General features: G+C 34.1%; 52 protein-coding genes, 1 tRNA gene and 1 CRISPR repeat array (2 of these 54 only partly in view). Of the genes, 8 read left to right on the plus strand and 45 right to left on the minus strand.

Annotated elements, in window-relative coordinates; genetic code table 11:
- From bamA to ACGH6R_RS05315, 10 genes are all read right to left on the minus strand, one after another.
- A protein-coding gene (bamA, locus tag ACGH6R_RS05270; protein ID WP_267361331.1) for an outer membrane protein assembly factor BamA crosses the window boundary here: on the minus strand, positions 1 to 450 show its beginning. Its footprint begins 1,974 nt before the window's first position; 450 of the gene's 2,424 nt are visible here — the first part of the coding sequence; its start codon is at positions 448 to 450; the stop codon falls past the left edge of the window.
- Positions 451 to 475: 25 nt separating this feature from the next.
- Positions 476 to 1,795, minus strand: coding sequence for an RIP metalloprotease RseP (gene rseP / locus ACGH6R_RS05275; RefSeq protein ID WP_411599083.1), 1,320 nt, complete (start codon positions 1,793 to 1,795; stop codon positions 476 to 478).
- 15 nt (positions 1,796 to 1,810) lie between these two features.
- Positions 1,811 to 2,653 (minus strand): phosphatidate cytidylyltransferase, encoded by an 843-nt coding sequence (locus ACGH6R_RS05280; RefSeq protein ID WP_411599084.1) that lies wholly within the window; start codon positions 2,651 to 2,653, stop codon positions 1,811 to 1,813.
- Positions 2,647 to 3,378, minus strand: a complete 732-nt coding sequence (uppS, locus tag ACGH6R_RS05285) for a polyprenyl diphosphate synthase (protein WP_411599085.1) — start codon at positions 3,376 to 3,378, stop codon at positions 2,647 to 2,649. Before uppS ends, ACGH6R_RS05280 begins: the two co-directional genes overlap by 7 nt.
- A 56-nt stretch (positions 3,379 to 3,434) precedes the next feature.
- Positions 3,435 to 4,067, minus strand: coding sequence for a cAMP-activated global transcriptional regulator CRP (gene crp / locus ACGH6R_RS05290; protein WP_267352408.1), 633 nt, complete (start codon positions 4,065 to 4,067; stop codon positions 3,435 to 3,437).
- A gap of 357 nt (positions 4,068 to 4,424) precedes the next feature.
- The gene (gene dusC / locus ACGH6R_RS05295; RefSeq protein WP_267361325.1) at positions 4,425 to 5,387 is read right to left on the minus strand and encodes a tRNA dihydrouridine(16) synthase DusC; all 963 of its coding nucleotides are present in this window, start codon (positions 5,385 to 5,387) and stop codon (positions 4,425 to 4,427) included.
- 8 nt (positions 5,388 to 5,395) lie between these two features.
- On the minus strand, positions 5,396 to 6,157 hold the full coding sequence (locus tag ACGH6R_RS05300; protein WP_411599086.1) for a molybdopterin-synthase adenylyltransferase MoeB: 762 nt from the start codon (positions 6,155 to 6,157) through the stop codon (positions 5,396 to 5,398).
- A gap of 79 nt (positions 6,158 to 6,236) precedes the next feature.
- Entirely contained in the window at positions 6,237 to 7,556 is a 1,320-nt protein-coding gene (locus ACGH6R_RS05305; protein WP_411599087.1) for an amidohydrolase, read from the minus strand.
- Between the two features lie 20 nt (positions 7,557 to 7,576).
- Entirely contained in the window at positions 7,577 to 8,026 is a 450-nt protein-coding gene (locus tag ACGH6R_RS05310) for a hypothetical protein (protein ID WP_267352412.1), read from the minus strand.
- Entirely contained in the window at positions 8,023 to 8,814 is a 792-nt protein-coding gene (locus tag ACGH6R_RS05315) for a DUF3100 domain-containing protein (RefSeq protein ID WP_267361320.1), read from the minus strand. The genes ACGH6R_RS05310 and ACGH6R_RS05315 overlap by 4 nt, the downstream gene beginning before the upstream one ends.
- 273 nt (positions 8,815 to 9,087) lie before the next feature.
- Between ACGH6R_RS05315 and aspS the strand changes: the two genes are divergently transcribed.
- The 5 genes from aspS to tmaR all read left to right on the plus strand — a co-directional run bounded on the left by aspS (position 9,088) and on the right by tmaR (position 13,884).
- Entirely contained in the window at positions 9,088 to 10,845 is a 1,758-nt protein-coding gene (gene aspS, locus ACGH6R_RS05320; protein ID WP_411599088.1) for an aspartate--tRNA ligase, read from the plus strand.
- Positions 10,846 to 10,855: 10 nt separating this feature from the next.
- Positions 10,856 to 11,308: a dihydroneopterin triphosphate diphosphatase gene (nudB, locus tag ACGH6R_RS05325; protein WP_411599089.1), complete on the plus strand. Its 453-nt coding sequence runs from the start codon at positions 10,856 to 10,858 to the stop codon at positions 11,306 to 11,308.
- A gap of 10 nt (positions 11,309 to 11,318) precedes the next feature.
- Positions 11,319 to 11,735, plus strand: a complete 417-nt coding sequence (locus ACGH6R_RS05330; RefSeq protein WP_267352416.1) for a hypothetical protein — start codon at positions 11,319 to 11,321, stop codon at positions 11,733 to 11,735.
- An 89-nt stretch (positions 11,736 to 11,824) separates the two neighbouring features.
- A complete protein-coding gene (gene ubiD, locus ACGH6R_RS05335) occupies positions 11,825 to 13,291 on the plus strand; it encodes a 4-hydroxy-3-polyprenylbenzoate decarboxylase (RefSeq protein ID WP_411599090.1) in 1,467 nt (488 codons plus the stop codon).
- A gap of 272 nt (positions 13,292 to 13,563) precedes the next feature.
- Positions 13,564 to 13,884, plus strand: a complete 321-nt coding sequence (gene tmaR, locus ACGH6R_RS05340; RefSeq protein WP_065558977.1) for a PTS system regulator TmaR — start codon at positions 13,564 to 13,566, stop codon at positions 13,882 to 13,884.
- Between the two features lie 54 nt (positions 13,885 to 13,938).
- Here the strand turns inward: tmaR and yciH are convergent, their stop codons facing one another.
- From yciH to casA, 14 genes are all read right to left on the minus strand, one after another.
- Positions 13,939 to 14,262: a stress response translation initiation inhibitor YciH gene (gene yciH / locus ACGH6R_RS05345; protein ID WP_065558978.1), complete on the minus strand. Its 324-nt coding sequence runs from the start codon at positions 14,260 to 14,262 to the stop codon at positions 13,939 to 13,941.
- A gap of 4 nt (positions 14,263 to 14,266) precedes the next feature.
- Positions 14,267 to 14,971: an orotidine-5'-phosphate decarboxylase gene (gene pyrF, locus ACGH6R_RS05350; protein ID WP_411596450.1), complete on the minus strand. Its 705-nt coding sequence runs from the start codon at positions 14,969 to 14,971 to the stop codon at positions 14,267 to 14,269.
- Positions 14,972 to 14,997: 26 nt separating this feature from the next.
- The gene (locus tag ACGH6R_RS05355) at positions 14,998 to 16,173 is read right to left on the minus strand and encodes a GDSL-type esterase/lipase family protein (RefSeq protein ID WP_411599091.1); all 1,176 of its coding nucleotides are present in this window, start codon (positions 16,171 to 16,173) and stop codon (positions 14,998 to 15,000) included.
- Complete coding sequence (locus ACGH6R_RS05360) at positions 16,157 to 17,380, minus strand: DUF459 domain-containing protein (protein ID WP_411599092.1); 1,224 nt, start codon at positions 17,378 to 17,380, stop codon at positions 16,157 to 16,159. Before ACGH6R_RS05360 ends, ACGH6R_RS05355 begins: the two co-directional genes overlap by 17 nt.
- 59 nt (positions 17,381 to 17,439) lie before the next feature.
- The gene (locus ACGH6R_RS05365) at positions 17,440 to 18,840 is read right to left on the minus strand and encodes an MBOAT family O-acyltransferase (protein WP_411599093.1); all 1,401 of its coding nucleotides are present in this window, start codon (positions 18,838 to 18,840) and stop codon (positions 17,440 to 17,442) included.
- A gap of 63 nt (positions 18,841 to 18,903) precedes the next feature.
- Positions 18,904 to 19,890: a DNA polymerase III subunit delta' C-terminal domain-containing protein gene (locus ACGH6R_RS05370; protein WP_411599094.1), complete on the minus strand. Its 987-nt coding sequence runs from the start codon at positions 19,888 to 19,890 to the stop codon at positions 18,904 to 18,906.
- Complete coding sequence (gene tmk / locus ACGH6R_RS05375; protein ID WP_411599095.1) at positions 19,887 to 20,531, minus strand: dTMP kinase; 645 nt, start codon at positions 20,529 to 20,531, stop codon at positions 19,887 to 19,889. The genes ACGH6R_RS05370 and tmk overlap by 4 nt, the downstream gene beginning before the upstream one ends.
- Before the next feature lie 158 nt (positions 20,532 to 20,689).
- Positions 20,690 to 21,395: a CRISPR direct-repeat array (repeat unit 30 nt; unit sequence CGGTTTATCCCTGTGTGTACAGGGAACACT).
- 83 nt (positions 21,396 to 21,478) lie between these two features.
- The gene (cas2e, locus tag ACGH6R_RS05380; RefSeq protein WP_220216475.1) at positions 21,479 to 21,772 is read right to left on the minus strand and encodes a type I-E CRISPR-associated endoribonuclease Cas2e; all 294 of its coding nucleotides are present in this window, start codon (positions 21,770 to 21,772) and stop codon (positions 21,479 to 21,481) included.
- A gap of 2 nt (positions 21,773 to 21,774) precedes the next feature.
- Entirely contained in the window at positions 21,775 to 22,692 is a 918-nt protein-coding gene (gene cas1e, locus ACGH6R_RS05385) for a type I-E CRISPR-associated endonuclease Cas1e (protein WP_411599096.1), read from the minus strand.
- A 10-nt stretch (positions 22,693 to 22,702) separates the two neighbouring features.
- Complete coding sequence (cas6e, locus tag ACGH6R_RS05390) at positions 22,703 to 23,374, minus strand: type I-E CRISPR-associated protein Cas6/Cse3/CasE (RefSeq protein ID WP_411599097.1); 672 nt, start codon at positions 23,372 to 23,374, stop codon at positions 22,703 to 22,705.
- Complete coding sequence (gene cas5e / locus ACGH6R_RS05395) at positions 23,375 to 24,097, minus strand: type I-E CRISPR-associated protein Cas5/CasD (RefSeq protein WP_411599098.1); 723 nt, start codon at positions 24,095 to 24,097, stop codon at positions 23,375 to 23,377.
- A 12-nt stretch (positions 24,098 to 24,109) separates the two neighbouring features.
- The gene (cas7e, locus tag ACGH6R_RS05400) at positions 24,110 to 25,219 is read right to left on the minus strand and encodes a type I-E CRISPR-associated protein Cas7/Cse4/CasC (protein ID WP_267360863.1); all 1,110 of its coding nucleotides are present in this window, start codon (positions 25,217 to 25,219) and stop codon (positions 24,110 to 24,112) included.
- 5 nt (positions 25,220 to 25,224) lie between these two features.
- Positions 25,225 to 25,842, minus strand: a complete 618-nt coding sequence (casB, locus tag ACGH6R_RS05405) for a type I-E CRISPR-associated protein Cse2/CasB (RefSeq protein ID WP_267360861.1) — start codon at positions 25,840 to 25,842, stop codon at positions 25,225 to 25,227.
- Between the two features lie 10 nt (positions 25,843 to 25,852).
- The gene (gene casA, locus ACGH6R_RS05410) at positions 25,853 to 27,460 is read right to left on the minus strand and encodes a type I-E CRISPR-associated protein Cse1/CasA (protein ID WP_411599099.1); all 1,608 of its coding nucleotides are present in this window, start codon (positions 27,458 to 27,460) and stop codon (positions 25,853 to 25,855) included.
- Positions 27,461 to 27,916: 456 nt separating this feature from the next.
- Between casA and ACGH6R_RS05415 the strand changes: the two genes are divergently transcribed.
- Both ACGH6R_RS05415 and frdD read left to right on the plus strand, forming a co-directional pair.
- Complete coding sequence (locus ACGH6R_RS05415) at positions 27,917 to 28,354, plus strand: hypothetical protein (RefSeq protein WP_411599100.1); 438 nt, start codon at positions 27,917 to 27,919, stop codon at positions 28,352 to 28,354.
- A 14-nt stretch (positions 28,355 to 28,368) separates the two neighbouring features.
- Positions 28,369 to 28,725, plus strand: coding sequence for a fumarate reductase subunit FrdD (gene frdD, locus ACGH6R_RS05420; RefSeq protein ID WP_411599101.1), 357 nt, complete (start codon positions 28,369 to 28,371; stop codon positions 28,723 to 28,725).
- 58 nt (positions 28,726 to 28,783) lie between these two features.
- Here the strand turns inward: frdD and ACGH6R_RS05425 are convergent, their stop codons facing one another.
- The 5 genes from ACGH6R_RS05425 to ACGH6R_RS05445 form a co-directional block, all read right to left on the minus strand.
- Positions 28,784 to 29,644, minus strand: a complete 861-nt coding sequence (locus ACGH6R_RS05425) for a hypothetical protein (protein ID WP_411599102.1) — start codon at positions 29,642 to 29,644, stop codon at positions 28,784 to 28,786.
- A 66-nt stretch (positions 29,645 to 29,710) separates the two neighbouring features.
- Positions 29,711 to 31,429, minus strand: coding sequence for a microcin C ABC transporter ATP-binding protein YejF (yejF, locus tag ACGH6R_RS05430; RefSeq protein WP_411599103.1), 1,719 nt, complete (start codon positions 31,427 to 31,429; stop codon positions 29,711 to 29,713).
- A complete protein-coding gene (locus ACGH6R_RS05435; RefSeq protein ID WP_267360852.1) occupies positions 31,426 to 32,457 on the minus strand; it encodes an ABC transporter permease in 1,032 nt (343 codons plus the stop codon). The genes yejF and ACGH6R_RS05435 overlap by 4 nt, the downstream gene beginning before the upstream one ends.
- Entirely contained in the window at positions 32,457 to 33,545 is a 1,089-nt protein-coding gene (locus ACGH6R_RS05440) for a microcin C ABC transporter permease YejB (RefSeq protein ID WP_065558998.1), read from the minus strand. The genes ACGH6R_RS05435 and ACGH6R_RS05440 overlap by 1 nt, the downstream gene beginning before the upstream one ends.
- A 1-nt stretch (position 33,546) precedes the next feature.
- Entirely contained in the window at positions 33,547 to 35,493 is a 1,947-nt protein-coding gene (locus ACGH6R_RS05445) for an extracellular solute-binding protein (protein WP_411599104.1), read from the minus strand.
- A gap of 383 nt (positions 35,494 to 35,876) precedes the next feature.
- Between ACGH6R_RS05445 and cas3 the strand changes: the two genes are divergently transcribed.
- Positions 35,877 to 38,570: a CRISPR-associated helicase Cas3' gene (cas3, locus tag ACGH6R_RS05450; RefSeq protein WP_411599105.1), complete on the plus strand. Its 2,694-nt coding sequence runs from the start codon at positions 35,877 to 35,879 to the stop codon at positions 38,568 to 38,570.
- Positions 38,571 to 39,052: 482 nt separating this feature from the next.
- On the opposite strand, the gene ACGH6R_RS05455 is transcribed toward cas3, so the two are convergent.
- The 16 genes from ACGH6R_RS05455 to secF all read right to left on the minus strand — a co-directional run.
- Entirely contained in the window at positions 39,053 to 40,015 is a 963-nt protein-coding gene (locus ACGH6R_RS05455; RefSeq protein ID WP_411599106.1) for a TrbM/KikA/MpfK family conjugal transfer protein, read from the minus strand.
- Positions 40,016 to 40,221: 206 nt separating this feature from the next.
- Positions 40,222 to 40,659 (minus strand): hypothetical protein, encoded by a 438-nt coding sequence (locus tag ACGH6R_RS05460; protein ID WP_065559001.1) that lies wholly within the window; start codon positions 40,657 to 40,659, stop codon positions 40,222 to 40,224.
- Positions 40,640 to 41,653 carry a P-type DNA transfer ATPase VirB11 gene (gene virB11 / locus ACGH6R_RS05465; RefSeq protein ID WP_081299148.1) on the minus strand — a complete coding sequence of 338 codons (1,014 nt, stop codon included), beginning with the start codon at positions 41,651 to 41,653 and terminating at the stop codon, positions 40,640 to 40,642. The genes ACGH6R_RS05460 and virB11 overlap by 20 nt, the downstream gene beginning before the upstream one ends.
- The gene (locus ACGH6R_RS05470; protein WP_411599107.1) at positions 41,650 to 42,750 is read right to left on the minus strand and encodes a TrbI/VirB10 family protein; all 1,101 of its coding nucleotides are present in this window, start codon (positions 42,748 to 42,750) and stop codon (positions 41,650 to 41,652) included. Before ACGH6R_RS05470 ends, virB11 begins: the two co-directional genes overlap by 4 nt.
- Positions 42,751 to 42,759: 9 nt before the next feature.
- Positions 42,760 to 43,632, minus strand: coding sequence for a P-type conjugative transfer protein VirB9 (gene virB9 / locus ACGH6R_RS05475; protein WP_267378325.1), 873 nt, complete (start codon positions 43,630 to 43,632; stop codon positions 42,760 to 42,762).
- Between the two features lie 5 nt (positions 43,633 to 43,637).
- Entirely contained in the window at positions 43,638 to 44,336 is a 699-nt protein-coding gene (locus ACGH6R_RS05480) for a virB8 family protein (protein ID WP_411599108.1), read from the minus strand.
- Between the two features lie 149 nt (positions 44,337 to 44,485).
- A complete protein-coding gene (locus ACGH6R_RS05485) occupies positions 44,486 to 45,355 on the minus strand; it encodes a type IV secretion system protein (protein WP_267378329.1) in 870 nt (289 codons plus the stop codon).
- Positions 45,356 to 45,502: 147 nt separating this feature from the next.
- Complete coding sequence (locus tag ACGH6R_RS05490) at positions 45,503 to 46,255, minus strand: type IV secretion system protein (protein ID WP_267378332.1); 753 nt, start codon at positions 46,253 to 46,255, stop codon at positions 45,503 to 45,505.
- A gap of 14 nt (positions 46,256 to 46,269) precedes the next feature.
- On the minus strand, positions 46,270 to 49,086 hold the full coding sequence (locus tag ACGH6R_RS05495) for a VirB3 family type IV secretion system protein (protein ID WP_267378335.1): 2,817 nt from the start codon (positions 49,084 to 49,086) through the stop codon (positions 46,270 to 46,272).
- Between the two features lie 11 nt (positions 49,087 to 49,097).
- Positions 49,098 to 49,370: a TrbC/VirB2 family protein gene (locus ACGH6R_RS05500; protein WP_267378338.1), complete on the minus strand. Its 273-nt coding sequence runs from the start codon at positions 49,368 to 49,370 to the stop codon at positions 49,098 to 49,100.
- Positions 49,371 to 49,385: 15 nt separating this feature from the next.
- Positions 49,386 to 50,015 (minus strand): transglycosylase SLT domain-containing protein, encoded by a 630-nt coding sequence (locus ACGH6R_RS05505; protein WP_411599109.1) that lies wholly within the window; start codon positions 50,013 to 50,015, stop codon positions 49,386 to 49,388.
- Positions 50,016 to 50,397: 382 nt separating this feature from the next.
- Positions 50,398 to 52,128, minus strand: coding sequence for a hypothetical protein (locus ACGH6R_RS05510; RefSeq protein WP_411599110.1), 1,731 nt, complete (start codon positions 52,126 to 52,128; stop codon positions 50,398 to 50,400).
- 704 nt (positions 52,129 to 52,832) lie between these two features.
- Entirely contained in the window at positions 52,833 to 52,964 is a 132-nt protein-coding gene (locus ACGH6R_RS05515; RefSeq protein WP_411599111.1) for a hypothetical protein, read from the minus strand.
- 383 nt (positions 52,965 to 53,347) lie between these two features.
- Positions 53,348 to 56,482, minus strand: a complete 3,135-nt coding sequence (locus ACGH6R_RS05520) for an autotransporter outer membrane beta-barrel domain-containing protein (protein WP_411599112.1) — start codon at positions 56,480 to 56,482, stop codon at positions 53,348 to 53,350.
- Between the two features lie 516 nt (positions 56,483 to 56,998).
- Positions 56,999 to 57,074: transfer RNA gene (locus tag ACGH6R_RS05525), tRNA-Ala, on the minus strand.
- Between the two features lie 126 nt (positions 57,075 to 57,200).
- Positions 57,201 to 57,671, minus strand: the 3' end of a protein-coding gene (secF, locus tag ACGH6R_RS05530; protein ID WP_411590612.1) for a protein translocase subunit SecF. It continues 516 nt past the right edge of the window; only the last 471 of its 987 coding nucleotides appear in the window; its start codon lies off the right edge, out of view; it ends in the stop codon at positions 57,201 to 57,203.

Below are 57,671 nucleotides of genomic sequence, written 5' to 3' on the forward strand. Positions count from 1 at the left end.
GACGCTATAATAAAAATCTTCTAGCCCTTTTTCCATGGCAGAAAGCATGGTTCTATCAAGTGCGTCGCCTTCCCGAATACCTGAGCTATCTAAATTCTTTTTCAGCATATCATCTTTAATTGATTTATTACCTGAAAAAGTAATACTCGCAATGGTTGGACGCTCTTCAACATGAATGATTAAGCTATTACCATCTCTAGAAATAGTAATATTATCGAAGTTTCCACTCGAGTAAAGTGATTTAACAATATGCCCCAAATCAGACTCACTAACATAATCACCAACTTGGATTGGCATATCAAGCAATGCTGCCCCTTGAGTTACCCGTTGTAATCCTTCAAATTTGATTTCTTTTACTACAAAATCATCAACACAAAATGCATTGGAACTATATACTGCTGTTGTGCTAAACAGCAAAGATGCTATAAGTAATTTATTTATTTTTTTCATTGTAAATGTTTATAACCTCATTCCATCACAATCGTAAAACATCATTAAATAGTGCAATCCCCATTATTACCAGTAAAAAAGCAAATCCGAAACGATAAAAACGTTCTTTTGCTTTAATTGATAAGCTTTTACCTTTTATTTTTTCAAATAATAAAAAAATTAGGTGCCCACCATCTAGCATTGGTAATGGAACAAGATTGATTACCCCCAAACTTATACTAATAAATGCCAGAAAATATAAGTAAGGTGTGAAACCATAACTTGCTGTTTGCCCTGCGCTTTTTGCTATTGTTATTGGTCCTGATAAATGATTAAGTCCAATAACACCTGTTACTAACTGATAAAAAGAACGAATTGTTAACTGAGTAGTTAACACTGTTTGTTCTAATCCTTTGCCAAACCCTTCTAAACATCCATACTGCTTAATGACTGCTTCCGAGGTAGGATATAGCCCCGCAATACCTTCACCATTTGCCTGTATTGACGGCGTTAAATCAAGGTAAAGATTTTTATTTTCACGCTCAATTTTTAATCTTATTTGATTGCCTTTCTTTATTATAGCTGAAAAATCATTCCAATCTACATAAGGGTGTTCATCATAACTTAGAATCTTATCACCAATTTGTAAACCCGCTTTTTCGGCAGCTGAATTTGGTATAATTTTACTCACAATTGGATAAATTTCCAATGTTTTAGGTACCAACCCAAAGGTCTTTATTGCTGATTCTTTTTCAATATCAAAATGCCAATGACGAATATCAACACGTTGACTAACTTCTTTTTGATGATTATTACCAGCATTAATCAAATAGGTAATCGTCACATCATCTTGTCCTAAAATAGACATTAATGCAAAATTTACATCATTCCAACTTTCAATCTGTATATTATTAATCTTTTTTAACTCTGCCCCTGAAGGGATATTCACAGTAGCAACAGGTGTATCGGGTATTGTACTGCCTATTTTAACCGGATAGGTAACAACACCAAGCATAAAAATTATCCAATAAAGAATGAAAGCTAAAATAAAGTTAGCAAATGGACCTGCAAATATAATTGCTGCTCGTTGCCATATCTTTTTTTTATCAAAAACCTGTTTTTCTTCGTCGGTTGATAAGTTTTTCGCATTTCCGTCCAGCATTCTAACATAACCACCTAGTGGAATCATAGCAATGACAAATTCTGTTCCACCTGAAAACTTATGTGACCATATTTTTTTCCCAAATCCTATGGAAAAACACTCAACCCGAACGCCACATAGCCTTGCCACGAAAAAATGCCCAAATTCGTGTACTGTAACTAATATACTAATGGTAATAATAAATAACAACAGAGACCAAAGCAAAGTTAATTACCTTATTTAAAATAAATTGAAAGATAATGCTGCAAAAATCGGCACTGCAGCAGTCAAACTATCAATACGATCTAAAATACCGCCATGTCCAGAGATTAAATTTCCACTATCTTTGATGCCTGCTTCACGTTTGAACATGCTTTCAGTTAAATCACCTAATGCTGATGCAAAAATAGCGAATAAAGAACTCATAATAAAACTGGTCAAATTAATTGAAATAAATCCGGTAAAGTAGGCAATAAAACTAATAACAACGGCAACAATCACACCGCCAATAAATCCCTCTAAAGTTTTACCGGGTGAAACTTTTGGTGCTAATTTACGTTTCCCCATACTGCGCCCAACAAAATAAGCGCCAGTATCTGTTGCCCAGACTAAAATAAAGACATATAACAGACAATAAGCGCCGGTATAAGTATTCGCACTATAATTAATCATTCTAAGTTCGATCATCCCGATAAAAAAAGGAACGAGAGTAAAAAAAGCAAATATTAATTTAGCAGTGATAGAACCACGCCAATATTTAGCCGTATTTGGATAGGTAAGAACTAAAAATAGTGCAACCAACCACCAACATAACGAAAGTAACAATACCCCTGAATATAACTTCAATTTTACCACAACCGGAATGGGTAATAGACAGAGTAAACTTAATAAAATAATAACGACTAAAGCAAATATAACTCTTTGCGGTTTTTGGGTTATTGCTAAAAACTGCGACCACTCAAACGCTGCAAGACCACAAATAAAAATCATAATATAAGTGAAGAGTGATAATGGCGCGAAAAAAAGCGTTAGTATAACAATAGGTATTAGAATAATAGCAGCTAAAATACGGTGAATTAACATGATTGCTCCTCCACTAGAATACCGCCAAAACGACGATCTCGGGTATTAAAATCACTGATTGCTTGATCAAATAAAACCTGATCGAAATCTGGCCATAAGGTATCAGTAAAATAAAGTTCAGCATAAGCAATTTGCCATAATAAAAAATTACTTATTCTGTATTCACCACCAGTACGAATAACTAAATCAACATCTGGAAAATCACCCATTGACATTTCTAACCCTAAACGTTCCTCAGTAATATCATCTATCATCAACTCACCATGTTTTACTTGTATTGCTATATTGCGGGCTGATTGTAATATATCCCAGCGTCCGCCATAGTTAGCGGCAATATTTAACACCAGTCCCGAATTATTTTTAGTTAATGCCTCTGCATTAACTATCATAGTTTGAAGTTGCTCATTAAAACGCGAAATATCCCCAATGATATTCAAACGAATATTATTTTTATGTAAACTTTTTGTTTCTCGGTTTAATGCATAAATAAATAGCGAAAGTAAAGATGACACTTCATTGGATGAGCGTTTCCAATTTTCACTACTAAACGCATATAAAGTTAGTACTTTGATACCAATGGTTGCAGCATAACTCACAATTTTACGCACAGCTTTCAAACCGGCACGATGACCAAATGCTCGTAATTGATTTTGTTTTTTTGCCCAGCGACCATTTCCATCCATAATTATAGCCACATGACTTGGAATACATCTTTCTTGTGTCATGTAATATCTCGCGTTATATCAATCATGTTATGACTAAATTTCGTAATATTTTTCAATTATCGTGTACCATAAACGACAATCGTTTTACCGTGTGCAGAGATGAGATGCTGATCTTCAAGCATTTTTAAAATTCGCCCTACTGTTTCTCGTGAACAACCAACTATCTGACCTATTTCTTGACGAGTAATTTTGATTTGCATGCCATCCGGATGCGTCATCGCATCGGGCTGTTTTGCTAAATTTAACAAAGTTTGTGCAATACGACCGGCAACATCAAGAAAAGCTAAATTACTGACTTTTTCTGAAGTCACTTGTAAACGACTTGCCATTTGGCTTGCCAATCGCATCAAAATATCAGGATTCACTTGTACAAGTTGTTTAAATTTTTTGTACGATATTTCAGCCACTTCGCAACTTGTTTTCGCTTTAACCCAAGCACTTCGTTCTGTGCCTTCTTCAAAAAGTCCTAATTCGCCCAAAAACTGACCTTGATTTAAGTAAGACAAAATCATTTCATTGCCTTCATCATCCTTGATTAAAACAGCAACAGAACCTTTAACGATGTAATAGAGAGTTTCGGCTTTTTCTCCTTGGTGAATCAGGGTACTTTTAGCTGGATATTTATGAATATGGCAATGAGACAAAAACCATTCCAACGTTGTATCCGATTGTTGCTTACCGATAATCATTCAGTCCTCTCTATACTATTTTACAATTTACAACTTATACACTATAACAAAATTACATAATAAATTATATACTCACAATTAAGATAATCCGTTTTTTATTCTAGATAAATCGTTGTTATATCACTTATTATAGCTATAATATCAGGACTAAATATTTAAGTTTGATTTTTACACAATTTCTGGAAGATAACGATGAAAAATGAATTCGTGAATCTAATTTATATAACAATTAAATATTTATAAAGAATTCAATTAGGCAAAAAGTATATTGATTTAATTCTAATTATACTCTAACAAACGTGATGACAAAGTACGTCATCGTAAGCAATATCAATGACCAATGGAACAACTTCACCGTCAAAAATGCTGTGATTGATCTGTGATTCGCTTTAAATGTTCTGAAATCTCTTTTTGGGTTTTTAGTGTCCTAATCTGACTAAGTAAGTCTGATGCAGGTGCATAGTATTGCCGAAAATAAGCAAGCCACTGTTTAATGCGAGCTGAGTGATATAACGGTTTTACATCTTCTATCGTTGTGGTTGCGTAACGCATTAATATATTTAATACGTTTTGCCAGCTTAAAGGCGCTTCATTAAAACGTATTATATTCGCTAAATTTGGTACAGTTAATATTCCGCGTCCTAGCATAATATCGCTTGTTTGACTTTGCCTTACACAATCTTGCGCATTTTGTGTAGAAAAAATTTCGCCATTGGCTATGATCGGAATATCGACCCGTTGCTTTATATTTCCAATTGTTTGCCAATCAATTTTATCGGCTTGATAACCATCCGCTTTTGTTCGACCATGAATAACCAACTCATTTGCACCAGCAAGTGCAATGGCGTCAGCAATTTCATAACAATAAGATTTATCTGCCCAACCTAAACGAATCTTAACGGATAATATTTCGGATGTTCCCATTGCCTGTCTGACTTGCTTAACAATATTGAAGATTTGATCTGGATATTGCAATAGATATGCGCCACCATGACTACCAACGACGGTTTTAGCAGGACAGCCAAAATTAATATCTACCCCATGCGAGCCTAATTCAATTGCTTTAACGGCATTTTCAGCCATCCATTCGGGTGATTGTCCAAGAATCTGCACACGGACTGGAGTACCGGATGCCGTATTGCCGCCATGATGCAGCTCGGGACAAAGTCGATAAAAAGTTCGATTGGATAATTTATGATGAGTAATGCGCACAAACTCGGTCACACAGTAATCCAATGCGTTTATTTCAGTCAAAATTTGCCGGACATGATAATCAAGTACCCCTTCCATTGGCGCTAAAATAATACGATCGATGTTCATTGTGTTACCTATATTTTATGACTGTTACCACAAACCTGACAATCTGGCTGTTTCGACAAAGATACGTGGTTAAAATGCATACTTTTTGCATCAATCAGCAGTACACGACCAACCAAAGGTTGACCATAATCAGTCAAAACTTTAATTGCCTCTAATGCCTGCATGGAACCAAACATACCTACTAAAGGCGCCATTACCCCCGCTTCAACACAAGTCAGTTGATCTTGCCCAAACAATCGACTTAAACAGTTATAACAAGGCTCATTTGCTTGATAAGTAAAAGTCGTTAATATGCCTTCCATTCGAATTGCAGCACCAGACACTAACGGTTTTTTTACTTGGAAACAGCAGCGGTTAATCTGCTCTCTGGAGGATAAATTATCGGTACAATCAATGACAAGACTATGTTGTTTTATAAGAGATGTTAACGAAACATCATCAAGTTTCTGATTAATAGTATCGATTTCAATATCAGAATTCATTTTAATTAATGTTTGTTTCGCCACATCTACTTTCAGTTGGTTAATCTCTTGATTAGTATATAAAATTTGACGATTTAAATTGGATTCTGATACGGTATCAAAATCAACTAGCGTCAATTTACCTATACCTGCACGGCTCAAATAAAGCGAAGCTGCGCACCCCAAACCGCCTAGCCCGATGATCAATACTGCACTATTTTTTAACATTTGCTGTTTATCGATATCAAAGCCTAGTAAGGAAATTTGCCTGTCATAACGAAGTAATTCTTGATCGGATAGTGCTAGCATAGGGAATCATCATCGTGATTAATCATAAAGAATCTATTATAGCAGAAACTTGGCACAGCATTGTGCCAAGTCATAAACATTATTTATCAAAACTCGCTAAGAAGTTTAAATACTCGTCTTTGGTCATAAGAGGTTTATAGTTTGATAATAATGTTTGAGCTGGTTTTGCATCATCATATAGTAAATCGATAATGGTACATGCCATCATCTGGGCTGGACGAATATAAGCCATCTCTTCATCAAATACCGTATAATCTTTGCCATGTAACACACCTCTAACGGATCCTATCCACGGATGACTAACAGGCATGATATGCGATAAATCGCCCGTATCTGTGCTACCGGTCATATGCGGTGCAACCGACACATTTTCCTCGCCAATTAACGCTTCAGCATTTGATTTCAAAAATGCATTTAAGGTTGGATTATTTTGCAATGGGAGATAACCCGGTAAATCTTTAATTTCACAAGTTGCCCCTACAGCCATTGCCCCAGCTTTTAATGCCTGATTAATTCGTTCATTAGCATCAATCATTGCCGGAACATTACCCGCTCGAACATAGCTTTCCATTCTGACATCACTTGGCACAACATTTACCAAATCCCCTCCTTGGGTAATGATTGGATGAAAACGAATATAATCTTTTTCCTGAAACGTTTCACGTATGGCATGAACGCCCATCATCCCCATCATTGCTGCATTTAACGCATTAACACCAGCATGAGGAGCCGCCGCTGCATGTGCTGCTTCACCTTTATACTTGATTAATTTACCGATAAATCCATTACTTGTGGTTGAAATCTCAATAAATCCGTCTTGGCGATCGTTTGGTACACTGGTTAAATGAATTTGAAGTGCCATATCCACATCATCAAATTCACCCCGTGAAATAAGTTCGGGTTTACCGCCAATATACTTAATTTTACCTTCTTCAATCAGACGATTACGATAAGTAATTTCAACGTATTCTTCGGCAGGTACTGCAAAAGGAACGACATCACCGGCTAAAAATTGCATCGCTCCAGAATCGATTAATCCCATGGTGACAGCCATCATATTCGCTATTTGAGCATTATGACCACAGCAATGGGCAGCGCCAGAGGTTTCATCGGCTGCAGGATGGTCAGCACAGATAATGGCATCAAGCTCACCAATAATTGCGACACTGCATTGGCTTCCTTTTCCACCTTTTAAGCGCCCTTTGACCCCTGTTAACGCCAATTTATTTTTATAGGGTACACCAAGTTTTTCAAAAGCTTCTTCAACTTTTTTTGCGGTTTTGTGTTCTTTATAGCCCAGTTCAGGTTCAGCCCAAATTGCCTCAGCAATCGCTTTTATATCTGCTTTACGATTAGCAATGGCACTGCAAACTTGTCGTTTTAGTTCTTCTTTTGTCATACATTAAATCCTACCTAATATTAAATCACACCTTCCCACTTTAAGGTAATTTGGGCAATGATGGCGGCAAAAAGGAAAGTACCGGAAAACACCGCTAATGAAACGGGGATAATTCGCCAAGAGATACTTTTGAATAAAGCAAGATCTTTACCAATGGCTAATCCAGCGTAAGCAAGCACTGGTGTACAAACAGCAAGTAAAGAGACATGTTCAGTTATCGCAACAACTTGCTCATGAAATGGAAATATCGGTGAAGAAGCCACAGCCGCCACAACTGACACCCACAAAATAACAGGAAGTTTATTGAATAATGGCACTTTGCTTATAAAAAAACCAACAACCGATATTGCGACAAGCACAGCTAAAGCTTGTAATGACAGCATAAAATCAACATGATAACCGACTGTATTGCCAGCAGCCATGATAATTGCGACTAAAATCAATAAAAAAACCGTTTCGAAAATCTTCATGATAGTGAGCTCCTTTTACTGCTTTGGAAACGAGCAAAAACATTATAGAGAAAAGAAGCAAACGGTAGTGAGAATAATGTATAAATATAAATACCAACTATACTAGACATTAAATTAGCCGTTGTTGCATAAGCTTTGATGTCACTCGCCATATTCGGATAAAGGTCACTTATCGGCGCAAGTGATGCCGCCATCATACTACCACTACCAACCCCTGCCCCCATGGCTAATGCATAAGGATGAAGAACGTCTAATTTTGCCATTACACTAGCAAGAATACTCATCCAAATCGCCCCATAGAGCGTACCACAAACATACATTGCCATGACACCACGACCTTCGGGCGAATCCAATCCATATTTATCTGCCACAATGGCAATATTGGGTTCACGTGCAACAGAATAGGTTGCCCCGACCGCTTCACGCTTCATTCCTAACATCATTGCCAACGGTAAACCGAGTAAAATAGTACCCGCAAAATGCCCTAATTCTTGGAAAATCAAAGCCAACTTGGCATCATGCAAAATCATATCAATTTTAGGCCCTACCGCAACGCCTAATTTGGCAATCAGTAACATTAACGTCACAATCATCACCGAACTAGCATGAAGCATATTTTTATGTTTTAAGATTTTTAATTTAGGAAGACTGATAAGACCACCAATAATCATGGCAAATAGCATAGGATACAACATGATAATCCAGATAGACTGCCTACCAACAAACTCACATACTAAAACAACTATCAGCGCAAGCAAGTGCACTCTATAGTCTTTTAAAATTTCCATCCTTTCACGCCTCTTTACATAAATTTCCGGTCAATAAAACTATCCATGACAGCTATTATCATAATAATTATTATTTTGCACAGCTAATATACATAACCCAGATTACTTGCGTCAACACGCATCTACCATTAAATACACATAACCAAACAATATATTTCAATGACGCAAAAATAATTAAAGAATAAATCTCAACAAATGCCTTTATAAGGACACTATTTGATTTATAATACCTCATATTTTTTTTATAAGATTGGTATTTAAACAGGATATTTTATGCGTTCAATTTATTGCGGTCATTTAACAGCATCTCATATTAATCAAGAAGTCACATTATGCGGTTGGGTCAATAAGCGTCGAGATTTTGGCGGTATGATATTTATTGATATGCGTGATCGCGAAGGGATTGTACAAGTATTTTTTGATCCTGAATATCAACAAGCTTATCAACTTGCCAGTGAACTTCGTAATGAATTTTGCATTCAAATTAAAGGAAAAGTAAGAGCAAGACCAGAAGGACAAGCAAATAAAGACATGGCTACGGGTGAAGTTGAAATCTTAGCCACTGAGCTAACAATTTTCAATCGCAGTGATGTGCTGCCACTTGATTTTAACCAAAACAACAGTGAAGAACAGCGTTTAAAATATCGCTATATTGATTTACGTCGTCCTGAAATGACAAACATCTTCAAAACTCGTGCTCAAATTACTGCATTTGTACGTAACTTTATGAATGAGCATGGTTTTCTTGATATTGAAACCCCTATGTTAACCAAAGCAACGCCAGAAGGTGCGCGTGATTACCTTGTACCAAGTCGAATTCACAATGGTGAGTTTTATGCACTGCCACAATCACCGCAATTATTTAAACAACTATTAATGATGTCTGGCTTTGACCGCTATTATCAAATTGTAAAATGTTTTCGTGATGAAGATTTACGTGCAGATCGCCAACCAGAATTTACACAAATTGATGTTGAAACTTCGTTTATGACCGCAGAACAAGTCCGTGAAGTTATGGAGCAAATGATCCGTGAACTTTGGTTACATGTTAAAAATGTGGATTTAGGTCAATTCCCTATCATGACGTTTGCCGAAGCGATGCGCCGTTATGGTAGCGATAAACCTGATTTACGAAATCCGTTAGAAATAATAGATGTTGCCGATTTAGTAAAAGATGTCAATTTTAACGTATTCTCAACCACAGCCAATGATCCAAAAGGTCGAGTTGCATTACTTTGCGTGCCAAACGGAGCCCAGTTAACCCGTAAACAGTTAGATGATTACACACAATTTATTTCGGTCTATGGCGCTAAAGGTATGGCATGGATTAAAGTCAACGACCGTAATAAAGGTCTTGAAGGGGTACAAAGTCCGGTTGCTAAATTCTTTAATGAAACGCAAATGGAAGCACTGTTGAATCGTGCTAATGCCAAAGATGGTGATATTTTATTATTTGGGGCAGATAGTTATAAAGTTGTCAGTGATGCATTAGGTGCACTACGATTAAAAGTAGGTAAAGATTTAAATCTGACTGATGAAAATAGGTGGGCTGTGCTTTGGGTAGTAGATTTCCCAATGTTTGAAGAAACGGAAGAGGGTCTTAGTGCGATGCACCATCCATTTACATCACCAAAAGACTTGACGCCAGAACAGCTTAAACAAAATCCTGAAAACGCGATAGCTAACGCTTATGACATGGTTATCAATGGATATGAAGTAGGTGGAGGGTCAGTACGTATTCACCGTAGTGAAATGCAACAAGCTGTGTTTTCTATTTTAGGTATAAATGAACACGATCAACGCGAAAAATTTGGCTTTTTGCTTGATGCGCTAAAATATGGTACACCGCCACATGCAGGACTTGCATTTGGTTTAGATAGATTAAGTATGCTATTAACAGGTACCGATAATATCAGGGATGTTATCGCATTTCCTAAAACAACAGCGGCAACTTGTTTAATGACAGATGCACCAAGCCCGGCAAATCCTAATGCATTAGCTGAGCTTGGTATTGAAGTTAGCAAAAAATAGTGATGTCTTAATGCAAAAGTTCAAAAACCCTGAATCTGTTTTAGTTGTTATTTACTGTCAAAAAACTTTGCGTTGTCTTATGCTACAACGCAAAGATGATCCCAATTTTTGGCAGTCAGTAACAGGTAGCATGGAAGATAACGAATTGCCGGTTGAAACTGCCATTCGTGAGGTTTTTGAAGAAACAGGCATTGATATTTTGGGTAAAAATCTTAATTTAATCGATACTAACCATACGGTTGAATTCAAGATTTTTCCACAATTTAGGCATCGATATGCACCTGAAGTTGAAATAAATAAAGAACATTGGTTTTATTTACCGCTCGAAAATGAAATAACACCAACGCTTACTGAACATTTAGCCTATCAATGGTTGACAATTAGCGATGCAGCTAAAATAACAGCATCGCCAAATAATCAAGAAGCAATTAATGAAATTATTCAATTAAACGAGATTAACTAAGGAGTAGGAAATGAAATTAAGTCAGTATGCCATTGTGTTATCAAGCTTATTGTATTTTATACCTAATAGTTATGCTGAAATTAACATTAAAACATGCCAAACCAACAAAACTGATTATATCATTTTCGATGAAATCGATTCGCAAATCGCCGAAAATATTATCGAACACAAATTACATAATCAACCTGAAATACGAGAAAATACCATCATCAAAGTGTTTGCTAATGAAAACAATGATGATAGAAACTATTGGATTGCTTCTTTTGAGTTTGAAGATCAAACCACCCAATATCTTTTTTATCAAGTAGATGAAAATAAATTTATTGATATCGACCAACAGCAATTTAAAACATTATTACCTAAAATTGTGAAATGCAATCTAAATCAACAAGTGCCTATTTATAGTGAAAATTTTGACGCTGACTAGTTGATGACAAAATAACGTTAACATTTAGGATGTTAGACTACCTTAAATTAGTGTAAACAAAGGCAGATTAATAGGGAGTAATTATTTTTATGAACTTGACCAATTTTCGTGATTTTTTAAATTATCTTGAAGAACAAGGTGAATTAAAACGAATTCCCTATCCTGTTAATCCTTATTTGGAAATGACCGAAATTGCAGATCGTGTTTTACGTTCTAAAGGCCCAGCCTTATTGTTCGAAAATCCTATTGGTTATGACATGCCCGTACTTTGTAACCTATTTGGAACACCCAAACGTGTTGCGATGGGAATGGGGTTAGAAGATACATCGCAATTACGTGAAATTGGTGAATTATTAGCTTTTTTACGTGAGCCAGAACCACCAAAAGGCATTAAGCAATTTTTTCATGTGTTACCCAAATATAAGCAAATATTAAATATGCCTGTTAAGCGACGATCGTCTGCGCCTTGTCAGGAATTGATTTTTAAAAATGAAGAAGTTGATTTAACTCGTCTGCCAATCATGCATTGTTGGCCCGATGATGTAGCACCACTTTTAACTTGGGGACTAACGATAACGAAAGGACCTTATAAAGAAAGGCAAAATGTCGGCGTTTATCGCTTACAATTATTGGGTAAAAATAAGTTAATTATGCGCTGGCTATCTCATCGAGGAGGAGCGCTCGATTTTGCAGAATGGCAACAAACCCATCCTAATGAAAAGTTTCCTGTTAGCGTTGCCATTGGTGCAGATCCAGCAACCATTTTAAGTGCAGTCACTCCCGTACCAGATACCTTACCAGAATACGCCTTTGCAGGTCTGTTACGCAATAGTCGAACTGAAGTAGTAAAATCGCTATCCAATGATTTAGATGTCCCCGCTACCGCCGAAATTATCTTAGAAGGCTATATTGATCCGAATGAATTAGCGCCTGAAGGCCCATATGGTGATCATACTGGTTACTACAACGAAGTTGAAAAATTTGCTGTTTTTACGGTAACGCATTTAACTCGTCGAAAAGATGCGATTTATCACTCTACCTATACGGGTCGTCCACCCGATGAACCGGCCGTAATGGGACTCGCTTTAAATGAAGTCTTTATCCCTATTTTACAAAAACAATTTCCTGAAATTGTCGATTTTTATTTACCACCCGAAGGATGTTCCTACCGGATTGCAATTGTGACCATCAAAAAACAGTATCCAGGTCATGCTAAACGTGTCATGATGGGCGTTTGGTCTTACTTACGCCAATTTATGTATACCAAATTTGTTATTGTATGTGATGATGATATCAATGCCCGAGATTGGAAAGATGTCATGTGGGCTATTTCAACGCGCATGGATCCTCATCGTGATACCACATTTATTGACAATACGCCGATTGATTATTTAGATTTTGCTTCGCCTGTTTCTGGGTTAGGCTCAAAAATGGGATTAGATGCGACCAATAAATGGCAAGGCGAAACTCAGCGAGAATGGGGAAAAATCATCAAAAAAGATCCAAAAGTTGTGGCTTATATCGATGAAATTTGGGATAAACTTGGCTTAGAGTAAACAGACTTAATAAGTTCAATTAAACACTCTACATTGGGTCAATAGCATCGATATTTATCGTTAATGACAAATAGGAATAAATAAATAGCCGTTAAAATCATAAGCAAGCTCACATTGAACGGTAGTAACTTATTGTAATATCAATGAATTTGTATTGAACATAACTAAAAATTGATAAACACTCAAAACAGATTTAATTATCATCTATAAATTTATTAGTATATAATTAGTCATAATTTATTTTTTCCAATTTTAGAAATAAGGGGTTATAGATGGACAAGGAAAAAAACGCCGCACCATCATTTCAAGATGTATTAGAATATATTCGTTTATCACGTCGTTTAAACAAATTAAAACGTGAAATATCCGATAATGAGAAAAAAATCCGAGATAACCAAAAACGAGTATTATTACTTGAAAATTTGAGTGATTATATAAAACCAGATATGACTTATGACGAACTTCAAGCGATTATTGCTAACATGAAAAGTGATTATGATGATCGTGTAGATGATTATATTATCAAAAATGCTGAAATTTCAAAAGAACGCCGTGAAATCAGCAACAAAATGCGTAGCTATCGTTCTCACTAACATATAGCAGATTTACTCCCATTCAATAATGGGAGTAAAGACAATTACCACAACTCAACCACCGGCTAGCTTTACTTTAAAGCCTTTTTCTTCCAGCAAAGATTTGAGTAAATCACGTTTATCGCCTTGAATTTCAATGCTACCATTTTTAACTGCTCCACCACAACCACAACGTTTTTTGAGTTCCGCAGCTATTTTTTGAAGTTGGGCATCATCAAAATCAAATCCTGAAATGACGCACACACCTTTGCCTTTACGTCCGGATGTTTGGCGTTGAATTCGAATAATCCCATCCCCTTTAGGTCGAGATTCTTTTACTTCAACCGATTTAATACGACCTTGATCGGTAGAATAAACAAGTGGATTATCAGACATCATGAAATTAACTCTTGCTCAAATCAAGGGTTGATAAAATAGTTTGCAATGCTAAAGAAGGATCTTCTGCTTGCGTAATCGGACGACCAATAACCAGATAATCCGATCCTGCAGCTTGCGCACGTTGTGGCGTCATAATTCGACGCTGATCATCAGCATTTGAACCGGCGGGTCTGATACCTGGCGTCACTAACTTAAAATCACTCCCTAAGCGAGTTCTAAAACTTTGCACTTCTTTAGCGGAGCATACTACGCCATCAAGCCCACAATTTTTGGCTAACAAAGCTAATTTAGTGGCTTGTTCCAAAGGCGAAACAGGGATACCGATTTCTTGAAGATCTACCGACTCCATGCTGGTTAAAACAGTTACCGCAATTAAAAGAGGCGCATCTTTACCATATGGATAGAGTGCGTCTTTCGCCGCCTGCATCATCCGAGACCCACCACTAGCATGAACATTTGTCATCCAAACACCTAAATCAGCTGCAGCAATTATCGCTTTCGCAACCGTATTTGGAATATCATGAAATTTCAGATCCAAAAAAACATCGAAACCTTTATTCATAATCTGTTTAATAAAATCGGGCCCCGCATGCGTAAAAAGCTCTTTGCCAATTTTTAAACGACAATCTTTTGGCTCAACACGATCAATAAAATTCCAAGCTGATTTAACATCAGCAAAATCAACAGCAACGATAATAGGTGAAGACATAACAGATTTATTCCTTTTATTAATAACTAATCGCTATTTTTTTTAACAAATTCATTTAAATCATTATAAAAGATTTTGGCACTTTCTTTATAGCCTTGCAAGGTTTGATGTACTAAATCTGACCGAGCCAATCCAAACTTAGACCAAAGCTTAACCGAATGACTTCCCCCCATAGCGGCCTGCCAATCCCAAAACAGTGTTTTTTCTGATTTAGCCACTTGTTTTTGAATCCTTTTTACTAAATTATAAGACTTTGGAATTTCAGTTTGATTAATCATTGTATCAGGAGGTGAAATCAATAAAATTGCAGCATTCGGCAATAATTTTCGAATTTTACGAATGTTGTAGACTAAATTTTTCCGATATTCATCTGCATCTAAAGTCTCATCGAAACTCTCGTTTGTTCCATACTCCAAAATAACCAAATCGCTTTTGGATAATAATAATTCCTGAAACCACTGAGGACGCCATTTTTGCCAAATTGTTTGCTTAGCCCCATTCGAACCAATCGCAGATACAATAACACCCTTGTTGGCTCGAGTTAACCAAAATCCACCAATTTCAGTGCTATCTTTACTTTTAATGGTAATAGGAAGCGTTGAAGTAAACGTTGTCGTTTGCCAACCACCAAATTTATTCTTGAAACCAAAGGCAATTTTATCTTTATTATAGATACCTAATGGATTTTTAGTCATTTTCTTTGTTTTAAAAATAAGGCTAATTTTCCATATATCTCTATCATCTGCTTTAAGTGCCAACTCAACAGAAGCTTGAGAATTAATAGGTTTAGCGATAAAACCGCCCATAGGAAAATCGAGATTACTTAATACTCGGCTACTTAACAATTCCCAATTAGAATCTTTCAAACTAACTCGAGTATGGTTTTGCCCTTTAACCCAAACAGGAGGAACCCAACCTATACCTGCATCACCATATTTATCTTGCATCAACGTTCTAAATTCGCCTGTAAAAAAATCTGCAGCGGTATGAGAATCACCAAATTGGGTGATATTAACAACTTTATGGGTGTGGTCTTGATTATTGACTAATGAATTTAAGCGTGAAACGAATTGTTTAGCATTTGGATCGCCAAAATCAACAATCACAGACTTAGACGTTGGAATACTTTCAGCCATAGTACTAAAACTGACAGTAAACACCACCAAAAAAACAGCAACCATAGTTTTAATGCATTGATTCAATGTGGGAATCCTCTGATAAAGTGGATGTGATTTGGTTCAAAATTGCTTGAGCTAAAAGCTTTTGTCCAGTTATTGTAAAATGAATACCATCGTCTATTCTCACTTTAATTTTTTGCTTATTAGTCTCAATATAGCTGTTAAATTGATCGTAAGAACAACCTAATAATGTATTGGTTTCCATAAAATGTTGATGCGCTTTTTCAACTTCGGATTCATATAAATGGCTTAAATAATTCATTCCGTCATTCAACTTTGGTTTACGCATACAAGGTGGCGAAAGCCAAAGTACTTTTACATTATGTTGATTCGCGATATCTAATATTGATGCAACACGTAAACGGTACTGTTCTTCCCACAATTGCGATTTAAACTTAGCATATTTAGCATATCCCTTAACAGGAAAATCCCACGGATCATTAGGGCCTAAAAAAATGACGATTAATTTAATGGAGGCATCAGCACTGATTGCATCATTAATTGTTTTTGGCCAATCAAAAGCTTTTGGATAAGCAAGCCCAGTACTTTGTTTACTCAAGTTAATGCTTTCTATCTTATATTGTTTAAATAACATTTTTTTAACATATGGTGCAACCCCTTGCATTAATGAATCCCCCGCAAAAAGGACTTTGTCATTTTTAGTTAAAACAATCGGTGAAAGTTCAGTAAAATCGGTATCATTGCTAAGTCTAGGGTTACTTGATTCATCCAATGTTACCGTATTACCTAACGCTGTATTAGTCCGAGTACTGTCTAGTTGACTATCAGAATGAGTTTGACGTTTATTAGTAGCTTGCAGGTTATCACCCTTAATTAACGGTAATTTTTGTTTATTATTTTCAGTTGTGTGATTGGATTTTATTGTTTTGTTTTGCCGGTTATTTTGTTGTAACTGTTTATCTGCAATTGCGTTTGCAGTCACGACATTAGGATGTTTTTGATTATCCTTTTCAATATTCGTGTTTTCTAACTCCTCTGATTCATACGATTCATTAGTCCATTTTGTCTGATCATCCTCAGTGACATTAGCATCATCCACCATTAATGCCATATCAAAAAACTCAAAATGGTAAGATTGCTGGCAATAAACCAATATTGATTTATGAAACAAAACCATTAAAGCAATAGCTGTAACAACTAACACTATAACAATATAAAATGCATATAAGGTTTTGTTAGTTGGCATTGTTAGCATATTACTTAACTTCATAAAATCCTTCAAATTACTGTTCCTTGTCAAAACTGATCTTAAAAAATTTTAAAACACAATTAAAAACTGGCATAAATAAAATCGGGCATACCTGACGGCGCAAAATAAATGACACACCACAAAATTAATATCATTATCACAGGTAAACATAATTTATTAACTTTAGATAACAGTGCCGTTGCCAAATTTGGAAGATTTTTACACATTGGATAAACTAAATAAGCAACCATGATAATTAAAAAAGCCTGCCAATATTGTGGTTTTATCATCACATTATGCGTTAATGCCATTAAATAATCCAAAGCATCGGATAAATTTTCACAATAAAAAAACAACCAAGTAAAACAGACATAATGCCAAGTTAATAAACGCGCAATAAAAGGTGAGCGTTGACTAATCACATCACGACCAAAAAAGCGATCACCAATATTCAGAGCCACAATACCAATACCATGGCAAATACCCCAAATAATAAAATTGATACCTGCGCCATGCCATAATCCCGATAAAAACATTGCCAACAAAACATTGATTTGTGTTCGGGTAAATCCCTTACGATTACCGCCAAGCGGAATATAAATATAATCCCGAATCCATTGAGATAAACTTATGTGCCAACGCGCCCAAAAATGCCTTAAATTTAAAGATAAATAAGGTTGGTTAAAATTAATTGGTAGACGAAACCCTAACAACAATGCAATACCAGTCACCAAATCCGTATAGCCTGAAAAATTGAGATAAATTTGTATTGCATAAGCATATACACCCACTAATAAATCAATCACACTAAATTCTAATGGATTGGCAAAAATGGGGTTAACCCATGCATCATTTATCCAACCACCTAAACAATAAACTTTAATGATTGACATCATGATTAATATAAAAGCTCGATATGGCTCTAAAATTTGGCGGGGTTGGCAAACTGAAATTTGCGGCAAAAAATCTTTAGCTCGATTGATCGGCCCTGCGACAATACTGGGGAAAAAAGATAAAAAAAGTGCAAAATCCCAAAATTTAGCTACTTCAATCTCTTTTCTTTTAACTGAAACTAAATAACTGACAGAATGGAAAGTATAAAAGGAAATCCCAATAGGGATTAGCACAGAAAATAATGGTAATAAAACAGGAATATGAAAGACGTTAAGTAAAGCTTGTAGTTCTTGTCGGAAAAAATCAAAATATTTGAATAATGCTAAATTACTAATCGATATTATTAAGCCAAAAATCAACCAACTTTTAGCATGATCTTTTGAAACCGATATCATAATGGAAATAAGATAAGTTACACTGGTATAAACACCAAGAATTAACGCAAATTGCCAACTATAACTGCTTACAATTAAATAACTTGAAACGAGTAACAAGGCATTTTGGAATTTAGGTAATAAGTTAAATGCCCAATATATAGCAAAAAAAACGATAAACAACAGACCAAATTCAATAGATAAATAACTCACTATAATCCTTCGTTAAAACATTTACATATAAAATAATATCCCTCAACACTTCCATGAAAATATTTAATCGCAAATCAACTCTGATTGAGAAAGAACATAATAAACCAATAATTCTTTATTCAACCCAGTTATTGACAATAACTGACGTCTGGCATTCAACCAGAGTTCATAAAGAGCAGTAATTTTTTCATAACTTAATGTTGCCAATAATCTTACCAATGGCACTTGATCACGATTAATAATATACCGTCCTGCTTTTTGTTTTGCTTTTAAAGCATCACTTAATAAAGCACAAAACCAACTAATGCGATCAATAAAATGGTCATGCTCAAATGTTACGCCAAGCGTCCAAAAATCATTATTAGGAATAACACTCAATAAATTTTCACAAAATACTTTACGTTGTTGCCATTTTGTAGGATCCAACAAAGTTTTTGCTGTTAATGGCGCATTTTCGCTTAATAACAAAGCTGACGCAAGTTCATTATCACTATAATGTAAACCCTGTATATTTTTCAACCAATCCATAGACTGTTCAAGCTTAGGTATCGGTAAAAAATAAGAAAAACAACGACTATAAATAGTTGGTAATAAATGACTATTATGATCGTCACTTAAAATAAAATAAGTATTTGCAGGTGGCTCTTCTAACGTTTTCAATAATGCATTTGCGGCGGCTTCGGTCATTAAGGCAGCATGTTTAATCCAAATCACTTTATTACCGCCTTGCTGTGATTTTTCGTAAATTTTAGCGGTAATACTTCGAATCTGATCGATACCGATCGATTGCTTACCCTGTTCGTTAGTTATCTGATAATAATCAGGATGATGATGAGACAAAAATAACTGGCAGCTATGACATTTTAAACAAGGGGCTAGATCGCTTGATGCTTGGCATAATAAACGATTTGCTAATTGCTCAATTAGCTCATTTTCACCACTACCTTGAATATAATTAATTAATAAAGCATGATGGGCTCGATCATGTAAAATACTTGTCGCTAATTGCTGATATGGCTGCGTGAGCCAACTATATCCATTTTTGATCATGCATTATTAACCTGTATTAATGATAACCATGCAGTTAACACGTCTTCAATTTGCTGTGTTACCACATTCATTGATTGACTGGCATCAATAGTCACAATAGTATCATCTTGCATAGCAAGCTCTAAATAGCGTTGACGAGTACGTTCAAAAAATAGGATAGATTGCTGCTCAATCCTATCTAGCTGACCACGAGATTTTGCTCGCATTAATCCTATTTTTGGATCAACATCCAAATACAAAGTTAAATCGGGTTTAAAATCACCTAACACTTGCTTTTGTAACGTTTCAATCAATATGCTATCAAGTTGGCGTCCCCCACCTTGATATGCCTGCGTGGATAAATCATGACGATCACCTATTACCCATTTTCCTATTTTAAGAGCGGGTTTTATAACATTATCAATAAGTTGAATTCGAGCCGCATATAACATCAATAATTCAGCTTTATCCGTTAACGGCTCATGTTCTAAACCATTTTTAATAATATTACGTAACGCTTCAGCAATCGGAGTTCCACCCGGCTCACGAGTAAATTGTAAATCTTCAATATTAGATTGCTTTAAAATACGCGCAACAGTATTAATTGCTGTGGTTTTTCCTGCACCTTCAAGTCCTTCAATGACAATAAATTTGCCGGTCATACTTATTTCCTAAATTAATTAAGCTGATGTACAAGTAAATATTGCGCTATTGTACGCTATTTTTACCGATTATTTTAGTTCGTATCGTAAATACCATGTTAATACTTATCAAATATGAAAACTTTTTAATAGACCGACAGAGTAGAACATTTTGTTTACGGTTTATCCCTGTGTGTACAGGGAACACTAACCGTCCGGGATCCTGGATACCAGGATGACCGGTTTATCCCTGTGTGTACAGGGAACACTTTAACTATAGCCGCTGTTTTGAATGCCTCGTCCGGTTTATCCCTGTGTGTACAGGGAACACGATCCAGAAAGTGCCTATCAACAACTACGATTACGGTTTATCCCTGTGTGTACAGGGAACACGTGATCGGTTAAAGAACATATATCAATTTCTTTCGGTTTATCCCTGTGTGTACAGGGAACACATTTGGATCCATTACCAGATGATACATAATTTCGGTTTATCCCTGTGTGTACAGGGAACACTTGCCTATTGAACGTTTTAATTCATCATCGGCCAGGTTTATCCCTGTGTGTACAGGGAACACGTTGAGTTAGAAAACTTAAATAAGATGTATGTCCGGTTTATCCCTGTGTGTACAGGGAACACAATACCAAATATTGTTGAAAAATGTCCAAATGCGGTTTATCCCTGTGTGTACAGGGAACACTATAGACCAATTCCTGTGATTGAGATAAAATCCGGTTTATCCCTGTGTGTACAGGGAACACTTGTGGCATGCGATTATCTCCGTTAGTCTCTCCGGTTTATCCCTGTGTGTACAGGGAACACTTAAAGACAGCCATCGCCTCAATACCTGCAAGCGGTTTATCCCTGTGTGTACAGGGAACACTCTAAACGTAGCTATTTGTTTTATTTAAACTTATAGCGACCACGAAATTCTACCAGATTTTTTTAATTTTTAAAGAACTTTAACTTATTGATTTTCAATAGGTAAAAAAGATACCAACCTGAGTCCATCGAGTTCTACCGGCACTCTTCTGTTAGTACCATAAGTTTGGAAGTCAAATCCAGATTCAGTATTGGTTGCCCAAGCAAGTACAACATTCCCTTCTTCAGCAAGCTCGATGATTTGTTGCCAAATCATCTCCCTTACCGGTCTGGAAATATCACCTATGTAAACACCAGCTCTGATTTCTAATAACCAAATAGCTAAGCGTCCTCTTAATCTAGGTGGGACATTTTCAGTCACCACAACACACATACTCATGATTAATGGCTCCTAAAGCCACTATCGGCAAGTGATTGAGGTTCTGGAATCGCAGGTGGTAGTACATCATCAGGAGGCGGTGGCGGTTCAATACCTCCAGCGGATAATACCTCTTCAATCAGTGGAATTAATGTCGCCAATGTTTTTTGACTTCTAAAAATATCGCGACAAGCAATGCGCACTTCACGATCAGGGTCAGCTCTATTTTTAGCAGCAATTTCAAACGCTTTGGGTACCACTGTATCAAATTTTATAATATCGGCAATATCATAAACAAACGAGAGCGGTTTTCCGCTATGCACAAAACCGATAGCTGGTGCATAACCAGCTGCCAAAACCGCTGCTTCGGTAATACCATAAAGACAAGAAGTAGCAGCACTGATACATTGATTAACCGTATCGCCTTTTTGCCAATCTTTGGGATCATATTTACGTCCATGCCACTTAACACGATACTTTTTGGCTAGTAATGCATAAGTTGCACGTACACGAGCGCCTTCAACACCTCGTAATTGTTCAATAGAACGTCGGCTAGGAGCCGGCTCACCAAATCGCAGTTCAAACATTTTTTTGACAACTTTTAGACGAAGTTCATCATCCAAAGCTAATTTTGCTTGATAAAGTAATTTGTCCGAACGGGCTCCCCCAGGTTGACCTGTCGAATACATTCTGACGCCAGCCTCACCTACCCAGACTAACAGTGTCCCCACAGTTGCGGCTAATCTAACCGCAGCATGTGATACGCGGGTACCGGGCTCAAGCATGATACAAGCAATAGAACCAACGGGAATGTGGGTTCTAACGCCTGTTTTATCTATTAATACAAAAGCACCATCTAAAACATCAATTTGTCCATATTGTAGGAAGATCATTGATGTTCTATTTTTTAAAGGAATAGGATTCAGTGGAACATACACCATATTAAAGATCCTATTGACAGTGTTTGATTAAAAATAGTCCACAGCCAAATCCTTTGCTTTTACCAATACCTTGATAAAGTGTAGCTAAAAATAGTTTTGGATCAGTAACAGTCAATACTCCCTCAAAATCAACACTACTATAACTAATCGGTTTAAGTTCTGACTTTTTATTAAGCAGATGTTGGTTGTAACTGATAACATTACAGCAGACTGCTGAATGATCATTTTGCTGTAATGAAAATCCACGCTTTTCACTTTGCTTAATCAACCAATCTATGGCCGCTTGATATTGCTGAGCTTTGATCTCATTCGATGATAATCCCTGTTGTTTAGCCTGATACTTAGCGTTCATCATCACATCACATCGTTTTCCTTGTTTCATGACAACAGGATTGGCACGTAATAAAAAACTTAACTTCATCCCTGTTGTTAATTGCGGTGCATAAGGTTTTGTATCGACTTTAAATAATTCATGATTGGTAAGCGGTGCAACTTCAGATAAAAGATAAAACAGAGGTTTTTTAGTCTTCTGATCTTTATGAAATAAAAATGGACGTTTATTTTCATCAGGAAACAGTTGCCATAACCATTGATGCATAGCATATTCACCAGCAGACCACCTTTTTTGTTGCATCACATAAGGAAGCCGCTCAAGTTTTAGCTCGACTTTCGAAAAATACATCTATTCGCTCCTTTTTAAGTGTCCTGTATATTGCTGACGATTGATAAATTGCCAACGCTTCCGGTTAATAGGCTGATCTTGTCGAAATTGTATTTTCATTACGTCAAAATGCGCTTCTTGATCAGGATGATCCCAGTAATATTCGTTAGCATCACTATCAACTAAATACTTTAGGACAGGATCTAATTGGTGGTATTGATGATAATGTTCATTAGCGAATACAAAAGCATCACTAAGCAGCCCTTCATAAATTATGGGGGCTAACGGCAATGACAATGGCGAATTTTTTCTACCTACATAAAGTGGAAAGACAGGCGTTAATAATGCCTGCTTTATCTGCTCTACAGAATAAGGGGCGCTTTTTGTTTCGGTAATAATAATTTGATAATAGACATCGTTGTAATATTCACGATGAGTTACCAGATTATTTGAATCTTGCTCATCAACCTTTTTAGAATTTTTGCTTTTAGGGATTGGAAATTGAACAGTATGAAAATCATACAACCAACTTCCTTTAATAATAAAAGGGCGAGAAGCAATAAAATAATGTTGATTGAAAGCATCAATACGATCGTCATCACGCTGAATACCTAATGCTGCAGCCAAAAAGCCTAATAAAGCTGAGCGGGAAGGAATAATATTGCTGTGGCGAATATTGCCAACAGCCGGTTCCCCCCACGATGTGAGCGGTGCATAAATCTGAAAAATAAGATGTTTTATCATCTTGACTGCTCCTTATTTTTCCGCAACAAACTTTAATGCAGCTGCAAGTGTCCCTTCTCCACTTTCAATATTGAGTTTGTAGCGATCATCCGCACATTGACCATAAACTTGATCAAACTTATCCAATTGTTGCTCTAATCGAGTTATGGCATCATTCACCATATCTTGGCTACGGATAGGATTAAAATAAGCAACAGCAAGTGAACGTGGTTGCTGAGTACCTTTTTCAATCAATAAATAAGAGGCATAAGCACGTGATGCAAAGCTATTTTGCATGCCAGTTGGCGCCACTTTTATAGCGGATTCAGTTAATGCTTTTAGTGTCTTTTCAACCAATGCTTCATCACCATTTAAGTTATCAAGGAGTAGATCACGACTAATACAGATATAAGTATAGAACAGTGCCGAGGCAAATCCACGTTCGCCTAAGTGCCCTGAACTCGCATCTTTTCCTTTATCATTTAAATCATCAACAGCAGTAAAAAAATCATCTTCGATAGAAATTGCACTCACACTTAAAGCATGAGCAACTTGACAAGCCGCTTCAATGTTAAATTCTGTTTTACCCGCTAACATTCGACCAAATAAAGCAATATCAATGCTACTATTTTCTTGACGAGTTTTAATTAATTTATTCAATTCGTCTTGGGTAGGCTCTCTTTTCTGATTAATTAATAGTGCAACTAGTCTTTCTATTTCCTGTTGTTCATCATTACTAATATGAATAAGTTGATCCATATCGAAGTTTACTTTTGATTCTTCAGATTTTTTCCCATTTTCCTTTGTATCTTTTTTCGCTTCATCTTCTGACTTTTTATTTTTTCGATAGTTTTCCATTATTTTTTTTGCACATGATATTGCAAGTTTTTCTTCTACTCCTTTTTCTTTCATAGGTTTATAAACCCATTCAGTAATAAATTTACGTGAACGAACACCTATATTTTCAGTTAGTGACTCAGTAAAAAAGTCTGATTTTCTCCAAGCACGCTTTAAACTCTGAGAAGAAATACGTAAACGTTCACTATTTCCCATTTTAGCTGTTTTCGGACGACCTAAATCATCACGATTTAAATTTGAAGGCGCATAAGCAGTTAATAAATGTAATTGTAAAAATGTACTCATAATAGTTATTCCTTAATTGATTTTTCGGTCGAATAGTAATCCATTGCCCAACGAACAGAATTACGTTTAAATGGTTCCATATTATTTAATAAATTTTTTTGACGATTATCCCGCTCTTTTGCCCATAAAAAGATACTATCAGCAAGTGAGAAGAGGTTTACACCTTCATCTCCACGTGATTTAACTGCTCGGATTAAACGTCGGCAAAATTCTTCATCAGTAATATTTGCAACAAGTTGGTTAAAGCGTAAAGGAGATAGAAACTTTTGTTGATTTTTTTCTTTTGTTTCATTTAATTGTGATGCAAAAGAAGCATTTTCATTATTTAGTTTGGCAAAAATAGCAACAGCAACAAAAATTGCGAGTGCTTGATGATGATTATCTGAACCTATTAGAAAGCTATTTTCTTCAAATAACTGATTAGCTAATAACCAATAACCTTCTTTGAGCATTACTCCATATGGAAAAGGTACTTTTTTCAGATCTGCTCGTAACTTTAAACCATTGTAAGCTTTACCAAAGAAATAACATTCTTGATCCTGTAAATTAGAAAACCATTCATTAATAATTATTTTATGATGATTATTAAGAATGAGCGTTTTTTTGATAAGATTTCTTGACACGTTATTCTCCTTATACGTAATCAAAGTTATTTGATATATTGTATTTTTTTTTAAGATCATTAAATTGATTAAGTAAATTTTTTCGACCACTTATTTGATTACAAGAAATTCGATCAGCTGTTTCAGTTTTGCTATATTTAAATGATTGTTCAAGATCACCAAAAGCGACCTTATCATAGATTTGAGTAACATAATTTAATAATGTATCTGCCCATTCAATTAACAATGGTTGCCGACCGTTGGGATTGTCTTTTTGTTCTATAAGTTTTTTTATAAACTCATAAAATAATAATTCTGTTTCTTTCCAATACGCAATCTCAATTGATATCGATCTTTTTTTGAGCACTTTTTCGATCTCTTTTTTCTTCTTTTTGTCAGTTGTAACGAAAATTTCAATTGATTTTTTTAAAATCTCCTGCATATCTTTACTGAGTTCTAATGCTTGAGCAATTAACTCTTTTAAATCACTGTTAGTTTTGGCCAAATCAGGGTATACTGGGTATAAGTGTTCATACCAACAAAGAGCATCCATCTGCTTGAAATTGTAGCCAAAACACCATAAATGATAATGTTGTTTACCTGCAAAGTTTCGTTCAAAATGAGTTGTTACCACTCTAGCCGAATGCGTATCATCATTGGCACTCACCATACCTAACCAATCTCGATAAATTAATCCACCCAGTAGCACTTTAATGGACTTCTGTTCACCTGTCTTATTATTTGTCGAATATGGCGTTAACGGATGTTGCCAATGTTGATATTGAATGCCATAATTTTTAGCTTGATATTGGGTAATCAGTTGTTTCGATAATTCACCACAAATGTCACATTGCCCCTGCTCAGTTTGATGAAAATCTAACTCAATACGCCGAGGCATTCCCCAAAAAGCTTGACAGTAATTAGCTTGTTCAGGAAATAGACTTAAATTTTTAGGTGGTTCACTGGTCTTGGTTGGTGCTAACCAAGGAAAGACTGATGCATCAAACTGCTGTGGTCTTTCTTCATCATCTAAAGGGATCACATTTAACCACAATTTTTTCCATAATGGAGTCGGTTTACTCACTTCTGGCATGATTAAAGTAGTAATTGGACCAATGACCCCACGCAAACTCACCCGATGTCCTTGACCACCCGCTGGGGCATTAGTTTGCAAAGTGAATAGCGCCATAGCGGCACAGTGTGGGCACATCACTTTGACAAAACCACGTTTAACAAAGTGATCGGTATCTTTTTTCAATGCATTCTCACCCGGAGCATCAATTAATAAATTCGTTATAGGTATTTTCTTACCCTCCAATTTAGCAAAATCTTGCATAAAAGAGGGTTTTGTTGCGCCAAATTGCATGGCTGTTCTGACTTGTTCAAACGCTTCGGTTAGTTGCTGTGATGAAAAACCATTATTCCAATATTTTCGCCACTCTGAATTATCTTCGGGCGATAGTGTGGTTTGTAATAAACCAATCAAAAACTGGTAAGCCGCACCTTGAAAATCGGGTCTTAAATAAGCTAAATCTGAAATGGTTTCATCAACCAGTTGGCTGGGTTGAATTTTACTAAGGTGACCATCGAAATGAACAACCGGTATCCATTTTTCGTCTAATAAAGATAAAGTAGACAAATTTTTTACTCCTTAATTTCATATAAAATCGATGTCATGATCTGACACCGATTATCTATTTATTAATAAACCATTAATTCATCACAAGTTTGATTCATTAATATAAATTGATTATGTATATTTGCTATCAATCTATTTAACAATTTTAAATCTTATTTAACCAAAAGATTACATTTTTTACGATAAACAAATAATAAAAATGTGATCCACTACAAATTTTTTAAAAATTTACATATAACAGCTTGTATTATTGCTTATTTTAATTTTTTCACATAGCTTTCTAATAATTAAAATCATGCACATTATGTGCAACCTTAGAACGGTAAAATCTTTAACATTACTTATATTAAACTAGCGACATCAAGCCGGTTTGCCACTATAATTGCTTGTTAAAAGCTATTATGAAACTGATATAAAATGTAAAAGCTGGTAGATAAATCAAATGTTGAGAGAGTTATGAATCCTAAAAATAACACTAAATTTCCACTAAATAATCATCAAAATCCCCTAGACAATCCTCATCAGCTTGACAATGGGCAGGTAAAAACCAAGATATCCTTGATTTTTTCGATCATTAGCAAAATAACGCCGTTTTCAATGTTATGGATCAGTTTTGTTTTAACTTATGGGGTAGTTTGTATGTACACGAATGCGGTTGGACAAGATGAGTTTTACCGCTTTATCTTCTTTTTACAAAAACCCGTTGTGGTTGCACTTAATTGTGTAGCACTCTTGTCGGCACTGTTACATAGCATAATATGGTTTATCAAAGTCCCTAAAGCATTATCATTAACGACTGATAATAAGCAAACTCAAGCTTGGTTACTCATCGCCTGTTTATGGATAATCACAATTGCTGTATCAGTGTTATTAATTAAATTGATATTAAGATGAGTGGTGTTTAAATCATGAAAATTCAAGAATCAGAAACTAAACGTTCGAATAATACTGTTATCAAAGGATTATATGCCTTAGGCGGTACGTGGGCAGCTGTTTTTGTTCCGGTTGTGATGATTATCATTGGATTGATTATTCCTTTTGGCGATGCCCAAATACGCTCCTATATTTTAAAATTAGTTAGTAGCGAACCGGGTAAAATCTTTTTGCTGTTGATGATATGCTTACCCATTTGGTGCGCATTACAACAAATTTTAACGATTTTGCACCAGTTTAATATTCATCCTAAACGTGAAAAACTGTTAACTTTTGGTTTGGCGCTGGCATGGACGATTCACGCTATTTTTATTTTGTTTGTCAGAACATAATAATTGAAATTGAAATTGCAATTAGCGTTATTAGATGATAACGCTAATAGTTTCAAGATTAATAATAAGTGATTTGTCTAACGATGTTTACTTGCTTATCTGGTTGAAGTTTATTTACTCTATTTGCTGAAAGCCAATCTTTTTTATCATTGACTGTGAGTAATTGAGTCAAATAGTTAGCTGACTCCTTACCGTCTGTAAAATTAGTAGATTGAATTGACGTTAAGCGATTATTTTCATATTGATAAGAAAAATCACTTTCATTGCTTAAACCATTACTAAATTGAGTCACGACTTTTGCGAGTTTTTGATCTTGATATTCATACGTAAATAATGAAACACCATTCAAATCATTACCGGTATAGTTACCCTGCTCATCCGTTTCTTTAAGTTGCCAGTGCACATTTTTATTAACCAAACAATGATTGGTATCATATTGATAACTATCATTTTGAATAAAAATAAAATCAACCGCTTTTTTAACTTGATGAGACTGAATAATTTTACCGTCTTTATCAGTCGTAAACTGAGTTATACTGTTAGTTTTATCTTCAAAATCTTCGATAATATTTTCCCAACCAGTATTTATTTTTTGGAGATGTTCAGAATATAATCGTTTATTTTGAGCAGAATACAGCTCATAATGACTTAACGTAATTAGTCCGTTTGGATCATATTCTAATGAATGATTGGCATTCGTTTCATTCTCCTGCATACCTATTTTTTGGGTCGTTGTCGTTCTGATTTCTTGCTTTATTCCCTTTGCTGGTGTATCAAGATAATCATAAAGTTGGAAAATATAATTATTGGCTTCAACTTGATTTTGAGTAATATCATCACGACAATTCAGCGCTATGACATTAGTTGAAAACAATATGGATAATGGTGCGATAAAAAAAGGTAGTCTTCGTTTTTGCATAATTTATTGATAAAGTTAATTTAAGATAATTTTTAAAAATGCGTGTTAATGCGTTAATTTTTATCATTACTCTTTTCGCATCAACAATGCGTCTGCCCAATTGACTTGATTTTTTAGTTTTTTATTTTCTTTTTCTTCTTGCTCATTGATTTTATCTGAATAAATCAGTGTTTTATTTTTTACTTTTAGCTTCATTGGTTTATCGAAAAAAGATAACAAGGTTTTTGTATATTCATTTTCAGGTTCAGAAAAGACTTTTTCACACAATCCTTGTTCGACAATTTTTCCTTCTTTCATAACAACAACATGATGACACATAGTATAAATTACGCTTAAATCATGGCTGATAAAAAGATAACTCAGTTGATACTTTTGTTGCAATGATTTAAGTAAATAAATAATTTGTTGCTGAATTGTATGATCTAAAGATGAGGTTGGCTCATCTAAGATGAGTAATTCTGGTCGCAAAATCAATGCTCTGGCAATAGCAATGCGCTGACGTTGCCCTCCTGAAAACTCTGTTGGATAGCGAAAACGCATAGCTGGATCAAGACCAACTTCAAGCATGATATCAATCACAGCTTGTTCTCGTTCAGATTTACTTAGTTTTTTATGGGTTAACAATCCTTCACTAATAATCTGCTCAACATTAAAACGAGGATTTAGCGATGAAAAAGGATCTTGAAACACCACTTGAATACGACTACGAAACGGGAGTAATTTTTTAGCGGTTAAATGATCAATATGGTGACCATCAAATAAAATATCGCCGTCAGATTTTATTAACCGAAGTATCGCCATTGCCGTTGTGCTTTTACCTGAGCCTGATTCACCAACCAGCCCCACGGTTTCCCCTTGATGAATGACAAAACCGACATTATCAACAATTTTTTTCTTTTTACTGCTAAATAAGCGTTTTTGCGTTGTCACCTCAACATTTAGATGATTAACACTAAGCAGTATCCCCGGTGTCTCAGGTAAAACGATAGGTTCACCACTTGGTTCAGAGTTTAATAATGTTTGAGTATATGGATGTTGCGGACGTAAAAAGATACGTTGTTTATTATTATATTCAACGATTTGACCTTGTTGCATTACCGCCACTTTATCCGCTAATTTTTTTACAATACTTAGATTATGCGAAATAAACAGCATACTCATATTCAGTTCTGTTTTTAATTCTTTTAGTAACTGAATAATTTGCGCCTGTACAGAAACGTCTAAAGCCGTAGTTGGTTCATCAGCAATTAATAGTTTAGGATGTGTTAATATTGCCATAGCAATCATAACTCGTTGCCTTTCTCCTCCTGATAATTGATGAGGATAAGATGACAATTTATTTTTAGGCTCTTTGATTCCAACCCGATCGAGATATTGCAATATTTCGCTTCTTGCCTCGTTACGTCGCATGCCTCGATGCAATGACAAAACTTCATAAAGCTGCTTTTCAACAGTATGCAATGGGTTAAGAGATACCATTGGTTCTTGAAAGATCATACTGATTTGATTACCTCGTACTTTACGAAGTGATTTTTCGCTGGCATGCAGTAATGAGTTTCCTTCAAACAAAATGTCCCCAGTTGGGTAAATCACTTGTTCGTTACGCAATAAGCGTAGAATTGACAGTGCTGTCACACTTTTACCCGATCCTGATTCCCCAACTAATGCAAGTGTCTCTTGTTCATGAATATCAAAACTGATATGACTGACCACTTGCGAAGTGAGATGAGCTTGTCTTTTGAATGCAATACTTAAATCTTGTACAGATAATAAAGGTAAACTCATTGATACACTCCTTTGTTTGGATCGAATGCATCCCTTACGGCTTCACCAATAAAAATCAGAAGGGAAAGCAACGTTGCAATAATTAGAAAAGCGCTAATGCCAAGCCATGGTGCTTGCAAATTATTTTTGCCTTGTAGTAATAAACGGCCTAACGATGGTGAATCAATCGGTAAACCAAAGCCTAAAAAATCAAGCGATGTTAATGTGGTAATTGAGCCACAAAGAATAAACGGTAAATAGGTTAAAGTTGCCACCATGGCATTAGGTAAAATATGACGAAACATAATTTTATAATTTCTAACGCCCATTGCTTTTGCTGCACGGATATAATCAAAATTACGTGTACGTAAAAATTCTGTTCTTACTATGCCAGCTAATGCCATCCAACCGAACAAAACAGTAATACCTAGTAACCACCAAAAATTAAGCGGTAAAATGCTTGCGAGAAGAATAATGACAAATAGGACAGGTAATCCGCTCCAAATTTCGATGAAACGTTGCCCAATCATATCGACTTTACCACCATAATATCCCTGTATAGCCCCAATGATGATGCCGATAATCGAGGTAAAAAGTGTTAAAAGAATAGCAAAAAACATCGATATGCGAAAACCATATAAAATATTGGCTAGAACATCAAAACCTGCATCTGTTGTCCCTAGCCAATGCAATGCAGAAGGTGGCGTCGGAAAGGTACTATTAGTATCGTAAATTAATGTATTATAGGTATAACGAAAAGGTGGCCATAACATCCAACCGTTTTGTTCTATTTTTTCTTGTATTTGAGGATCTAAAAAGTTAGTTTGCGTTTCAAACTGTCCACCAAATTCAGTTTCCGGATAAAAATGAAAAATAGGTGAATAATAGTTATTCTGGTATTTGATAAAAATTGGTCTGTCATTAACGATAAAATCTGAAAATAAACTAATAACAAAAAAAATCAAAAATAGCCAAAGCGAATAATAACCACGACGATTATGTTTAAATCGTTGCCAACGTTGTTGATTAATAGAGTAGTGAGTGGTCATTAATTACGAGCCTCAAAGTCAATACGTGGATCAATCACCATGTAAGAAAGATCACATAACAATTTAGTGATGAGTCCAATTAAGGTAAATATATAAAGTGAACCAAAAATTACCGGATAGTCACGTTGTATAATCGCTTCGTAGCCTAATAATCCTAGACCATTAAGCGAAAAGATAATCTCTATTAACAACGAACCGGTAAATAAAATGCCAACAAATGCAGCAGGAAAGCCTGAAACAATCAATAATGTCGCATTACGAAAAACATGCTTATATAAAATTTGTCTTTCGCTTAAGCCTTTAGCACGCGCAGTAATAACATACTGTTTTCGAATTTCATCTAAAAATAGATTTTTTGTTAACATCGTCAACGAAGCAAAACCGCTGATCACCATAGCAATGGTTGGCAAACAGATATGCCAAGCATAATCCTTTACTTTTCCCCAAAAATCGAGTTGGTCAAAATTATTTGAGATCAATCCTCGAAGCGGAAAAATATCCCAATAACTGCCACCGGCGAACAATACAATTAATAAAACAGCTAGTAAAAAAGCAGGTATTGCATAACCAATGATAATTAACATACTTGACCAAAAATCGAATGCAGTACCATCTTTAACCGCTTTACGAATACCTAAAGGGATAGAAATCATATAAACAATTATCGTACTCCAAAGCCCTAAAGAAATCGAAACAGGTAAGCTTTTAGCAATCAATCCTAAAACCGATTCACTTTTAAAAAAACTATTTCCAAAGTCAAAGGAAAGATAATTTTTGAGCGTATCAATGTAACGTTCAAAAAGGGGTTTATCAAAGCCAAATTGTTTTTCTATCATCGCCACAACTTGGGGATCAAGTCCTCGAGCACCACGATAATTTGACTCATTTTTTTGATGCAATGACGACGATGCAGAACTTTCACCACCGGGTAACAAACTTTGTCCACCATTGGCATCATTTTCTATCATCGCTAAGGCTTGATCAACTGGGCCACCTGGAGCTACTTGTACAATAAAAAAATTGATCGTTAAAATAACAAACAGTGTTGGAATAATGAATATCAATCGACGAATTAGATAATTGAGCATATCAATGTTCCTTATTCTTAGATAAATTAGCTGCTTTATCAGCATCATACCACCAACTATCCACGCCTATTGCATAAGTGGGTTGGATGTCTGGTTGCCCAAATTTATTCCAGTAAGCATAAAATGTTTGGCTATTATACCACATGGGGATCATGGGGTATTCTTGAGTAAGAATACGATCAAGCGCTCGTCCTAGTGGGATTAATGCTTCTTGATTATCGACATTCTTGGTGATTTCGGCGATGATACCGTCAATGGCTTGATTATGTAAACCTGATCCATTCCATGACGAATTAAGATATTCACTCCCCCAAAGAATCATCAGATCTGACGTTGGATAATTCACTGCCCCATAATTACGAGCCATCATATCATAATCACGTTCACGCATACGGCGTAAGTGTTGAGCCGAATCTAACAACGTAATTTTCATATTAATACCTAATATTGCTAAGCTTTGCTGAAATGGAATAGCATATTTAATATCTTCACCAAGGTAAGCAATAAGTTCAAATTCAAAAGGTTGCTTAGTTTTGGCATTGACAAGCACGCCATTTTCAATCTTCCAGCCAGCTTGATTGAGTAATTGGGCTGCTTTTAATAAATTTTCACGATTAAAACCCTGACCATCACTTTTAGGCAATGAATAAGCATCACCAAAAGCACGTTCAGGGATAATATCTTTATAGATATTCAGCCATTTTAGCTCCTGTTCGGTAGGGGTTCCTTTTGCAGCATAAATTGTATTTTCAAAAAAACTGGTCGGTCTTTTATAACTGTTATAGTAATAAGCACGATTTAACCATTCAAAATCGAATGCTAACGTAATTGCTTCACGAACTTTAATATCTTTAAACAGATCTTTTTGTAAATTAAAGGCTAACCATCTGGTGTCGGTTGCAGTTTTTATCGGCTTTTCCTGCTTGATGATATCGTTTGTGTCAAAATAATGACCTTGATATTGCGTAAACCAATTTTTAGGTTGGGACTCACCCCGAAAATCATATTCACCGGCCTTAAAGGCTTCTAATGCAATACTGCTATCCATATAATATTCTATGCGTTTTTCATCAAAATTATCTAAACCTCGATTAACGGGTAAATCTTTCGCCCAATAATGAGGATTACGGCGATAAATCACGTATTGCCCCATTTTAAAATCACTAATAAAATAAGGCCCACTTCCAACCGGTGGGGTCGTTAAGGGTTCTGAAAAATTATGATGTTGCCAAAAATGTTTTGGAATAACGCGCATATTGCCGACAAATGAAAGTAATTTTTCACGATCGGATTTTGGCAATTCAATACGAACTCGATAAGTATCTAAGGCTTTAACCGTCACGCCTTGATTATAGACTTTATATTGAGGCACACCCTCAGTCATAAATTTATTAAAGGTGAATTCCACATCTTCAGCAGTGATTGGCTGATCATCTTGAAAACGTGCATTAGGATTAATTAAAACTTCAGCCCAACGATAACTATCAGAATAAGTAATCGACGTTGCTATCAATGGATAAAAGCTGGTGATATCATCTGCGGTATTCGTAAAAAGGGTATCATATAGTGCACCTGAATTTTTTTCGGGCGCACCACGACTGGCATAGCGATTGAAATTATCAAAGGAACCAATCTCAGCTAGTTTAATAATTCCACCTTTTGGCGCATTTGGATTCACATATTCTAAATGTTCAAAATTGTCAGGATATTTAGGTTCGCCTAATAACGAAAAAATAGATTTATGATAAATCTGTTCGCTCGTTTGAATGACGTTACGCACTGCTATTTGCTGACGACTATCCGAAGACTGCTCAACAGCTTGTGACGCTTGTTGCGTTGCTTTGTCTTCTGTTTGATTGGCATTAACAGATTGAGGAATAATGACAAATCCACTCATACAACAAGCAATGAGTACTGATTTTATTTTGGGTTTGATTTGACGAATCATCCTAATTTAATTCCTGTTTTAATCAATTTTAAATTTATTTGTTAGCGCAAAATTTTATTGTCATCGATAATGACTAAAATTATTTACCCTCAACAGTTAAAATATTCTATTTTGCCAAACTTCAATTAAGTGAGCAAAATCTAAATATTAGCACTAAATTCACCCAGTACAACCACCATTATAATCTGACTAATTAATTAATCATCAAAAAAGTTTAACATTTACTTTATGTTTCAGTATAAAAGATTTTGTTTCATTTTTATACTAAACAGTATTATATTAACAAACTAAATTTTTCGAAATTTAATGAAAATTATTAAGTTAAATAAGCATAAATAATAAAACGGACAAAACAGTAGCAAAACAATCAAGGAATACATTTAGTGACTCAGCCATTTTATCAATATTGGGGCAAATGCCATCAAAGTTCAGACAACAGTAGTTATCACTTACTTGCTTATCATAATTTAGATGTCGCCGCGAGTGGTTATCAAATAGTTAAACAAAATTTATTTAATTCATCACAATTATTTGAACAAATTGGCTTTTCTGCAAAAGATGTCGATCAAGCAGCGCTTTGGTTTGCTTATTTTTTGGCTTGGCATGATATTGGTAAATTTGCGAATGGATTCCAAGCATTATTTAAACACAATCATCCACAGCTTGTCAGCGTCGATCCATCTAAAAGCTATTATTCCAGACATGATTCGCTTGGTTTTTGGTTATGGAATAAATCACTTAAACACCAACCAAATGTTAAGCTTGAACAGCATAGTGAAGATATTGATGATTTATTTGACACATGGCTGCTTATTATGACGGGACATCATGGCAAGCCACCAGAACGAGGTGCAGATGGCAATTTATCATTTAATGAACAAGATAAACAAGCGGCTTTAGACTATATTATCGCACTGAATCAATTGTTTATTGTCGATAACAATTTAGCACACTATCCTTGTCATTTTTTTGATAAAAATTATCATAAAAAATTAAAACAAATAAGTTGGTTAATTGCGGGTTTAACCGTAATTAGTGATTGGCTTGGTTCAAATGAACAATTTTTTCCGTTTTGTTCACAGCCCATGCCACTTGATGAATATTGGCACAATCATGCGATGTTGAAAGCAGAAAAAGCCATTGCCACTTTACCAACAGCATCGCCAATCACTCCTTTTATTGATATTAAAAATTTGTTTCCTTTCATTGAAAAACCAACACCACTACAACACCAAGCGTTAACCTGTCAACTTTCTGATAATGGTGCAGAACTTTTTATTATGGAGGATGTGACTGGTGCAGGAAAAACGGAAGCGTCAATGATTTTAGCACATCGGCTTATGACAGCTAAAAAAGCACAGGGTATCTATATTGGCTTACCAACGCAAGCAACAGCTAATGCTATTTATCAGCGTACCGCTCAAGTCTACGAACAATTATATCAAGCGGATAGCCATCCTTCGTTGGTACTGGCTCATGGCTCTAGCTATATGAATCCGCATTTTACTCAAACAATTTTAAATCACGATGAAATTAGCCAGCAAAAATACCCTAAAGGTGAACAATCGGTGAGTGGAGAATGTAATGAATGGTTTGTTGATACTCGAAAAAAATCGTTATTAGCTGAAGTAGGAGTTGGCACGTTAGATCAAGCGTTAATGGCAATTATGCCTTTCAAACATCAATCGTTACGTTTATTAGGATTACGCCATAAATTACTGATATTAGACGAAGTTCATGCTTATGACAGTTACATGGTAAAATTACTCGAAAACTTATTACATTACCATGCGTTACAAGGTGGCAGTGTTATTATTTTGACAGCAACATTACCTTTATTTCTGCGTCAAAAACTACTCGATGCCTTTTATAAAGCCTTAACTGGCAATAAACAAGCTTTAAAATTAGAACAGTCATTACCTTTTCCACTTATGACACAGCTTAATCATAACGGCTTAGTTGAACAAGCGATTGAAACCCGACCAGAAGTGAAACGCCAAGTAAATATCGAATGGATTAACAATATTGAAGCAGGTATAGACAAAATCAGCAAAGCTATACAACAAGGTAAAATTATTTGTTGGATCAAAAACAGTGTACAAGATGCAATTAGTCTATATCAACAAATTCAACTCAACTTACAACTGGATCATACACAAATCCTACTTTTTCATAGCCGTTTTGCCTATTGTGACCGTTTGGACATTGAAGAAAAAACATTACAATGGGCAGGAAAAACATCCAATCATCAAATCCGTGCAGGAAAAGTCATTATAGCAACACAAGTGATCGAACAATCCTTGGATCTTGATTTTGACGAAATGATCAGCGATATTGCCCCGATAGATTTATTGATACAACGAGCTGGACGTTTACAGCGACATGTTCGCGATAAACAGGGTAATATCAAGCCATATGATGAAAAAAATCAATCGTTAGATGAACGCCATCCCCCTTCCCTAACCGTACTTGCCCCAGATTGGCAAGCTGAACCAAACGCGAATTGGCTTAACGAACCAGCCTTTCGAAATACCAGTTATGTTTATCCTAATCCGGCTCATTTATGGTATACCCAAAAAATACTATCCGAGCAAGGTTGCATTAAAATGCCGGATGATGCAAGGCAATTAATTGAATTCGTTTATAAACAAAATCTTGAACCACCAGCAGGATTACAAAAAGGTTATTATGGTGCTCAAGGAGCTAATTTAAGTAAATCGTCAATCGCCAATCAAAGCGTATTAAATTTGAATGCAGGTTATAAGCGTGATTCAACAAATGGATGGGATAACGAAGTCGAAGTAGCGACTCGTTTATCAGAAGATAGCGTTGATATCTATTTAGCTTATCAACAAAATGAAAAAATTATTCCTTACTGTAGTAATAGCGAATATGCCTGGGAGCAAAGTCGAATTTCGCTAAGACGTGCAAAATGGGAAAAAATCAAAAATCAGATTCCTCAACTGGATCAAACGAGTTTAGAAAAACTCAGACAACAAATACACAGACCAACAGCGATAATTGTCTTACTCAATGAAAAATCAGACTTTTATTCTAAAGAATTGGGGTTTATCTAGGAAAAATTTTTATTCGATAACGGTACTTATTCATTATTTACGTATTTTTTGATAATTATCTGTTTACTTCTCAAAATAGGTAAAAAGGAAGAATGTATTAATTGTTTAATTTTTTTAGCGATAGGATTCGTAGGATATTTTAGGATTATGGTTTTAAAATTTATTTTATGTAAACCTTTTCATAATAGCTTTTAAACTACACATTGCTGGTCATGAGTGTTTTTATGTATATAAGAAGCGACTAAAATCAGTTACGATATTGTTTGATGCAATAGATGATATTTTGTGTGTAAAAAAGATTGTGAGTTGAATATTTGATACCATTAATCATAAATTTCACTGTTATTTTAACCAACAAAGTTAATCCTTAGTGTTAAGGATTAACTTTTTAGTTTTCGTTAACAGTCATTATCAATTTTTGGTTGTTTAAATTGAAAGTTTGCTGTTTATATTTTCATGTCAGAAATCAGCTAAGATTTAGCTTAATTTTCATCTTTCCAACATTTTTTGGTAATTGGGTAATGTTTAAAATAACCATAACCAAAATTTATTTTTGCCATATGCCCTTTATTTCCTTGACTCTTCCATGCATCATATTCTTTTTTCGGATTTTTTCCTCTAATTATTATCGCACTGTAACCTCGTCGCCAATCTTTGTTTGAGTAATAGGTTCCATCACAATGATAAGTAGGTAGTTTGATATCAGAATAGGCATGGTTGGCTAATGCTTCACAGTAATCTGGTAATTTTGCAATGGTTCTTATACTATCCCCTTTTTTATCTTGCAAGTTGTTTAATTCGTCAGCTGTACAATCTGTTTTTTGGTTTGGAATAATATCGTTGACTAGGTTATTTAAATTTTGGTCATCATTATCAACCGGACACATTGCTAAAAAAGATTTTCTTGCTGTTAGCGTTTTTGTCCAATTGAAAATCCCTCTGGTAATTACTTTTATTGAGAAGAATTTTTTAAGATAAGATGTACATTCACTCGGCCTTGTTACTGAAGATAAACATAAAATAACACCACAAGCTAGTGCTTGGTCATTAGAAAGATCTTTTTGGTTTATATTAAATCGATTTTTTTTGTCATTAGTAAAATGAGTCAGGTTATCTGATATTCCCACGTTTTCGCGATAGTTTATATCGTTTGTGTTAGCAGGACTTGAGCTTGTAACTATTTTTGATTCTTTAGTTTCGGCAAGCCTATCGATTATACTTCTGTCATCTTCTTTTAAAGATGGGTTGTTTTTTTCAATGAGTTGTATTTTCTCTTTTAGATCGCTAGCTTTGAGCTGATCTGTTGGTGATATATGTTCTTTTGACATAATTGTTTTATATTCAAACCGGTATCTATCTAAGTCTTCTTTTTCATCAGCAAAACTGTTTAATGAAAAAAAAGCAGTCAATATGATAATTGTCTTGAAATAGTTTATTTTTTTCATAATATTACCTGCTTTTATAGTAATTGAATGTTATCAATTTCGTTTTTTGATATACATTTGTGTTTCATTGTTTTGTTCATTGAATAACATCTTTTAATACGCTTATTATTCGTTATTTTTAGATGTTATCGCTGGTTTTATTTAGTTTTATTATTTTATTGTTTTCCTATTCCCATGTTATTTTTTAATAACATATGTTTTACATTTTATTTTGATTTTACAATCTTATCCCCCTGTTTTCCTGAAAATATAAATGTGACAAATTCATTTTTATCAACCATTTCTTCTGTTACAAATTGGCATTTAATCCCTATTTTTCTGAAATAATTTTCATAGAGATAAATATTTTTTTTGTTGCCAATTATTTTTATTGAATCGGCATGAGTTGCTAAAAAAATGACAGTTATTTTGTCTGACTCTTTAATTGGCTCGCCTACTACAGTATAAATCACTGATTTATCTTTAAAGTCCTTTATAATTTGTTCATTAGGTGACAGTCGACTTGTCGGATATCGAAATAGTTGATCTTGATATACAGATTTATAGTTGTCACTATTCAATTTAGGTGGTTTAGGTGGATTTGAACAACCTGTTAGGTATCCTATTAATATAATTAATAACCCTTTAATTAAATAACTTTTCATAATCGACATCCTTAAAATAGACTTCTGTAATTTTTCTTGAACCAGAAAAAGCTGACATTTGAATGACTACATCAATTGATAACCCTATCATTTTAGCAACAGTTTTATCACTTAATCCCACGGCTTTAGGATTTTCCATTACATTAGTCACCATTTTTTGAAAAGTCATTTCAACTGTAGGTGAATGATAAGAACATAGTGTTCCATTGTGGCCACTACCAATTACTTTAATGAGATCTAAGGCGACTTGATCTCGTATTTCAGCCAGTAGAATTCTGGTTGGTTTTAATCGTAAACATGCTTTTAGTAATTTTGATGGCGTTACCGGATCTTCTTCTTTGTATTGGCTATCATAGAAAAGTTGGGCATAGTTACCATGATTAAAAAAGGCTAATTCTTCTGTATCTTCGATAGATATTAACCGTGCATTTAATGGTATAAACTCCATTAAGCTTTTCATGAAGGTCGTTTTTCCCGATCCTGTTTCACCACAAAAAATGATGTTTTTGCCCACAGCTACGGCTTTTTTTATAAAATCGACGAAATTTCTGCTAAGATAAAGTTCTTTTAACTCTTCATCATCTCTACTTTTATCACCAAATGCTTTGATATCATTAAATAAACCTTGTTCAACATACTTTTGATACGGTACATTGGTTTTATGATTTTTTCGGATATCTACAATTAAGTTTTTAGATGCGGGTGCATAAACTAATTGTATTCTTTCACCACTGATTAATGTCCCACTTAAAAAGGGGTTAGTTTCACCCAATTTTGTATTATTGTAATTTGCCGCGGTCGTCGCAAAAGATTGTAAAAGTGAACCTGGTTTTTTTATATCGTTTTCAATCGATTCTTTTTTTATCCATTCATCGTCGGTTGTTTCAACCCACAATGCACCGTCAGGATTGACACAAATTTCTTTTATTTTCGGATCTGATAGGTATTTTCCAAATAAAACTTCTGTATTTTCCCAAAAAATAGTATTCATCATTTTCTGTACTCTAATTTATAAACATCACTAAAATCAATATCTTGGTTAGTGTAAATACCAACACTATCACCATGATTACGATATATTGTTGGTGGAATATCAACATTTTTCTCAATTATCGATTTAGCAACATCCGTTCCACCTTGAGTGGTATTATTTAAATCAGTAAAAGTGTGTTCTTTTTGTAATCGTGATGCAGCAGCACTTGACAGATCACTCATCAAAGAAACTAACACAGCATTACCAAAACGAGTCCAAAAATGATTATCAACCCAACCACTAATACCTTGGCCACCTAATACATCACTCGCCCCTGAATCAATTCTTATTATTAAATTATTGGGTGTTCTGATCTCTTCCCATAAAACAAACACTCTATCGTCACCTTGATTAACACTGGCTCGTCTGAAGGCTCCATTAACTATTGAACCCTTTTCTATAAGTAAGGTCGTACCATTTGCCGAATAAACATCATCACTGATAATGCATCCAACATCACCACTAATTTGGCTAATCAATGCTGTTCTTAATGAGCATTTAATAAATGTTCCCCTATAAATTGATAAATTAGGATTAAGTTTTAATACTTCCGCCTTAACAATTTTGGTACTTTGTTTGTTTTTTTCGTTATCACCAGAACTTTGTTGTTGAGGTGTTGGTTGAACTATTGGTTGGGTTTCTTGTTGTTTTACATTGTTATCATCACCTTTAGCTAATCCGAAACGCCCTTTTATAATTATGGGTTTTGATGGTATTTCAATTTCATTTGGGTCTGAATCTTCTGAATCAATCCCACTTTCTGGATCATTCGGGGATAAAAGATTATCAGGATTCCTAGTATTTCTTGTAATATTAAATGGTCTATTATCAACAGTAACAACTTCGGGCTCGGAGTTTTGTCTATCAGGTTGTATTGATCTTTTAAGCGATAAAATTCCCCTCGCTAACAAAAATAACACAATAGCGATGATAACCATCAACATGAAGATTGTTTTAAATGATATTCCTTTTGATTTTTTCTCATTTTTCAATTCATCAGCGATATTCGATTTCAAATTTTCTTCATTTGACTCCATATTATTTTGATTGACACTCATTTTCTATCCTTACTGGTTGATCACTCTGATTACGTTATCGCTTATTGTTGTTTTATATTCTGGTTTATAGGTTCCATAAGACTGATTAAAAATCCCGACAACCTTGTTACCATTTCTTAAAATTAATTTTTCTGCCACTTTATGAACTACTAACGTTCGGTAATTATTTAATACATCGGCTCGCATATTGTAGGTGAGCATTTCTTCTGATTTATTTTTATTCACCAAAAATACACTTGGGATCTCTTTTTCATTGGAAAACCCTAAAAAGGTTAGTATGCCATCATCATAAACAAAATCCGGTACAATACTTTCACTTCCTTTATTAACAGATTTGTAATAATTCCAGTTCACAGGTGTACTTAACTTGCCTAATGATTTTGTTATAAGTTGTTTGTTTTTCTCTTCTTGATATATTTTTGCTTTTCTTATATTTTCATTTTTTATGGCTAAGGCTCTATCCTTCGGATAATTAAAGCGTACAATAAAAGAGTTATTATCTTGTTTTTCATCTATCATTAATTGGAATGAGTATTCCCTTCTATCGGTAATCACAATTAAATTAGTATTCCAATCTGGTGATGAAGGTTTGTAAAAAGTCCCTTCCCCATTGTCGATAGGTTTGGGCATAATGATTAAATAATTATTTTGTATTTTATGTTGCCAACCCTCTTCAAAACCGGTGGTTACATATTGTATGTATTCATTATCTGAAAATTTTATAGTTGTGGTGTAACCATCTACCGCAATGATTTTAGTTACATCATCATTATTATAGTCAAGCTCTCGAACACGATAATCAAAATTAGATTTTGGGGGATCGGTTTCGGAATATGCATTAAACGTGATTAAAACTATTAGAAATGTAATCAGCTTTTTCATTAAAATTACCTATTTTCTGTATCAACGGTGTAAGATAAAATTTGAAATCCTAACGGATTGGATGTTCTATGATTTAACGCTAGTGATAAATTTGGTTTATAGTCATACGCTATGGTAGCAAAGATTCTTTTGCTCACTCTTTCATTGTTAGCTAGGTTTACCCTAGTCAATTCTGCCCGTGCAATAGCAGTCTTCGTGTTAGTCTCTCCTTCACTTACCCCCAAATTTATAGACAAAATTTTTACTTCGATAGCATAACCATCCCCATACAATTTGTAGGGTGCATTATCTGCGTTAAATAAGCCGATGTACTGCCGATTAACATTTGCTGATCCATATAATTGCACTCTTTCATAATCTTGTTGAAGAGTTTCATAAACATATTTTTCACGCAATTCAATATAATGGGCTATCCAAAATCGATCGAGTGCTTCATCAGGGGTAAAGGATTGATCCGTTAAAGATGGAATAATATCAGTATAGCCTGTGTTGTTATCGATTCGAATAACATAGGGTTGAGTTTCCTTCAGTGGTAATAAAAATGCAAATGACCCCGTTAACACTAAAGAATATAAGATAAAAATACTTGCCACTATCCATGCTAATTTTTTAGATTTTTCCTGATTCTGAATAATATTTTTTTCAAAAGTTAGACTTTCTTTTGTAAGTTCATCTATAACATGTATACTTTTTTTGTCTGACATTTACTTCGCCTTTATATTTTCTATTAGTTGATAAGTAATAATGTCACTGTTTACCGCTTGTAATTGGTTATTTTCTAGAGGAACAGTATTTTTTCTTTTAACACAGCCAACTACTAACGTTAATAAAAATAGAGAAATTATCATTTTTTTCATTTTTTGCTTACCTTATCTTTTAATTTTTTTAATGCTTGTACTGCTTTTTGAGCATTTGCCATATTGAAGGTATTAGATGCATCCATGAGAGAGCCACATGTAAATCCTGTGATTGATTCGGCTAATCTTTTTACATCTGACATAATGTAATAAAAGAAAATAGCAAAGAGTACACATGCTCCTGAGGCTATTGAAGCGGATAAACTTTTAAAAGTTTCTGTGTCGGATATTGTTTTTACAAATGATGACATTATCGACATCATCATCCCTGCTAACATCATACTGACCATTGAACCTACTACAGAAGATAACCATCCTTCAAATACTTTTTTCGTACTTTGAAACGATAACGATAAAATTGCTAGCGGTGTAAAGAGCAATGCTAAAGCTAAAATAATTTGTGCTGTCAATAACATAAAAAGACAGCTACCAGCCATAATAAAAAAGCCAGCCCAAAATAGTACTAATATAAATGGTTGTACAAAGATGCTTGTATCATCTATAATTGGGGAAATTGTCTTATTATACTGATCTGTCAGTCCATCTAGCTGTGCTATTGCACCTCCATTTATTATCAAAATCTTTTTAACTTCGTCTACAATATCTAAAATAGTTTTTATCCAACCTGATGCGTCAAAAGCAATGGTTGTCACAATAGATACTATTAATATTTTCTGATAGCTCTCTGCTATCACAAAGGCCTTGTTCCCTATAGCAATATCAATACACTTAAACGTAACCCATAACAGCATAATTGATCCAAATATTTCACTAATTGCATCAAGTAATTCGGTTATATTAGGGGCTTTAACTTGCTCAAGCGTTGTATCAACTAGTGTTTGTAGCGAACTAAATACTCCAGCCATCTGAAGATATCTCCCGTCTTATTCGACTTTTTTCAACAACAATCAGGCATTCTTTAAATTTTTTAAAATAACATTGATATCTATATTGTTAACAATAATAAATAGCAAAATGATAAAGAATACCTAATCTAACTTTATTTAGAGTTTTTAAAAACCATCAAAACTAACGATATTTTTATTTTTTCTTTTCAGCTCATTTTCCAAACGTTGAAATGCTTCAGTACTCGGACGTAAATTGAGTTCTTTTCTAATTTTTTCCTTTTGTTTATCGATTAACATTTGATTGGATTGGAATTGTTTTTGTGTAAGTTCTAATTTTCGATCTAATAATTCTAATTGATTGTTAAATACTGTGATTTCATTATTGATATCTGTACTGTTTTTAACAGTATCAGATTGTGATACTTCATCAGCTAGTTTTCCTATTTTTTCCGAAATGACATTTATTTGTTCATTGACTTTTTCCATCGCAATATAGTTAGCCGCTAAGTTCAAATTCTCTGATTTACAAAGATTAACCAATTCTTTATGGTTATTTACACATCGACCATTAAGGTCCAGTTTTGAAGCTAATGCATTAGATTCTTTTGAAAATTTTCCACTAACTATTGAGTCATAGTTAGGCATAATTTTATCAATTGAACTAATATCCTTGACCAATGTTTTGACATTGAAATTTTTAACTTGATCTTTCACACCGCTTAAAGTACCTAGTTGAGCCTGACCTAAAGTAAGATTACTATTATGGAAGCTGTTTGTTGATTGCCATTGTTGTAGTTTTTCTTGCCACTCATTGAGTGCTCTTATACTGGCTGCGCCATCAAATACAGGAACACCTCCAGATAATGCGTTATAAGATATAAAGCATAAACTTAACATTAATAATTTTGTTTTTTTCATTGTTTCCTCTCCCTTTATTGATTCATATTTTCAGCTTGTAATAATTGACCTAATTTTTTAATCCAGATTTGAGCGTCATCTGTTTCTGCTATTAGTTTATCGGCGACTGCTCGTTCTGATGAACCAATGCTCAATATACGTAAATTCTCACCTAGGCAACCTAAATTTAATCGACAAACGATACTTTCAGGTTTTCCGGTATCGACACTGGTTTTTTTCACTAAAAATTCTCTATCTGCTTTTTTCAAAGTCTTTAGCAATTGAAACTCTTTTTCAGTAAATTTTAGACGTTCAATAAAATAATCTTCCCGATATACTTTTTCTGGCATAACTATTTTAGTTTCTGTCTGTGTTAATAGTACTTTGTATGTTTTGGTATGTTCAATCGAAGTCAGATCTTGTGTTGCCCCACCAATAAATCCTTGTAGTTTACGGATAACCCTAAACAGATCGTCGATCATGTTGTCAACCGTAGGACATTCTGCATATTTTTGTATTTCGTCGATAAAAACACCAATCCGTTGACCATTTAATAACAATTTTATTTTGTGGAGAATGTAAAACATTAACGGATCCAAGATTTCCTTATCATCTAAAAACTCTGTGCCATCAATGCCAAAAGTATTGTATTTTTCGATATCAAGATCATCTATTTCATTATCAAATACCCAACCTAAAAAACCATTTCGGCTCCATTTTTGTAGTCTTTCATGAATCGATTTTTCTCGTTTATCCTCTGCCTGCTCTATGTCCAATGTTTGAAGTAATAAAGAAATACCAAAACTTCTTTTGCTTCTTTCTCGGGACATGACTTGATTAACGGCTCTATATATCTCTTTATCTTGTAATACAGATACAGGACCACCGTCTAATGAGCAAAGTAGTTTAATAAATGAAACTAAAAAATTAATGTTTTCTTGCGTGCTTTCAAGCGCAAAAGGATTTAGATTGGTATTGAAACCTTTTCTGAGACTAATGTATTTTCCACCTAAGGCTAACATATGCATTTGAACAGCCCTATCTTTATCAAAATAGATAAATCTAAATTTTTTGGTTTGTTCTAATACATTGGTTTTAAACGATGTTGGACTATTAAATTTTAAACTTTGTTCCAATATCCAGGATGCAAGAACCGTTTTACCGGCACCTGTTCCACCAATGATCATGAAATTACCGACTAGATCTTTACCCAAATCATTAGTAAATGCGTTTTCTTCATGAATATTGAAATAATAGGGTTGTCCGCTTCTAGTTTGTAATACCGTTAGCGCGTCTCCCCAACAATTGCCGATTCGTTTACCAGCTAAAAAATTGTGTAATCCCGTTGTTCCTGCAAAATTTTTACTGGTGATTTCAACAACGCGTGTTCGATATTTAAAATTTGAAGGCAACTGCGCAAAGAAATTAGGTTTTAATGATATTGTGCTATCTTGTGCAATAAACCCTTTATTATTTAAAGATTGTATAATTTCTTTTGATTGGTTTTGGACTTGCTCAAACGTATTGGCACGGATAAATACATTGAAATGGTATTCTCCAATTGAAATATTGCCACTTGCTAAATCATCAATAAATAAATCAAGGGTCAATACTTGTGAAACACCATCATCGTTTGATGATTCAAATTGATTTTTCTTCCTTTTTATTAAATCCACTCCTTTTTTGGCTGATAAAATAGAAAAGGATTGCGTTATACAAATATCTATCGGTAAAGCGAGAAGAAAATCAAAGATACCTTGATTGGTTTCGTTAGAATAAGTTTTTATTTCAACGCATTTTATATATTTAGTTTGATTATTTGACTTTGCGATAACTGTCTGTTCACCAAAATAATAATCAGACGTGGCTAATAGGTTGGATAACCTTGTCGGTTCGATTATTATCGGTCGATCAATACCACTTAATATTAAGTTATATAATTCAATCAATTCTGAATAAACATAGTCATTTTTGCTATATAACCCTAGTCGCCTTGAGCCAAATTCAGATAATCCTTTATCAAATCTGAAACAGAGATCTTTCATTTGTAATAAGTTATTATCAATGAAATCCTGTTTTTCTTTGACATTAATCGATTTTTTCCCTATCAATTTTGTAATTATACTGGTAATGAAGCTATCTGCTTTATCTTGTAAATCCGCGCCTTTCATCACCAAAGAAACATAAATAAAAGTCTCTTTATTTTGCTGACTTTTTAGGTAATCGAGATATCGATTATTATTTTCTTCAGCAAACCAAAACCCCGTAAAATCACCGCCTATTTTGATATCTGTATTTTTTTTGATGACATTTACATATATTGCTATGTTTTCATTTGAAAATGAGCGAATAAAATTATCAAGTTCATTTTTTCTGATATCAAGTTCATCATCACCTTTTGTTTCAAAGGAAATACCTTTTACTTCCCATGTCGCCACTAAATCACCATTTTTGTTAATAATAATGTGATTATCGATATGACTTGAGTAAGGTATGTTTTTTTCGATAGTTGAAAAATGTTTTAAATTAATATTATTATCCACTTTTATTGCCCGATAAGACGATGATGTTACATAATCTATATTATTGCCATATAGCTTTTTACTTTGTGACAAACTGGCCGTTCCGCTTGAAACCAATAATTTCTTTCCCAATATAGAAAAAAACATTTCATCCTTTTTATTTAAAGCAACACAGGTAATAAAAAGAAAAATACCTAAACCGACAAAAAAGTATGAAATAAACATACATAACATAACAGTTAACCATGCAATAAATATGATTAACTGCAATGGTAATCCTAATATTAATGCAGGTCTGGTTAATGCCTTGTATAAAATATCTTTTTCCATTTATTTGACACTTATCCAAAGAAAATCGTAATGAATTCTGCCGCTCCACCTGCAAATGCGACTCCAATCACCCATTTAGAACACTCTTCCCATGTTTTTGATCCTCGCCAAACTAAAACACCAACAATGAGTCCTGTTATAAGAAATACAATTCCTACAATGGCATGTATCGAACTTTGCAGTTCTTTCATACCACTTTCGGTTTTAGAAAGTCCGGCAGCAAAACTTGGATTAGTAATCAAAATCCCAATTGACAACCAAAATAATTTTTTGATTAATTTCATTTTATTCTTTCTCCTTTAGTTCATATTGATTGTTTTTTTCAAAAACGATTCTTTTTTCTTGTGATTAGAAAAATTTTTTACTTGATTAGTATTTTTAACATTTGATGATCTAGCAATTTGTGTTGATGGTTGATTGTGATGATAATTTTCAACTTGATTTTTGAGTTGATAAAATTGGTCATAATTAAAATTGATAACAACATTTTCTTGCTTGTTAGCATAAGATGTTAAAAATCGTTCAACATAGCTATTATTAAAATCACGCTTAAAACCAGTTTTATCATTGCCACTGTAATAACAGCTCAATGCTTTTCCTATATCTTGATAATTTGAGTAACAATCTTTCAATATGACACTTGATAATTTGATGTTGTTACAAGGCTCTACCGCATCAAGAACAGGAATATTAAATCGATGAAGATTTTTGATATTGATTTGAGCAAGACCTACCGAATAATTTTTGTTTCTTTTTTCTAAATCATTAATAGTGTGCCAAAAATCATTTAAAGAGGTAGGTTGAGGAACAGAAGCGCCCACAACACCTATAGCATAAGGGTTATAACCGCTTTCTAATTGAATTAATGGTTCTAATAAATCAGAACTTACATTTAAAGCACAAGCTGTTAAAAGCGTAACTAACTCCACTTCCTCATTTCCTTCTATTCCTAATATAATGATATACGATTACAAATTATTGTAATTTTTTATTATTTTATTTTTTGTTTATAGTTATATGATTTTTATTAATTTATTTTTAAAATCGCACAAATCGCTAATTGAAACGAATTTGTAAAGATGGGTCGTACTATAATAGCTATTTTCGATATTTTCAGTTCTAATTTAGTAAATTTTGTAATTATAATTGTTGTTTGTTAATTATTATCTTTACGAAATATAACGATTTTTTTTGGAAAAAGATAACCAAAAACTAGACAGAATAAGCTTTTCACTATAGTTATTGAAACGTAAAAATTTTTTAGTACGTACGTTACCATTATGTTTTTTTTGAAATCGTTATCACAAATTGTTAATCTTTAATCACTTCATGATTTATAATCGTTGGTTGAGCGGTAGGATTACTTTCGATGTCAATCATTATTTCATCAGATAGGTTTTTATCTTTTTTAAGTTTGGATGCTAAAAAATCTTCTAATCCTGTAGTTTGATTAAGTAATTCTTTATCGACAGTGGTCTCATTTTTTTTCTGTTTTTTGACTGGTTGTTTTTCAACCTTGTTTTTTGGTGTTGTTTTTTTGTAGGTAAGTTCCAATCTAGGTGCTATCTGTAATACTTTATCTAATTTAGATACGATTATTGGGCTACTATAAGCTAACTTAGGCAAGCCTTCTAATCCGATAATTAAGCCACAGCGTTTCGGTAAATTCTGTATAACACTCGTTTCAATATAATTGGCTTTTTGTTTAAAAATGGTTGTTTCTTTGCTTGCCATTTCTACGTTTGCATCATTTAAGCTTAAAGTTCTTCTTTCTACATCTTTTAGCGTTTCTGAAGTTAAATTACTTGCCCATTCCGCACTGTCTTTTATATCAAGTTTATATATCCATCTTAGTCCAACATTGTCGAGCATGATATTTTTGGTCGATGCAGGATCAAGATCTTGGCTTGACCCAACTAGATCACCTAACGATTGGTGAGTATAGATAATATTTGCTTTTTTATCTCGTATTGTTCCCATCATTTCTAACGTATTTTTAGATAAAATATATCGAACTTCATCAAGCATGATATTAATGTGTGTTAAATCTTGTTTTCTGTCCCTTTTTTCGATGATCTGCGTTATTCTCAATAGCAACATTTTTTGTAACATAACAACATTTTCATCTCGTAATGATCCTGTTATATATAACATGCCGGGTTTATTGCCTGATATAATGTCTTTTAAGTTAATCCCTTTATCAGTTTGAATACACTTTAATTCAGATAATTCTTCAAGCTGACCAAAAAAACTTGAACCTTGCTGTTTTAGGTCATTAGGTAGTTTATTCCATTTTTCCATAATCGTGTTGATGTTGATATTATCTGGTTCATCCTCAAACTGATTAGCCAATTCACGACATACTTTTCTATCACCAATTTTATAAAAGTCAGCATTTGTTCCTGTTCTGCCAAGTCCAAAACCGGCTACAAATAATTCATTAAGTTCTGTGACGGTAATATCTTGGAATATATTAAATTGAGGCTCTGCATCTCGATTAAGATCTATATAAAAGAACTGATCTTTCTTTGATTTATTCTTGAAAACACTATAAGCCCATTCGTCGTTTTTAGGATCGAACCATACATTGAAATCATTATAGTTTTCGTAACATTGGATAAATACAGATGTTGCTAATACACCTTTACCACTTCCCATTTTTCCGATTATTTGTACGTTAGTTTCATTCCATACACTTTTTTTATAAAATATGGGGGTCGATTCATCATCAATACCAAGAAATAACGAATCTTTTTGTTTCGCTTCTTGATAATAATCTGATGGATCGTAAATATCGACTTCATTAAATTTTAAATCTTTAACATCTAATAAACTACCGCTTCTTAAATCAGATTTTTTAATATTTGAAATCATTGATTCATTAACTTTTTTATCTAATTCTGAAAAAAACTGTTTTGTATATTTATGGTAGATAATCAGATAACAAATGACAGCTAAAGCAAATGCGACAGCTATCCATGCGATACCATAAACATTATATTCACTAAAAAGATAGTATTTATAGTATTTTAAGTTAATCATTTTACCTAAACTTAAAAAGTAAAAGATTATATTTAATAATAAGTTAGCAAAAATGATAAAACAAAAAACAATTGATAAATAGTTTAAAATAACGCCAAATAGTCTGATGAAAAAGATATTGCTGACAGGGTTATCATAATTGATATATTTGAACGCAAACTTTTTTCTTTTTTTTCCATCGACTGAAAGTTCAAACTTCCCTTCATCTCTTGTCGTAGAAATCATGCCTAATTGATATATATTTTGAGTGATTTTTAATGAAAAAAATATGAATGAAAATAGGAAGAACCAGATTAAAAATAGCATTTCTGCACTATGATAAAAGAAATTCGTTGAAAAAAAGTTCAGAAAATTGGCTAGTTTTATACTGTAAAAAGATTTCATACTTTTACCCATTAAAGATTTAAAACAACTTCAATACTGCTGTTTAATGATTTTGTTAGAACGGTTATAAACAATTGTTCATTTCACTTTCAATTTATTATTTTTTTATTAATTATTACCAAATTGGTTAGCTAATCTATTGACGTAAGTCGGTTATTTTTTCGAAAAATAGGATAGGCATCAAGCTGTTTTTGGATAAGATTTGTGATGAAGTGAGCGATAAAGTAAATTTTAATGCAGTGAAATTTACTTATATTAACCTTTTGTTTTTCATACAATAGACTTAATTTCTTATTGTCATTGATAAAATTACGATATGATTATTTTGCTAGATTATTAACGTATTTCAATGCTTCCTCAATAAAATGTTGTACAAGATTAGCGTATAAATGTTTGATGATTCCATCATTCAATCCAAATTCATTAGCTTGTTGTTCTCGTTTTTCAAGCATACACTCAAAACCTCCACTTGCGTAAATATCAGAAGTCTTCTTTTTAAATTACTGGCTTGTTTGACCTGTTCAAATCGATATGCCAAGAATTTAATGATAGTGTTATCAATATTGTTGATTTTGTTTCGAACATCATGAATTTTTACAATTATTGGATTGGTGATAAAGTCGACATTCAATTGTCATGAATAAGATCCTAAGGTTGATATTACTTTCATCGTACAAAAACCAATAACTTTGCAGTTGTAATTAAAAAAATTATTTGTTCAACTGATCGCTCATTAAATTTCAATTAGGGGGAATATTTGGTTACGACATATATAAAAAAAGCTTATCCAATAAGGATAAGCTTATAAAGTTAGTTTGTTAGGATTTTATTGTTATTAAAAGTTGTATCGGTAACCCAGGTTGATCTGCTTTTTGTTAAACTTATTCCCTTTAGCAAAATCGACTTCACTGTAGATATGATGATTATTTTGTATGGTTGCGTTTATACCAAGTGCATTTTCAAACCAATGTCCACGATATTGATTAGATTCCTTGATATGATTTAATCGGTAAGAAGTATCACCATCAAACTCTTTAACATATCCTGTTTTTAAGTAAATATTGGTTTGATTTTTGATATTCGGTATCGCATATCCCATTATGACACTTGTACGTCCTATCAATGAGTTATAGCGATCATATTTAACTTTGAGTGCATTGCTCGCTTTTGTTGAATCAGCGCCATTACGAGTATAAACAACTTGTAGCTGAGGTTCTGCATATAACCCTTGTTTTTCATCAGAAAGGTAAAAACGTTTCCCTGCTTCTAACGATAGACTTAGCGCGTGGGTATTCCCTTTACCCGAAATATTTTTACCTTGGCTATCTCTAACATCAAATTGATTTTTTAATTTGGATAATTTGAAAATGCCGTCTAAGTAAAAATCGTTATTGTTGATATAAGTAGAATAGAGACCAACATTATAGTTTTTTCCTGAACCACTTCCTTGTTTAAAATCTTGATCTACATCATAGTAGCCAATCATACCACCTAAATAGAAACGACCATTTTCAGATTCATAAACCAGTTTATCAATACCACTTTGTAGCCCCCGATAATTCATTTTATAATCATTATAATTAACTGATGCAAATGAGTTTAATTGACCAACGACGCCTCTAATCCAAAAATCGCCTTGATGATCCGATATATTCCGTAAATCACCTATTCGTTGTAATAAAGTTTGGATATCAATATAAACAAGCAGATAGTTAGTATTTGCAAAGCTTAGCGTTGCTTGAGCCGTTGAAGTTTTTGATGGTTTTGAAGGTTTCTGTTTTGAACCTGTACTATATAACTCCCAACCACCAAGATCGTCTGAATCAGGATCAGTAATTTGTCTGAGATCATATTCATAACCACCTAATTCAACTTTATTGATTAATTTGAAATCGGCATGATTTCCATTAGTTTCAATGATGTCAATTTTTTCTGTTCCTGTCGTACTTTGCGATCCATCATTTTTTACAATGACATAATGTTGCCCATTCGTCCCATCTTTATCGGTTATTATTAATTTATCTGTTTTTTGGTTAACAATATCAGTTTGGAAATAAAAGCGACTATTATTACCCGTTAGTTTATTTGTCTCTAAGACGGTATAATTTGAAGGTTGGTTAGCATTTTCAAGTAATTTACCTTGCTCATCTTTCCAATTGTCATAGCGATTGAGATAAATTTCACTATCTTGGACATTTAAATTAGTCACATTTGAATCACGTTGAATGTACCATGTAGATTGATTATTCAAGCTTATGTTGGATTGACTTGTTTGATTGTCTTTGTCTAAGGTTTTATCCGTAAAGATACTCCCTTTTAAGATCGATGCATTAGACGTCAAATTAAAACTACTTGAAACCTTATCAGTCACTTTAGCCGTTCCACCACCATAAGTAACATTTAATAGATCGGTATTTTCAGCCGCTGTAGCCGAACTATTTTTTAATAACAGCACACCATTTTTTACTGAATCAGCCACAGTCATAGCTAAATTATTATCGTTGATATGCGATAACATACCGACATCAAGGCTGTGATCCCCGACCTGAATTAAATTACCGCTAGCATAGGTATTATTTCCATTTTTGTCACAACCACCAAGTTTACAGATAAAACTGTTATTATCGCTGGTATTAATCAATTCGAACTTGCCTGATTTTCCATCACTGGTAATGTCTACATTTTCGAGCATCATATTTTGGGCAAGATCTTTTGCCGAAGAACCATCTTCATTCAGACTGTAACCATTGCCAAAATTAAAACGTATTGCTGTGGTCGCTGAATGAATCGTACTACGACCTTGTCCATCCAACGCATGCATTTTTATGCTTGCTCCATCACCAATAAGTCGAAGACCATAAGAATTTTCTGAATCTGTTTTTATATGAGTTTCACCATAAGTTTCAATGCTTGAAGACGCGAGTTCCGATCCTATTTCACCGCCATGCTTAAAGATTTTTCCATCCTTATGCATTGTCCCTAATCGACCAGCGTTAATACCATCAGAAATGCTTCCTGTAGTATGAATTTGCGTGACAAAATTACTGTGTTTGTCGTTATTTAAAATGACAGATGAACCACCCGTTGCTCGAATACCCCGTGAATCCGTTCCATTAGTCTGTATAATTAAAGATCCTTTATCATAACCTTTGGCAATAACCTGTGACTGTTCCAATGTTCGAATTGCTGAACCGGCCCGACTAGCAAGGCTACCAATTTCACCTCCAGCAAATGTGACGGTTGACCCTTTATTTTTGGTATAAACCCCCATGACATAATCTTGAGAAGAATCAGTATTAATTTTAACAAGATCAAGATCTATCGTTCCTTTGCCTTCTGCCCATATGCCGGCACTTGATCCACCAGTGTTAGAAATTGTCGCAATTGACAATCCATTATTACCTTGGATTTTTATACTACCGTTGTTGACACCAATTGTTCCATAAGGTGTTGTGGCATTTTCAACTGATAAATCTAATTTATCAGCAAAAATAGTTAATTGACCGCCAGAGCCTGCCCATAATGCATTGTTTGCATTCCAATCGTTGGTATATTTATCCTTTGATTTGATTGTCACGTTATTTGCTTTTACGGTTGCTGTGGCACCTTTTTCAACAGAAATACCTCGACCTCTTTGATTTTTATTGTCGCCGATATCGATTGTTATATCTTTTGTTGTATCGGAAGCGTTTAATAAATAATTCGCATTACTACCAGTTACATTAATTCCGTTACTATTTGACTCAATCCCAGGATTATTGATAATTAAGCTACTAGCGGTATCATGGTTAACTGTCGCCCCTGCGTTAACATTAATATTGGTAAGATTATTCTCATTCGTCTCGCAAGAGTTAGTGGCATTAATTTGACCATTTGCGATACTACATGGTAAAGCATTAACATAAGTCGCGCTGGAAAGCGTTATTAATGCTATAGTTTGATATACAACAGAAAACTTATGATTTTTCATATAAATTAATAGCCTATAAAATATTTAACCTAAAATTAAATCAAAAAAAACATGATGTAATTTTCATTACATCATGTCGTTCTATTTTTTATTTTTCATAAAAACAGAATGTCAGTTTTAAAACATATTGATCTATTCATCGTTTAAAATAGATGTTTTGTCAGGGAGATTCACAAAATCAACCTTACATAATTATTATAAATTAAATATTATTTACTTACTATATACATTTCTTTACTATTCTTTAACTTTATATGATTTTCTTGCGAATTTTGGCATAGTAACGGTATATATAATCTTTTAGGATCATTAATAAAGCCTTATGCAATCAAGATAGTTAAATTTTCGTTTTAGCTTTTGCCTATTTTAATTATAGATGTATTCAGATATTTACTTGTAGGTATATGCCTTTAGGAGAATGACTAACGCGATAACAGGAATGATAATGAAGTAGGATTTAATATCTTTAGTGTCATCGTTTGTGTTTGATTAACATTGACACATGAATTTAAAAAGTGGTGGAGCCAAGGGGGATCGAACCCCTGACCTCAACGCTGCCAGCGTTGCGCTCTCCCAGCTGAGCTATGGCCCCAAGTAGAAAGGGATAAAACTGTGGCTAATAATATTCAACTCGATAATAGGTGTCAATCTATTTAATATCATTTGTTTAAATAACAATCTGATATAACTCTGCTGGGCATCCAGCAGAGTGTAAAAGTTAGCGCATAATTGAAGGTTGATCTGCACCCTCTGCTTCACTTTTTTGCGGCATAAAGTGTTCTCGTTTAACGCCTAATTTTAGTGACATGTAAGCTGCTACATAAATTGACGAAATAGTGCCTAAAACAATACCAACGCCCAATGTTTCTGAAAAACCTTTTAGCATTGAACCACCGAAAATATAGAGAATAATGACTACTGCCAAGGTTGTACCTGATGTCATTAAAGTTCGGTGTAAGGTTTGAGTCAATGAGATATTAATCACATCATAAGGCGATGCTCGACGAATTTTCCTGAAGTTTTCACGAATTCTGTCAAATACTACAATGGTATCATTAAGTGAATAACCGATAATTGAAAGCATGGCAGCAATTATGGTGAGATCCAACTCCCGATCAAACAGTGATAAATAGCCTGCAGTGATGATGACATCATGCGCAAGCGCAACAACCGCACCTGTTCCAAATCG

It is taken from the genome of Gilliamella sp. CG13 (genome assembly GCF_046635805.1).
GTDB classification, from domain to species: Bacteria; Pseudomonadota; Gammaproteobacteria; order Enterobacterales; family Orbaceae; genus Gilliamella; species Gilliamella apicola_I.

Coding starts and splice junctions, on each gene's coding strand:
- ACGH6R_RS05280 (WP_411599084.1), bottom strand. CDS start 2,653: ATGTTAATTCACCGTATTTTAGCTGCTATTATTCTAATACCTATTGTT.
- uppS (WP_411599085.1), bottom strand. CDS start 3,378: ATGACACAAGAAAGATGTATTCCAAGTCATGTGGCTATAATTATGGAT.
- crp (WP_267352408.1), bottom strand. CDS start 4,067: ATGATTATCGGTAAGCAACAATCGGATACAACGTTGGAATGGTTTTTG.
- dusC (WP_267361325.1), bottom strand. CDS start 5,387: ATGAACATCGATCGTATTATTTTAGCGCCAATGGAAGGGGTACTTGAT.
- ACGH6R_RS05300 (WP_411599086.1), bottom strand. CDS start 6,157: ATGCTAGCACTATCCGATCAAGAATTACTTCGTTATGACAGGCAAATT.
- ACGH6R_RS05305 (WP_411599087.1), bottom strand. CDS start 7,556: ATGACAAAAGAAGAACTAAAACGACAAGTTTGCAGTGCCATTGCTAAT.
- ACGH6R_RS05310 (WP_267352412.1), bottom strand. CDS start 8,026: ATGAAGATTTTCGAAACGGTTTTTTTATTGATTTTAGTCGCAATTATC.
- ACGH6R_RS05315 (WP_267361320.1), bottom strand. CDS start 8,814: ATGGAAATTTTAAAAGACTATAGAGTGCACTTGCTTGCGCTGATAGTT.
- aspS (WP_411599088.1), top strand. CDS start 9,088: ATGCGTTCAATTTATTGCGGTCATTTAACAGCATCTCATATTAATCAA.
- nudB (WP_411599089.1), top strand. CDS start 10,856: ATGCAAAAGTTCAAAAACCCTGAATCTGTTTTAGTTGTTATTTACTGT.
- ACGH6R_RS05330 (WP_267352416.1), top strand. CDS start 11,319: ATGAAATTAAGTCAGTATGCCATTGTGTTATCAAGCTTATTGTATTTT.
- ubiD (WP_411599090.1), top strand. CDS start 11,825: ATGAACTTGACCAATTTTCGTGATTTTTTAAATTATCTTGAAGAACAA.
- tmaR (WP_065558977.1), top strand. CDS start 13,564: ATGGACAAGGAAAAAAACGCCGCACCATCATTTCAAGATGTATTAGAA.
- yciH (WP_065558978.1), bottom strand. CDS start 14,262: ATGATGTCTGATAATCCACTTGTTTATTCTACCGATCAAGGTCGTATT.
- pyrF (WP_411596450.1), bottom strand. CDS start 14,971: ATGTCTTCACCTATTATCGTTGCTGTTGATTTTGCTGATGTTAAATCA.
- ACGH6R_RS05360 (WP_411599092.1), bottom strand. CDS start 17,380: ATGAAGTTAAGTAATATGCTAACAATGCCAACTAACAAAACCTTATAT.
- ACGH6R_RS05370 (WP_411599094.1), bottom strand. CDS start 19,890: ATGATCAAAAATGGATATAGTTGGCTCACGCAGCCATATCAGCAATTA.
- tmk (WP_411599095.1), bottom strand. CDS start 20,531: ATGACCGGCAAATTTATTGTCATTGAAGGACTTGAAGGTGCAGGAAAA.
- cas2e (WP_220216475.1), bottom strand. CDS start 21,772: ATGAGTATGTGTGTTGTGGTGACTGAAAATGTCCCACCTAGATTAAGA.
- cas1e (WP_411599096.1), bottom strand. CDS start 22,692: ATGGTGTATGTTCCACTGAATCCTATTCCTTTAAAAAATAGAACATCA.
- cas6e (WP_411599097.1), bottom strand. CDS start 23,374: ATGTATTTTTCGAAAGTCGAGCTAAAACTTGAGCGGCTTCCTTATGTG.
- cas5e (WP_411599098.1), bottom strand. CDS start 24,097: ATGATAAAACATCTTATTTTTCAGATTTATGCACCGCTCACATCGTGG.
- cas7e (WP_267360863.1), bottom strand. CDS start 25,219: ATGAGTACATTTTTACAATTACATTTATTAACTGCTTATGCGCCTTCA.
- ACGH6R_RS05415 (WP_411599100.1), top strand. CDS start 27,917: ATGAATCCTAAAAATAACACTAAATTTCCACTAAATAATCATCAAAAT.
- frdD (WP_411599101.1), top strand. CDS start 28,369: ATGAAAATTCAAGAATCAGAAACTAAACGTTCGAATAATACTGTTATC.
- ACGH6R_RS05425 (WP_411599102.1), bottom strand. CDS start 29,644: ATGCAAAAACGAAGACTACCTTTTTTTATCGCACCATTATCCATATTG.
- yejF (WP_411599103.1), bottom strand. CDS start 31,429: ATGAGTTTACCTTTATTATCTGTACAAGATTTAAGTATTGCATTCAAA.
- ACGH6R_RS05435 (WP_267360852.1), bottom strand. CDS start 32,457: ATGACCACTCACTACTCTATTAATCAACAACGTTGGCAACGATTTAAA.
- ACGH6R_RS05440 (WP_065558998.1), bottom strand. CDS start 33,545: ATGCTCAATTATCTAATTCGTCGATTGATATTCATTATTCCAACACTG.
- ACGH6R_RS05445 (WP_411599104.1), bottom strand. CDS start 35,493: ATGATTCGTCAAATCAAACCCAAAATAAAATCAGTACTCATTGCTTGT.
- ACGH6R_RS05455 (WP_411599106.1), bottom strand. CDS start 40,015: ATGAAAAAAATAAACTATTTCAAGACAATTATCATATTGACTGCTTTT.
- ACGH6R_RS05460 (WP_065559001.1), bottom strand. CDS start 40,659: ATGAAAAGTTATTTAATTAAAGGGTTATTAATTATATTAATAGGATAC.
- virB11 (WP_081299148.1), bottom strand. CDS start 41,653: ATGATGAATACTATTTTTTGGGAAAATACAGAAGTTTTATTTGGAAAA.
- ACGH6R_RS05470 (WP_411599107.1), bottom strand. CDS start 42,750: ATGAGTGTCAATCAAAATAATATGGAGTCAAATGAAGAAAATTTGAAA.
- virB9 (WP_267378325.1), bottom strand. CDS start 43,632: ATGAAAAAGCTGATTACATTTCTAATAGTTTTAATCACGTTTAATGCA.
- ACGH6R_RS05480 (WP_411599108.1), bottom strand. CDS start 44,336: ATGTCAGACAAAAAAAGTATACATGTTATAGATGAACTTACAAAAGAA.
- ACGH6R_RS05485 (WP_267378329.1), bottom strand. CDS start 45,355: ATGGCTGGAGTATTTAGTTCGCTACAAACACTAGTTGATACAACGCTT.
- ACGH6R_RS05490 (WP_267378332.1), bottom strand. CDS start 46,255: ATGAAAAAAACAAAATTATTAATGTTAAGTTTATGCTTTATATCTTAT.
- ACGH6R_RS05495 (WP_267378335.1), bottom strand. CDS start 49,086: ATGGAAAAAGATATTTTATACAAGGCATTAACCAGACCTGCATTAATA.
- ACGH6R_RS05500 (WP_267378338.1), bottom strand. CDS start 49,370: ATGAAATTAATCAAAAAATTATTTTGGTTGTCAATTGGGATTTTGATT.
- ACGH6R_RS05510 (WP_411599110.1), bottom strand. CDS start 52,128: ATGATTAACTTAAAATACTATAAATACTATCTTTTTAGTGAATATAAT.
- ACGH6R_RS05515 (WP_411599111.1), bottom strand. CDS start 52,964: ATGCTTGAAAAACGAGAACAACAAGCTAATGAATTTGGATTGAATGAT.
- ACGH6R_RS05520 (WP_411599112.1), bottom strand. CDS start 56,482: ATGAAAAATCATAAGTTTTCTGTTGTATATCAAACTATAGCATTAATA.